General features: G+C 58.2%; 78 protein-coding genes and 1 pseudogene (2 of these 79 cut by a window edge). 51 read left to right on the forward strand and 28 right to left on the reverse strand.

Features of this window, described 5'->3' with window-relative positions; genetic code table 11:
• From HBO09_RS15790 to HBO09_RS15875, 18 genes are all read right to left on the reverse strand, one after another.
• Positions 1 to 1,066, reverse strand: partial view of an RNA-directed DNA polymerase gene (locus HBO09_RS15790; RefSeq protein WP_169995003.1) — the 5' portion only. The gene continues 92 nt to the left of window position 1, outside the view; only the first 1,066 of its 1,158 coding nucleotides appear in the window; it begins with the start codon at positions 1,064 to 1,066; the stop codon falls past the left edge of the window.
• A gap of 211 nt (positions 1,067 to 1,277) precedes the next feature.
• The gene (locus HBO09_RS15795; protein ID WP_169995001.1) at positions 1,278 to 1,631 is read right to left on the reverse strand and encodes a four helix bundle protein; all 354 of its coding nucleotides are present in this window, start codon (positions 1,629 to 1,631) and stop codon (positions 1,278 to 1,280) included.
• A gap of 57 nt (positions 1,632 to 1,688) precedes the next feature.
• The gene (locus HBO09_RS15800; protein WP_169994999.1) at positions 1,689 to 2,282 is read right to left on the reverse strand and encodes a DUF1566 domain-containing protein; all 594 of its coding nucleotides are present in this window, start codon (positions 2,280 to 2,282) and stop codon (positions 1,689 to 1,691) included.
• 120 nt (positions 2,283 to 2,402) lie between these two features.
• A complete protein-coding gene (locus HBO09_RS15805) occupies positions 2,403 to 2,879 on the reverse strand; it encodes a hypothetical protein (protein WP_169994997.1) in 477 nt (158 codons plus the stop codon).
• Positions 2,880 to 2,936: 57 nt separating this feature from the next.
• Complete coding sequence (locus HBO09_RS15810) at positions 2,937 to 3,539, reverse strand: hypothetical protein (protein ID WP_169994995.1); 603 nt, start codon at positions 3,537 to 3,539, stop codon at positions 2,937 to 2,939.
• Positions 3,536 to 4,153: a lambda exonuclease family protein gene (locus tag HBO09_RS15815; RefSeq protein WP_169994993.1), complete on the reverse strand. Its 618-nt coding sequence runs from the start codon at positions 4,151 to 4,153 to the stop codon at positions 3,536 to 3,538. The genes HBO09_RS15810 and HBO09_RS15815 overlap by 4 nt, the downstream gene beginning before the upstream one ends.
• Complete coding sequence (locus HBO09_RS15820; protein ID WP_169994991.1) at positions 4,137 to 4,919, reverse strand: ERF family protein; 783 nt, start codon at positions 4,917 to 4,919, stop codon at positions 4,137 to 4,139. The genes HBO09_RS15815 and HBO09_RS15820 overlap by 17 nt, the downstream gene beginning before the upstream one ends.
• 10 nt (positions 4,920 to 4,929) lie before the next feature.
• A complete protein-coding gene (locus HBO09_RS15825; protein ID WP_169994989.1) occupies positions 4,930 to 6,093 on the reverse strand; it encodes a hypothetical protein in 1,164 nt (387 codons plus the stop codon).
• A gap of 161 nt (positions 6,094 to 6,254) precedes the next feature.
• On the reverse strand, positions 6,255 to 6,404 hold the full coding sequence (locus tag HBO09_RS15830; protein ID WP_169994987.1) for a hypothetical protein: 150 nt from the start codon (positions 6,402 to 6,404) through the stop codon (positions 6,255 to 6,257).
• A complete protein-coding gene (locus HBO09_RS15835) occupies positions 6,401 to 6,637 on the reverse strand; it encodes a hypothetical protein (RefSeq protein ID WP_169994985.1) in 237 nt (78 codons plus the stop codon). The genes HBO09_RS15830 and HBO09_RS15835 overlap by 4 nt, the downstream gene beginning before the upstream one ends.
• Complete coding sequence (locus tag HBO09_RS15840) at positions 6,634 to 6,930, reverse strand: hypothetical protein (RefSeq protein WP_169994983.1); 297 nt, start codon at positions 6,928 to 6,930, stop codon at positions 6,634 to 6,636. Before HBO09_RS15840 ends, HBO09_RS15835 begins: the two co-directional genes overlap by 4 nt.
• Positions 6,931 to 6,951: 21 nt before the next feature.
• Positions 6,952 to 7,224: a hypothetical protein gene (locus HBO09_RS15845; RefSeq protein ID WP_169994981.1), complete on the reverse strand. Its 273-nt coding sequence runs from the start codon at positions 7,222 to 7,224 to the stop codon at positions 6,952 to 6,954.
• A gap of 12 nt (positions 7,225 to 7,236) precedes the next feature.
• Positions 7,237 to 7,488, reverse strand: a complete 252-nt coding sequence (locus HBO09_RS15850; RefSeq protein WP_169994979.1) for a hypothetical protein — start codon at positions 7,486 to 7,488, stop codon at positions 7,237 to 7,239.
• Positions 7,489 to 7,509: 21 nt separating this feature from the next.
• Positions 7,510 to 7,770 carry a hypothetical protein gene (locus HBO09_RS15855; RefSeq protein ID WP_169994977.1) on the reverse strand — a complete coding sequence of 87 codons (261 nt, stop codon included), beginning with the start codon at positions 7,768 to 7,770 and terminating at the stop codon, positions 7,510 to 7,512.
• A gap of 104 nt (positions 7,771 to 7,874) precedes the next feature.
• On the reverse strand, positions 7,875 to 8,234 hold the full coding sequence (locus tag HBO09_RS15860; protein WP_169994975.1) for a hypothetical protein: 360 nt from the start codon (positions 8,232 to 8,234) through the stop codon (positions 7,875 to 7,877).
• Between the two features lie 404 nt (positions 8,235 to 8,638).
• The gene (locus HBO09_RS15865) at positions 8,639 to 8,800 is read right to left on the reverse strand and encodes a hypothetical protein (RefSeq protein WP_169877739.1); all 162 of its coding nucleotides are present in this window, start codon (positions 8,798 to 8,800) and stop codon (positions 8,639 to 8,641) included.
• Positions 8,801 to 8,978: 178 nt separating this feature from the next.
• A complete protein-coding gene (locus HBO09_RS15870; RefSeq protein ID WP_169994973.1) occupies positions 8,979 to 9,239 on the reverse strand; it encodes a hypothetical protein in 261 nt (86 codons plus the stop codon).
• A 76-nt stretch (positions 9,240 to 9,315) separates the two neighbouring features.
• Positions 9,316 to 9,501 (reverse strand): hypothetical protein, encoded by a 186-nt coding sequence (locus HBO09_RS15875; protein WP_169994971.1) that lies wholly within the window; start codon positions 9,499 to 9,501, stop codon positions 9,316 to 9,318.
• Positions 9,502 to 10,001: 500 nt separating this feature from the next.
• Between HBO09_RS15875 and HBO09_RS15880 the strand changes: the two genes are divergently transcribed.
• Positions 10,002 to 10,343: a hypothetical protein gene (locus HBO09_RS15880; RefSeq protein ID WP_169994969.1), complete on the forward strand. Its 342-nt coding sequence runs from the start codon at positions 10,002 to 10,004 to the stop codon at positions 10,341 to 10,343.
• 38 nt (positions 10,344 to 10,381) lie between these two features.
• On the opposite strand, the gene HBO09_RS15885 is transcribed toward HBO09_RS15880, so the two are convergent.
• From HBO09_RS15885 to HBO09_RS15900, 4 genes are read right to left on the reverse strand one after another with little or no spacing between them, the layout of a single operon-like run.
• Positions 10,382 to 11,155, reverse strand: a complete 774-nt coding sequence (locus HBO09_RS15885; RefSeq protein WP_169994967.1) for a DUF1828 domain-containing protein — start codon at positions 11,153 to 11,155, stop codon at positions 10,382 to 10,384.
• Positions 11,136 to 11,624, reverse strand: coding sequence for a hypothetical protein (locus tag HBO09_RS15890; RefSeq protein WP_169994965.1), 489 nt, complete (start codon positions 11,622 to 11,624; stop codon positions 11,136 to 11,138). Before HBO09_RS15890 ends, HBO09_RS15885 begins: the two co-directional genes overlap by 20 nt.
• Positions 11,625 to 11,651: 27 nt before the next feature.
• Positions 11,652 to 11,888, reverse strand: a complete 237-nt coding sequence (locus HBO09_RS15895; RefSeq protein WP_169994963.1) for a hypothetical protein — start codon at positions 11,886 to 11,888, stop codon at positions 11,652 to 11,654.
• Positions 11,889 to 11,891: 3 nt separating this feature from the next.
• Positions 11,892 to 12,692 carry an XRE family transcriptional regulator gene (locus HBO09_RS15900; protein WP_170060916.1) on the reverse strand — a complete coding sequence of 267 codons (801 nt, stop codon included), beginning with the start codon at positions 12,690 to 12,692 and terminating at the stop codon, positions 11,892 to 11,894.
• 116 nt (positions 12,693 to 12,808) lie between these two features.
• On the opposite strand from HBO09_RS15900, the gene HBO09_RS15905 reads away from it, so the two are divergent.
• From HBO09_RS15905 to HBO09_RS16065, 33 genes are all read left to right on the forward strand, one after another.
• Positions 12,809 to 13,006, forward strand: coding sequence for a Cro/CI family transcriptional regulator (locus HBO09_RS15905; RefSeq protein WP_102618501.1), 198 nt, complete (start codon positions 12,809 to 12,811; stop codon positions 13,004 to 13,006).
• A 29-nt stretch (positions 13,007 to 13,035) separates the two neighbouring features.
• Positions 13,036 to 13,230 (forward strand): hypothetical protein, encoded by a 195-nt coding sequence (locus HBO09_RS15910; protein ID WP_040267807.1) that lies wholly within the window; start codon positions 13,036 to 13,038, stop codon positions 13,228 to 13,230.
• Between the two features lie 19 nt (positions 13,231 to 13,249).
• Positions 13,250 to 13,495, forward strand: coding sequence for a hypothetical protein (locus HBO09_RS15915; protein WP_169994959.1), 246 nt, complete (start codon positions 13,250 to 13,252; stop codon positions 13,493 to 13,495).
• 86 nt (positions 13,496 to 13,581) lie between these two features.
• Positions 13,582 to 14,373 carry a KilA-N domain-containing protein gene (locus HBO09_RS15920; protein WP_169994957.1) on the forward strand — a complete coding sequence of 264 codons (792 nt, stop codon included), beginning with the start codon at positions 13,582 to 13,584 and terminating at the stop codon, positions 14,371 to 14,373.
• A gap of 2 nt (positions 14,374 to 14,375) precedes the next feature.
• A complete protein-coding gene (locus tag HBO09_RS15925) occupies positions 14,376 to 14,684 on the forward strand; it encodes a hypothetical protein (RefSeq protein ID WP_120249031.1) in 309 nt (102 codons plus the stop codon).
• Positions 14,681 to 15,385, forward strand: coding sequence for a helix-turn-helix domain-containing protein (locus tag HBO09_RS15930; RefSeq protein WP_169994955.1), 705 nt, complete (start codon positions 14,681 to 14,683; stop codon positions 15,383 to 15,385). Before HBO09_RS15925 ends, HBO09_RS15930 begins: the two co-directional genes overlap by 4 nt.
• A complete protein-coding gene (locus HBO09_RS15935) occupies positions 15,382 to 16,122 on the forward strand; it encodes a replication protein P (protein ID WP_169994953.1) in 741 nt (246 codons plus the stop codon). The genes HBO09_RS15930 and HBO09_RS15935 overlap by 4 nt, the downstream gene beginning before the upstream one ends.
• Positions 16,119 to 16,490, forward strand: coding sequence for a helix-turn-helix transcriptional regulator (locus HBO09_RS15940; protein WP_169994951.1), 372 nt, complete (start codon positions 16,119 to 16,121; stop codon positions 16,488 to 16,490). Before HBO09_RS15935 ends, HBO09_RS15940 begins: the two co-directional genes overlap by 4 nt.
• The gene (locus HBO09_RS15945; protein WP_169994949.1) at positions 16,483 to 16,701 is read left to right on the forward strand and encodes a TraR/DksA C4-type zinc finger protein; all 219 of its coding nucleotides are present in this window, start codon (positions 16,483 to 16,485) and stop codon (positions 16,699 to 16,701) included. The genes HBO09_RS15940 and HBO09_RS15945 overlap by 8 nt, the downstream gene beginning before the upstream one ends.
• Positions 16,698 to 17,300, forward strand: a complete 603-nt coding sequence (locus tag HBO09_RS15950) for a hypothetical protein (RefSeq protein WP_169994947.1) — start codon at positions 16,698 to 16,700, stop codon at positions 17,298 to 17,300. Before HBO09_RS15945 ends, HBO09_RS15950 begins: the two co-directional genes overlap by 4 nt.
• On the forward strand, positions 17,297 to 17,767 hold the full coding sequence (locus tag HBO09_RS15955) for a hypothetical protein (protein WP_169994945.1): 471 nt from the start codon (positions 17,297 to 17,299) through the stop codon (positions 17,765 to 17,767). The genes HBO09_RS15950 and HBO09_RS15955 overlap by 4 nt, the downstream gene beginning before the upstream one ends.
• On the forward strand, positions 17,764 to 18,075 hold the full coding sequence (locus HBO09_RS15960) for a hypothetical protein (protein WP_169994943.1): 312 nt from the start codon (positions 17,764 to 17,766) through the stop codon (positions 18,073 to 18,075). Before HBO09_RS15955 ends, HBO09_RS15960 begins: the two co-directional genes overlap by 4 nt.
• Complete coding sequence (locus tag HBO09_RS15965; RefSeq protein WP_169994941.1) at positions 18,072 to 18,245, forward strand: hypothetical protein; 174 nt, start codon at positions 18,072 to 18,074, stop codon at positions 18,243 to 18,245. The genes HBO09_RS15960 and HBO09_RS15965 overlap by 4 nt, the downstream gene beginning before the upstream one ends.
• Entirely contained in the window at positions 18,242 to 18,841 is a 600-nt protein-coding gene (locus HBO09_RS15970; RefSeq protein ID WP_169994939.1) for a recombination protein NinG, read from the forward strand. Before HBO09_RS15965 ends, HBO09_RS15970 begins: the two co-directional genes overlap by 4 nt.
• Entirely contained in the window at positions 18,838 to 19,383 is a 546-nt protein-coding gene (locus HBO09_RS15975) for a hypothetical protein (protein WP_169994937.1), read from the forward strand. Before HBO09_RS15970 ends, HBO09_RS15975 begins: the two co-directional genes overlap by 4 nt.
• A gap of 167 nt (positions 19,384 to 19,550) precedes the next feature.
• Positions 19,551 to 19,790, forward strand: coding sequence for a hypothetical protein (locus HBO09_RS15980; RefSeq protein ID WP_065943811.1), 240 nt, complete (start codon positions 19,551 to 19,553; stop codon positions 19,788 to 19,790).
• Between the two features lie 349 nt (positions 19,791 to 20,139).
• Entirely contained in the window at positions 20,140 to 20,472 is a 333-nt protein-coding gene (locus tag HBO09_RS15985) for a phage holin, lambda family (RefSeq protein WP_169994935.1), read from the forward strand.
• A gap of 49 nt (positions 20,473 to 20,521) precedes the next feature.
• Entirely contained in the window at positions 20,522 to 20,683 is a 162-nt protein-coding gene (locus tag HBO09_RS15990) for a hypothetical protein (RefSeq protein ID WP_169994933.1), read from the forward strand.
• Positions 20,680 to 21,117, forward strand: coding sequence for a proteasome subunit beta (locus HBO09_RS15995; RefSeq protein ID WP_169994930.1), 438 nt, complete (start codon positions 20,680 to 20,682; stop codon positions 21,115 to 21,117). Before HBO09_RS15990 ends, HBO09_RS15995 begins: the two co-directional genes overlap by 4 nt.
• A gap of 71 nt (positions 21,118 to 21,188) precedes the next feature.
• Positions 21,189 to 21,746 carry an HGGxSTG domain-containing protein gene (locus tag HBO09_RS16000; protein ID WP_065943807.1) on the forward strand — a complete coding sequence of 186 codons (558 nt, stop codon included), beginning with the start codon at positions 21,189 to 21,191 and terminating at the stop codon, positions 21,744 to 21,746.
• Positions 21,733 to 23,031, forward strand: coding sequence for a terminase family protein (locus HBO09_RS16005; RefSeq protein WP_065943806.1), 1,299 nt, complete (start codon positions 21,733 to 21,735; stop codon positions 23,029 to 23,031). The genes HBO09_RS16000 and HBO09_RS16005 overlap by 14 nt, the downstream gene beginning before the upstream one ends.
• 2 nt (positions 23,032 to 23,033) lie before the next feature.
• Positions 23,034 to 24,413 carry a DUF4055 domain-containing protein gene (locus tag HBO09_RS16010; protein ID WP_169994928.1) on the forward strand — a complete coding sequence of 460 codons (1,380 nt, stop codon included), beginning with the start codon at positions 23,034 to 23,036 and terminating at the stop codon, positions 24,411 to 24,413.
• Positions 24,414 to 25,529 (forward strand): hypothetical protein, encoded by a 1,116-nt coding sequence (locus tag HBO09_RS16015; RefSeq protein ID WP_170060917.1) that lies wholly within the window; start codon positions 24,414 to 24,416, stop codon positions 25,527 to 25,529.
• Between the two features lie 104 nt (positions 25,530 to 25,633).
• Positions 25,634 to 26,380 carry a DUF6651 domain-containing protein gene (locus HBO09_RS16020; RefSeq protein ID WP_169994926.1) on the forward strand — a complete coding sequence of 249 codons (747 nt, stop codon included), beginning with the start codon at positions 25,634 to 25,636 and terminating at the stop codon, positions 26,378 to 26,380.
• A 9-nt stretch (positions 26,381 to 26,389) separates the two neighbouring features.
• The gene (locus HBO09_RS16025) at positions 26,390 to 27,358 is read left to right on the forward strand and encodes a major capsid protein (RefSeq protein WP_169994924.1); all 969 of its coding nucleotides are present in this window, start codon (positions 26,390 to 26,392) and stop codon (positions 27,356 to 27,358) included.
• A gap of 49 nt (positions 27,359 to 27,407) precedes the next feature.
• Entirely contained in the window at positions 27,408 to 27,686 is a 279-nt protein-coding gene (locus tag HBO09_RS16030; RefSeq protein WP_169994922.1) for a hypothetical protein, read from the forward strand.
• A gap of 5 nt (positions 27,687 to 27,691) precedes the next feature.
• Positions 27,692 to 28,066, forward strand: a complete 375-nt coding sequence (locus HBO09_RS16035) for a hypothetical protein (protein ID WP_169994919.1) — start codon at positions 27,692 to 27,694, stop codon at positions 28,064 to 28,066.
• Position 28,067: 1 nt separating this feature from the next.
• Positions 28,068 to 28,454, forward strand: a complete 387-nt coding sequence (locus tag HBO09_RS16040; protein ID WP_169994916.1) for a glutamate 5-kinase — start codon at positions 28,068 to 28,070, stop codon at positions 28,452 to 28,454.
• Complete coding sequence (locus HBO09_RS16045; protein ID WP_169994914.1) at positions 28,455 to 29,030, forward strand: hypothetical protein; 576 nt, start codon at positions 28,455 to 28,457, stop codon at positions 29,028 to 29,030.
• The gene (locus HBO09_RS16050) at positions 29,027 to 29,419 is read left to right on the forward strand and encodes a phage tail terminator-like protein (protein ID WP_169994912.1); all 393 of its coding nucleotides are present in this window, start codon (positions 29,027 to 29,029) and stop codon (positions 29,417 to 29,419) included. The genes HBO09_RS16045 and HBO09_RS16050 overlap by 4 nt, the downstream gene beginning before the upstream one ends.
• A gap of 64 nt (positions 29,420 to 29,483) precedes the next feature.
• Complete coding sequence (locus HBO09_RS16055; RefSeq protein WP_169994909.1) at positions 29,484 to 30,644, forward strand: phage tail tube protein; 1,161 nt, start codon at positions 29,484 to 29,486, stop codon at positions 30,642 to 30,644.
• Between the two features lie 80 nt (positions 30,645 to 30,724).
• Positions 30,725 to 31,198 carry a hypothetical protein gene (locus HBO09_RS16060; protein WP_169994906.1) on the forward strand — a complete coding sequence of 158 codons (474 nt, stop codon included), beginning with the start codon at positions 30,725 to 30,727 and terminating at the stop codon, positions 31,196 to 31,198.
• A gap of 297 nt (positions 31,199 to 31,495) precedes the next feature.
• Positions 31,496 to 31,729: a hypothetical protein gene (locus HBO09_RS16065; protein WP_169994903.1), complete on the forward strand. Its 234-nt coding sequence runs from the start codon at positions 31,496 to 31,498 to the stop codon at positions 31,727 to 31,729.
• Here the strand turns inward: HBO09_RS16065 and HBO09_RS16070 are convergent.
• Positions 31,713 to 31,910, reverse strand: a complete 198-nt coding sequence (locus HBO09_RS16070) for a hypothetical protein (protein WP_169994901.1) — start codon at positions 31,908 to 31,910, stop codon at positions 31,713 to 31,715. The two genes, HBO09_RS16065 and HBO09_RS16070, sit on opposite strands and share 17 nt — an antisense overlap.
• A gap of 308 nt (positions 31,911 to 32,218) precedes the next feature.
• Here HBO09_RS16070 and HBO09_RS16075 point away from each other — a divergent pair, with 308 nt between their 5' ends.
• The 13 genes from HBO09_RS16075 to HBO09_RS16135 all read left to right on the forward strand — a co-directional run bounded on the left by HBO09_RS16075 (position 32,219) and on the right by HBO09_RS16135 (position 46,172).
• On the forward strand, positions 32,219 to 32,764 hold the full coding sequence (locus tag HBO09_RS16075; protein WP_095111194.1) for a hypothetical protein: 546 nt from the start codon (positions 32,219 to 32,221) through the stop codon (positions 32,762 to 32,764).
• 3 nt (positions 32,765 to 32,767) lie between these two features.
• A complete protein-coding gene (locus HBO09_RS16080; protein ID WP_095111183.1) occupies positions 32,768 to 33,208 on the forward strand; it encodes a type II toxin-antitoxin system YafO family toxin in 441 nt (146 codons plus the stop codon).
• 695 nt (positions 33,209 to 33,903) lie between these two features.
• On the forward strand, positions 33,904 to 36,876 hold the full coding sequence (locus HBO09_RS16085) for a phage tail length tape measure family protein (RefSeq protein WP_169994899.1): 2,973 nt from the start codon (positions 33,904 to 33,906) through the stop codon (positions 36,874 to 36,876).
• Positions 36,873 to 37,211, forward strand: coding sequence for a phage tail protein (locus HBO09_RS16090; protein WP_169994896.1), 339 nt, complete (start codon positions 36,873 to 36,875; stop codon positions 37,209 to 37,211). Before HBO09_RS16085 ends, HBO09_RS16090 begins: the two co-directional genes overlap by 4 nt.
• Positions 37,208 to 37,894: a phage minor tail protein L gene (locus HBO09_RS16095; protein WP_169994894.1), complete on the forward strand. Its 687-nt coding sequence runs from the start codon at positions 37,208 to 37,210 to the stop codon at positions 37,892 to 37,894. Before HBO09_RS16090 ends, HBO09_RS16095 begins: the two co-directional genes overlap by 4 nt.
• A gap of 6 nt (positions 37,895 to 37,900) precedes the next feature.
• Complete coding sequence (locus HBO09_RS16100) at positions 37,901 to 38,653, forward strand: C40 family peptidase (RefSeq protein WP_169994891.1); 753 nt, start codon at positions 37,901 to 37,903, stop codon at positions 38,651 to 38,653.
• A complete protein-coding gene (locus HBO09_RS16105; protein WP_262381248.1) occupies positions 38,653 to 39,249 on the forward strand; it encodes a tail assembly protein in 597 nt (198 codons plus the stop codon). Before HBO09_RS16100 ends, HBO09_RS16105 begins: the two co-directional genes overlap by 1 nt.
• A 9-nt stretch (positions 39,250 to 39,258) precedes the next feature.
• Complete coding sequence (locus HBO09_RS16110; protein WP_169994888.1) at positions 39,259 to 42,972, forward strand: phage tail protein; 3,714 nt, start codon at positions 39,259 to 39,261, stop codon at positions 42,970 to 42,972.
• 325 nt (positions 42,973 to 43,297) lie between these two features.
• Positions 43,298 to 43,951 (forward strand): hypothetical protein, encoded by a 654-nt coding sequence (locus HBO09_RS16115; RefSeq protein WP_169994885.1) that lies wholly within the window; start codon positions 43,298 to 43,300, stop codon positions 43,949 to 43,951.
• Between the two features lie 648 nt (positions 43,952 to 44,599).
• Complete coding sequence (locus HBO09_RS16120) at positions 44,600 to 44,890, forward strand: hypothetical protein (RefSeq protein WP_169994883.1); 291 nt, start codon at positions 44,600 to 44,602, stop codon at positions 44,888 to 44,890.
• The gene (locus HBO09_RS16125) at positions 44,887 to 45,135 is read left to right on the forward strand and encodes a hypothetical protein (RefSeq protein WP_169994881.1); all 249 of its coding nucleotides are present in this window, start codon (positions 44,887 to 44,889) and stop codon (positions 45,133 to 45,135) included. The genes HBO09_RS16120 and HBO09_RS16125 overlap by 4 nt, the downstream gene beginning before the upstream one ends.
• A gap of 60 nt (positions 45,136 to 45,195) precedes the next feature.
• Complete coding sequence (locus HBO09_RS16130) at positions 45,196 to 45,621, forward strand: cell wall hydrolase (protein ID WP_169994880.1); 426 nt, start codon at positions 45,196 to 45,198, stop codon at positions 45,619 to 45,621.
• Positions 45,621 to 46,172: a lysis system i-spanin subunit Rz gene (locus HBO09_RS16135; protein ID WP_169994879.1), complete on the forward strand. Its 552-nt coding sequence runs from the start codon at positions 45,621 to 45,623 to the stop codon at positions 46,170 to 46,172. The genes HBO09_RS16130 and HBO09_RS16135 overlap by 1 nt, the downstream gene beginning before the upstream one ends.
• Here HBO09_RS16135 and HBO09_RS16140 read toward each other — a convergent pair.
• The 3 genes from HBO09_RS16140 to HBO09_RS16150 all read right to left on the reverse strand — a co-directional run bounded on the left by HBO09_RS16140 (position 46,120) and on the right by HBO09_RS16150 (position 48,607).
• Entirely contained in the window at positions 46,120 to 46,473 is a 354-nt protein-coding gene (locus HBO09_RS16140) for a hypothetical protein (RefSeq protein ID WP_169872220.1), read from the reverse strand. The two genes, HBO09_RS16135 and HBO09_RS16140, sit on opposite strands and share 53 nt — an antisense overlap.
• Before the next feature lie 245 nt (positions 46,474 to 46,718).
• Complete coding sequence (locus HBO09_RS16145; protein WP_169994878.1) at positions 46,719 to 47,894, reverse strand: integrase arm-type DNA-binding domain-containing protein; 1,176 nt, start codon at positions 47,892 to 47,894, stop codon at positions 46,719 to 46,721.
• A gap of 317 nt (positions 47,895 to 48,211) precedes the next feature.
• Complete coding sequence (locus tag HBO09_RS16150; protein ID WP_169994877.1) at positions 48,212 to 48,607, reverse strand: hypothetical protein; 396 nt, start codon at positions 48,605 to 48,607, stop codon at positions 48,212 to 48,214.
• Between HBO09_RS16150 and HBO09_RS16155 the strand changes: the two genes are divergently transcribed.
• On the forward strand, positions 48,606 to 48,863 hold the full coding sequence (locus HBO09_RS16155) for a hypothetical protein (RefSeq protein WP_169994876.1): 258 nt from the start codon (positions 48,606 to 48,608) through the stop codon (positions 48,861 to 48,863). The genes HBO09_RS16150 and HBO09_RS16155 overlap by 2 nt on opposite strands.
• Before the next feature lie 27 nt (positions 48,864 to 48,890).
• Here HBO09_RS16155 and HBO09_RS16160 read toward each other — a convergent pair.
• Both HBO09_RS16160 and HBO09_RS16165 read right to left on the reverse strand, forming a co-directional pair.
• Positions 48,891 to 49,075: pseudogene (locus HBO09_RS16160) on the reverse strand (helix-turn-helix domain-containing protein).
• A gap of 93 nt (positions 49,076 to 49,168) precedes the next feature.
• The gene (locus HBO09_RS16165; RefSeq protein ID WP_169994875.1) at positions 49,169 to 50,248 is read right to left on the reverse strand and encodes a patatin-like phospholipase family protein; all 1,080 of its coding nucleotides are present in this window, start codon (positions 50,246 to 50,248) and stop codon (positions 49,169 to 49,171) included.
• Positions 50,249 to 50,407: 159 nt separating this feature from the next.
• Between HBO09_RS16165 and HBO09_RS16170 the strand changes: the two genes are divergently transcribed.
• The 3 genes in view from HBO09_RS16170 to HBO09_RS16180 are tightly spaced (each overlapping or abutting the next) and all read left to right on the forward strand, a layout consistent with a single transcriptional unit that may run on beyond the window.
• Entirely contained in the window at positions 50,408 to 50,716 is a 309-nt protein-coding gene (locus HBO09_RS16170) for a PepSY domain-containing protein (protein WP_169994873.1), read from the forward strand.
• The gene (locus HBO09_RS16175) at positions 50,716 to 51,030 is read left to right on the forward strand and encodes a PepSY domain-containing protein (protein ID WP_169994872.1); all 315 of its coding nucleotides are present in this window, start codon (positions 50,716 to 50,718) and stop codon (positions 51,028 to 51,030) included. The genes HBO09_RS16170 and HBO09_RS16175 overlap by 1 nt, the downstream gene beginning before the upstream one ends.
• Positions 51,030 to 51,313 carry the 5' portion of a response regulator transcription factor gene (locus tag HBO09_RS16180; RefSeq protein ID WP_169994871.1) on the forward strand. 385 nt of this gene lie beyond the right edge of the window, so 284 of the gene's 669 nt are visible here — the first part of the coding sequence; it begins with the start codon at positions 51,030 to 51,032; its stop codon lies beyond the right edge, outside the window. The genes HBO09_RS16175 and HBO09_RS16180 overlap by 1 nt, the downstream gene beginning before the upstream one ends.

Raw genomic sequence — 51,313 nt, forward strand, 5'->3', positions numbered from 1 at the left:
TATGGCTGGCCTGGCTGAGCAGGCCAAAGTAGCTGTTTGCGGTCTCGCGCAGATCCTCGTCGGGCGCTGCGGCGGTGCGCTTCAGTGCCTGGGCCAGTGATCGCTTACGGGTAGTCCGCCGCCAGGGCTTGATGACGTGGCCAACGAAGTCGACGCCACGATCCACGGGCTGCAGGATCGTCTTCGTGGGATTGAGCTTGGCGCCGAGCCTGGGCAGGAACGCTTCGACCTCGGCCAGCCACTGGTTGAGCTGCTGCGGCGACTCATGCAGGAACACGAAGTCATCGACGTACCGGATGTAGTGCTTGGCGCCCAGGCGGTGCTTGGCGAACTGGTCCAGGGCGTCGAGGTAGACGTTCGCGAAGAACTGCGACGACAGGTTGCCGATCGGCAGGCCGAGGTGAGCGGGCTGCGCAACCAGGCGCTTGTGCTGCGGCACCCGATTGAACAGGTGGGCCGGGCTGCGGGTCTCGTAGTCTTCACGCGGGTCGTGCATGAGGATCTGTGTGGACAGGGCCAGCCACCAGGGGTCGGTGATTCTGGCCTCCAGTTGCTTGCGCAGAACTGCCTTGTCGATGGCCACGAAGAAGTTTGCCAGGTCGCACTTGAGGTAGAAGATCGGTTTCGACCAGTTCTGCGAGGCGCTGCGGATCTTCGACTCGAGCCGTGTGGCGGCGTACAGCGTGCCGCGCCCTGGGATGCATGCACAACTGTCCGCTATGAAGCTGGCGTAGAAGCGCGGGGCCACATGGTTGTATAGCAGGTGGTGGACGATGCGATCCCGAAAGGCTGCCGCCCAGACTTCCCGGGCTTTCGGTCGGGTGACCACGAAACAAATGGATCGGCCTGGCCGGTAAGTGCCGGCTATCAGGTCGTCGTACAGCTCCAGCAAGCTGATCTCCATGTCCTTCTCGAACAGTCGAGCACTTGCGGAGTTCCGCTTGTTGCATCGGCAGTCGTAGTAAGCCTGGACGAGATCCTCGAACTGGAAGGGAGCAACACTTAAATCTGCGGACAGGGCGCGCGAGCCGCTCGTTGTTCTTGTCGTTGTTGTTGAGCCAGCCATCTTCAAAGTCCATGTTGTAGGCGTTGTTGGCGGAGCGCTGCGACCTGTCGAGCTATCTACATCGCCAAACCGAAGGCAGTGCCGATCAGCTTGGAAACTGCGCGAGACCTACGCGGACGCTTTAGACCGGCGGTATCTGTTGTGCGCATGGCGGTGACCAGAGGTCAGCGGCTCGACCAGATTTGGCGCACAGGCAAGAGGGCCTTGACCCTCAAGCAGCGGGCGCGGTTGCGGATTTCTTCCAGGCATTTGCCTGGCGGCCAACTGAGGCCGTCATCATCATTGCCTTGGCGTGCTGCCCCTTGCTGATCAACCCTCTGTTGGTGAGGGCGCGCAGCAGGTAGTTGAGCATCCAGATGCTTTCCAGAAGCATATTAATGTGGGGTAGCTTGTCCCTGGTCATATTGGCTCGCCCGATTAGGACCAGCACTTCCAGGCACTCATCCCGAATTTTTTCTCCGGCTAATCGCTTGAGGTCGCGCGGAATATTGCGCACCAGATCAAGCGAAAATCCGAACAACTCTTCCGCCACCTTGTGGATTTCCAACTCCGTGTGCAGCGCCATCCCTGGCCTCCTGAAAAGCGAGGGTGCTATCGCACCCATGAATGAAGAATTGAATGATCAAATAAACTTTCTGCGGACAGGGCGCGCGAGCCGCTCGTAGCCCTTGCCGATGACGTAGAGCCAGCCAACTCCAAAGCCCATGCTGTAGGCGAGGTCGGCGGAGCGCTGCGTGCTGGTCCAGTGGTACGCCTTGCTGAACACCTCGGGAACGGTGATTTCGAGGAAAGAAGCCTCGCGGCGGGCCATCAGGTAGAAGTCCTTGTGCCCATCACGCTCGAAGGTCGCGCAGAACTGGGCGGCCGAGTGATCGTGCTCCCGGTTGCTGTTTGCCAGATACGCGGTATTGGCCTGGCCATCCCATGGAGATTTGGCGCCGTCGAGCTCCTGGCCGTAGCCACCCCACTCATGCGTCGCCTCTGCATCGCTGCCGGTCGGCACGATCAGGTAGTAGAGCTTGTCGCCTCCGGGGAACAGGCCGCCGTTGATGCCGCCTTCGCCGGGCCAGTACTCGCCGATGGCGGGGATGCCGCTTGCCGCAATGGCGGGAGCAGCGGCGATGGCCAGGGTTGCCAGCTTCAGCACCACCCCTTGGTCAGGGCTGCTGATAGTCAGATCACCACGGGTGTACGTGGTCAGTTCACTTGCGCGCATGAGATGCTCCTATGGGCGAGATAAGGGTGCAGGTAGCCGGCGCTTCCCGACAAGCTTCTGGTCTGGGCGCCGTCCTGGCGCTCCCGGGAATCACCTGCGAAAAACGATTGAAGGAATGAATTACTGAATAGGGAGGCTGCGGACAGGGCGCGCGAGCCGCTCGTTGAGCTTGGCGTAGATGTTGAGCCAGCCATCTTCAAAGTCCATGGTGTAGGCGGTGTAGGCGGAGCGCTGCGTACTCAGGTGATGCCAGCGCTCTTCATTCAGCACCACCAGGCCCTCGGCCTTGGCCGCCATCAGTAGCTGGCCTTCCAGGCAAGACGGGATGAAGCCTTCCAGTTCCAGTGCCTTGATGGCGATCACGCTGCCTGCCTCGGCCATGGCGCGGGTGTTGGCTTCACCGTCGCTGTAGCTGCCGGCGCCTTCGATCTCGACGCCGTACTCGCCCCACGGGCCGCTGAGCTCGTCAGGTAGCAGGATCAGGGCGCGCTCCGCACCGTTCAGCCAGTAGCGGGTGACGAACACGCCACCGGCCAGAGGTTGGCCGCGCTCAGGGAGTTCGGAAGCGGCGATTGTTTGCTGTGCTTGCTTGGTCATGGGGTTACTCCGGGTAAGCGCCGCCCTCCGGTTACCGGATGCAGCGAGTAGGGTGGGTTATGCAGCGAATCGGTCGCCGCCTGGCTTCGACAGTGGGTAGTCAATCGCGTGATTTTTGAGAACTCGGGCCAGGGTCTTCGTGTTGATCCCAAGCTTCCCGCAGACCTTGCGGCGGCTGATACCGATCTCCATGAACGCCTTGATTCGTTCTGCCAGTTTGGCGTCTCGATCCGCAAGGGCTTTCATGTGATCGGGATTGCCATGCCTGCCGCGAGGTGACGTTTTGAACTTGAACTTGAATTCGAGCGACATATTCAGCAGCGCTCGGCGACCTATCCCGGTCATCTTGGATACTTCGCCTTGGGTGTGGTGAGGGGCCAACTCCATAACCCTTGCCGCGCGTTGTTTGCGCGCCTCGATCCTTTCTTCAAGCTTGGTATTGGTGGGTTCCGTCAGCGATACAGGCTCAACCCGGCGCCGAACAAACGGCTTGGGCGCAGGCGGCATCTGGTTGCTGTAGGTGATCGGCTTGGGGATGTAGCCGCTGGCCGGGCCTTCTTCAATCCGCCCGCCGGACGCCACAAACTCAGTGACCTGGGCGGCAAGTTCTTCCTGGGCAGGGCGCAGGCGCTCTACTTCGTTATGGAGGATGCTGATCATGCTGCTATCCCCAAGACCCGATTCATCCGGTCATCCAAGATTTCGTAGAATGTGCTGACACGCTCCGACAACTTGCGGATCAGCGCCTCATCCCGGTATGCGCGCTTGATGAACAGTGGCATCCCGGGCCAGTAGCAAACGAAGTCGATCCATTCGCGCTCTGACAGCCACAGGCCGCCCTGGCATTGGGCAACGTGTTCCTTGGGGATATCGCCGGACAGGATCACTTCGACCTGGAATTTAGGGAGCTTGGTTTTGATCTCGGTCAGACCATTGGGGCCCACCAGAGAGTCAGGCGAGTAGCCGGCGCCGTGGTTGAGGATGATCGCGACTTGCTTGGTTTCGACTTCCTCACGCTGCTCGTACAGCTTGCGGGCCACGCCTTCCAGCTCATGCCCGCGCTCGGTGTGGCGGTTGCCCTGGAAGGGGTCGGCAGCCTCACCGGTAATGCGCTCGCCGATCAGGGTGTTCATGTACGTGAATGCCCCGGCGCCGAAACCTGACTCGCCTTTGCCGTTGACCAGCAGACAGTCAAGCTCGGAACAGGTGACGATGCCCAGGCGCAGGGCCAGCCACTCAGGTGAGCCCTGTTCAACCTCAGTGATTATCTGCATCAGTATTCTCCTGAGAGGCGGCATGCTGTGCCGCCGACTTGGTGAGCATGCCCAGCACCTGATCAAACACTGCTTTCTCCACGGATGCTGGGGCGCCATGGATCTTCTTGAATGCCTCCTTGGCCTTGTCGCTGCACTTTTCAAGTAGTGTCGCCAGCTGTGTAGCCTGAGCCGAAGTAACGCGAGGTGTGATCTGCGCCGCCGGTCCGTTGCCGTCATCATCCTCGCCTGTGGTGGTGATGTTCAGCAGCAGTCCGGCGGTGTAGCGCTTGCCGTAGCTGACACTAGATGCCACCGCCTGTACGCCGTTTTTGCTGCCAGTGGCATCTACAGGCAGGACTATTGAGGTCACTTCACGATGCCCGGCACGGTGACTGAGAACACCCTCAACCTCGATGCCTCGCTCGTTGCGCGGCGTGCGAAATGTGATGGCGAACCCGTGTTTCGCCATTACCGGCTTGATCATCTCGTTTACGTCCTCCCAGAGTGCATAGGTGCTCTGGATACGTCCGTTTTTATCCTTGATCCCGCCTCTCTCGCCGATTACGGGCATTTCTTCCTGCATCTGTGCCAATGCTTCGTCGTACAGCTGCTTTGCACTGTGCGCCTGCATGCGCTCATGCATTTCCATTAGGCGTTCAAGCTTGTTGATGTCACAGGAAGGATCGGAAGCCGCACGGCTGATGACAGCCATGATGCTGGTGTCCATTGCGGCCGGCGCGGCTACCTGGCGGCGCGACTCCGGCATGATGATGTCGGTGGACATGCTTGATACCTCAGAATTGAATGGATACGTTCGGCACTTCGCCGCGGGCGATCTTCAGGACGATGGCCTTGGCCAGCTCTTCGCTGATGTTCATGCCGATCAGGGCCTGCTTGGCTTCGCCCAAGATTTTCGATTTGTGCGCTACGTCAGCCTGGCGCTCCTGCTGCTGGCGCAGGATTTCGTCTGCCGCTGCGTTCGCCCGGGCAACCTCATCCAGTCGCGCCTGCTCAACGGCTTCCTCTTGGCGGCGAATGGCCGTAAGCCGGTCTTGCTCGGCGCGCTGTTCAGTGGCAACACGGCTTGCTTCTGCCTGAGCCGCTGCCGTGCGTGCTTGCTCGGCCTGTAGTTCCAGTTGCAGGCGCTGGCGTTCGGCGGCTGCCTCTGCGTCCAGTGCGGCCTGCGCGGCGGCGCGCTGTGTAGCTGCGGCCTGATCCAGCAGTTCCTGTTCTCGGCGGGCTGCGGCATCACGCTCTGCCTGGGCCTGCTGTTCTGCCTGAAGTCGGGCCTGTTCGGCGGCAACACGGGCAATCTCTGCATCGCGGTCGCGCTGGGCCTGGGCCTCTGCCTCGGCGCGGCGCTGTGCCAATTCAGCTTGATCCGCCTCGTACTGTGTGCGCTCGGCCAGAAGGGCGCGCAACTTCGCCAGTGCCTGATCTTTTACCTGGGCAGCTTCTGCCAGAAACTCTTCCCAGCTATCGTCGATTGCAATGGCTTCAAGGTCAGTAATCACGCGGGCAACCACTGACGCCGGCGGCATCTCGCCGAACAGAGCCATATCCTTGATCTGCTGGATGCCATCATTGTGCTTGGCTACCCGCGCATCTTCGGCGGCCTGCCAGTCGTCCAGTGGCTTGCGCACTTCCTTCTGCCACGACTCAAGCGTGTCCCATACGCGCTTGCGCTCGGCGTCGATCAGCTTGGGGATTTCCTTTTGCTTGGCTGAAATCTCTTTACCTACTGCCTCAAGGGCGTTTTTCGATTTAGCGATCTGGTGCGCCATCGAGGCATAAGCCTCACGGCCCTTGCGGGTTGTCAGGTCTGGCAGCACCTTGTTGAATTCATCGACCTTCGCCCGGACCTGTTGAAGCCATGGGTCAAGCCCATTGGCTGTGCTAAACACTGTCAGTGCGGTTTCTTTCGGTGGCACTACTGCCAGTTCTGTTACTGCGGACATGGGGATTCCTTGCCGCGATGCTCGCAGCTATTGAAGGTTTGGGGGTTATTCGGTTATCAGCCCGCCGATAGCGGGGCCCAGGAACAGGACGGCGTAGAAGATCAGGCCGGTGATGAAGAAGGCCCAGCGGATGGCGCGGCGCCTGTGCTGCTGGTGGGTGGTCATGCCTTAACTTCGTAAGCCACGGTCCACTCACCACACATGCAGGCCCGCCGGCTCCAGGCGTGGACGTTCTCGATACCAGCGTCATAGGCCAGCGACAGCGCGCCGTACCAGGTCGAATGAGTAAATGCCAGAGTCATGGTGTTCATGGTGCTGATCTCCCGCGCATATCTGCGATGAATGCTTCTGCCTGGGTCTGATAAAGCCGGTTGTAGCGCTCCTTGTAGTGGGTGAACGCACCGTCATCTATGGCGCCCAGCGCGTAAGCCATTTCCATGGCCATGCTGGTTTCGGCGAACAACTGAGCCGAGGTGTCACCGTTGCGGATGCAGTCGAAGCGGGCGTCGATCATGCCCACGGCTATAACGTTTGCTCTGCTCATGCTGCTTTCCTCCCCATTCGGCGCTTGCGGCCGTCAATCTCGAACCACAGCGCTTTCTCGATCATCGGGACGTATTCCTTGCTCTCGGCAATCACGGCCAGCTCCATCTGGCACACGTCCATAGGAACGCCGTCCTCGTCGTACATCGTTCCCGACACGATCTGAAACTCCAGTTCCCGGCTACCGAAGTAGTCCCAGTCACTATTCCATGTGTTCCAGCTCGGCTTGATGTCCTCGCAATACGTCACCTCCACCTGGAGGACGTACCCTTCAACTATTACTTCGTAAGTCATGGTCGCCTCCAATTGGCGGGGTTATTCGGCTGGCTGGGTGACCACTCGAGTCATCGAGTATTCGTGGTAAGCCGGCTCCTGATCGCGCCAAGTACGCGCCTCGACGTCGATGATTCCATTCGTCCAGACGGTAGTGATCGGGCCGTACTGCGAGTTGCTATTTGTACGAGCCAGGGTGAAGTGTTTCTTTGGCTCGTTTGCCAGCATCCCGGCCATAACGTGGATCAGGTTCAGCATGCGGTAGGCATCACCGCCGTCACGACTATTTGCGTGGATCGGGTTGATATCGCTCATGGCGACCTCCAGTTACTTTTGGGTTGATCTGAAGCGGCGCATGTACCCGCCAGTCAATCGGCGCATCAGCACGGCGTTGCGTTCGTCTTCGTGATACCAGCAGGTCAGCCACTCGCCGCCAATTGAACCGCCGTAATCCATGTACTCGCAGTCGCAGCGGGTTTTGAGCAGTGCCCGGGCCTCGGCAGCACAAGCCGACCTGAGCGTGAGATAGCGCCGACCGCCGCCCTTGTAGATGACAGCCTGCGAGGTAGTGACGGCCATGGCGACCTCCAGTGTTTGGGGTTAGGCGGAACGGGCGGCGAGCATGGCGTCGGCCAGCTGATACGAGGTCTCCGCGATGTGCGCGGCATACTTGGAAAAACCCTGCTCGCGGACGGTCTTTCCGAAGTCCTTTTCACGCTGCATCTGGCCTTGCAGGGCTTGAGCTGCGAAGTAGTCGCGCAGGCTCATGCCTTCTTGAGATCGGTTTTGTTGAGAATCTGAATATTCGCCGTTTTTCGAAAATGGTCTTGCGAACGCCGGTCCGCCGTCGTCTTTGCTCATGACTCTCTCCATTCGTTGGTTCACCTGTATTCGTCAACACTCATGCCTCCCGCTGGTTGCCGATGGGCGCGGGGGAGGAGTGCTGACGGATAAATTGAATTCGTTTAGGCGGCGGGTGCCGATGCCGTTTTGCGGCCTGTCTGCAGGTCAATAGCGTGGGCGTTGTACTGTCTGGCGATGCGCTCGTAATGCTCTTGCAGGGAGCGAAGAGCGCGAGCGAGAGTTGCATCGCTTGCGGTATGCAACCACGGAGCCCGCGTGCCGTAGCCCGCGCTTTTAACTTGATAGCTGATACCGCGATCATCCTCGCGCCGCTCTACGCGCAGAGTCGAAAGGCGGTTAGAGCCGCTGGTTTGAATGCCGGTCGCGATGAACACAACATCCGAATCTTTGCCTTTTTGAACGGTCCAGCTGTAGCCGGGCATGATCTTCACCAGCTCAGTTCTGAATTCTGATCGCTTCATGAATATTTCCCTGATTCTGGGGGGGGGTGAGGCTGACAGGTAGAGGTGAGGCGTAAAAAAGCCCGAACATTGCCCGGGCTTTCGGTGCGACACATAGACCTCCCTACGTGGCGCGGGGTTGGCGATCGATCGCCGTATTTAGTCTCGCTTCATGGCAAACCCTCCGCTGTTCGCTCACTGGGAAGGCAGTGGCCACCTATTGAATTAATCCGCATGTGCGGGCTGCTGCTACCTTTCGGCTCCCTCCCGGCGGGATGTGCAGTGGGCCCCGGGGCTTCCAAATACCTCCAGGGGGACTAGAGGCATTTGTGAAACCAGATGGCTACCTGAATCAGCAGGGAGCCATCTGCACCCGGTCACGCTACTGGCGTCAGGCCGGGGTGGTTCGTCATAGTTGCTGCGGGTTATTCGATTTCGAGGCGAGCAATAGCAGCCCGGTACGCTACTGCGTTATTGCGCTCAAGCTCGGCCTGTTCGTGATTGCCCTCGACCTCGTTGATTGGCGCGTTCTTCTCGCAAATCTCAGCGCTGATGGTCAGTTGGGCGATTGCTGATGCATGCTTCATGGTGTCTCCTTGCTTGGTTGGACTTAGGAGCCCCGCACAGGCAAGCCGTTCATGCGGGAGTGGGGCGCCGCCAGCGCTCGATAACAACCAATTCTGACGGTGATGCAGGGGGCGGCCTTGCGCCGTGTGGACTCATCCGCATCCCGCTGCGCACTCTGTGAATGCGCAGGAGGATGGTTCAACCAATAACGATGGGATTGGCCAGTGCGTAATCCAGCGCCTCATTGTTGGCGTCGTCGCTGTCGAGGAAGCGAATCAAGTACGGCATCACCGTGTCGACTTTGCCGTCAGGGAATTCAACGATCGCTACCGTGTAGTTGCCCGGACCGCTTTCAAATTCCTCGTAGCCAGAACCCCAGCCGTGAAACTTGCCTTCGCGATCATCATCAAGCCCTTCGAGCCGCCGCCCGAGGGAGTCATGAATCGTCTTCATCGTCATTACTGGTCGCATTGTCTTGCCCTCGGTGATTTTCCCAATGCCCACCGCTCCGGATGGGCATCAGTGAAAAGGACCGTCATGCCGCAGCCTTGCAGTCAGCCGCCGTCATGCGCTGCCCATCTTCCTGCTCGACCACGCACACGCCGTTGGTGTATCCACGTTCCGCGTTGAGCCGGTTGGCTTCGCGGACGCAGGCGTCCAGGTCGTCATCGCTGAATACCTGCAGCTCGCCGCGCAGGGTGATACGAAGCACCTTGTTCATCCTGTGTTCCTCCGTTGATTTCCAATGCCGCCTCATCGAAGCGGCATCAGTAAATCTGTGGGTGTTTCATCTCCACCACGCATTGGTCCGAGTCGTCTCTCACCGGCGTTAGCACATTTCGTGTTCGATGCTTTGCCGGTTTGTGCGTGGTTTCGCGTACTCACATGAGGGAGTACGGCAGCTACCAGAGGCTGCATGGACGACGGTTTAGCTTTCTCACCACCGGGGTTGCCGGTACGTCGTTGGGTCACGTCAGGTTGTGTAAAGAGCGTTCGGCGTCTGCCTGGCATCGCTGCCTGTGTTGCGGCGGGTCTTGGTAGGCCCTGGCGAGTCCCTGTTGGGTGACTCGATGGAGTAAAAGTAGCACTGCTGTTATTTGGCAGTCAACAGCACTGCTGATATATATTTTCTTGTGGGCACAAAAAAATCCCGCTCAACGGCGGGCAGGATTGGCGAAGAAGGACTGCTACAATCGGCTCAATCAGCGAGTGGGGTGAGCAATGAATCGGGTTGTCATGGTTGGTGCTTTATCGCTGCTTTGCGTGCCGATCTTGGCTTTCGGCTATACGCAGCAGGATGCAAATGAGGATGCCAGTTTCATATGGGCGTCAGGCTGTACGGATTTCAAGGCCGGTATGAACGCAGGAGATTTTCGTGGATGGCTGAGGGTTGGAGATGCCGTGAAAACCTTTAAAGGCATCAAGGGCATCGCCGTCAACAAGCTGTACATGGACGGCTGGGAGATAGCGCGAGGGCTTGGAGGGGTTGTCAACTGTCAGGAAATGGCGACGAGCCGAGCCGCAGACTACGTGTCAGGCGCGGATATACGACAGGCAGAGTAGGGCAGATACAAGTAGCCCGGCGCTGGGCCGGGCTTGAGTCAGTGAACAGCGGAACTGTAATGTGCCTGGAAGTCGCTGAACAGTATCGTTGGGGACAGCCCGCCGAGAACATTGATTTCGTCCTCGGCTTTTTGTTTCTTGTCCCGATCATCAACGATGAACAATACATCAACTGGCTCTTCGGATTTATTGATGATCACGGCCTTCCTAAGCCGAGCGTTGATTGACTGTTGCACTGGGGCGACAGCGTCAACATAGGTATCTCCCCACAAAAAATCGAAGGTTACATCAATCTTGCCGACGCGGAGAGCCGCATTCCTGAGCAGCTTTCTTTCAGGGTCTTTAGCCCGAAGCAGCATCTCGACCTCTTCAGTCAATGAGAAGTCGGTATCTCCCTCGGAGAATCTGTCTTCCTCCCATGTAGCGATTGCCGCCATGAGCCGAAGAATCTTCGCCCCCCAAATATCGAGATCGCCCTCAGGGAAAACGCATTCAAAGGCTCCGGCGCTGGTCAGCTCAAAACCGTGGCGTACGCCGAGATTTTCAAGGCCTTTCCAGTTTCTCTTGTCGCCGAGAGCGTATCCAAGCGAGCGAAGCGCGAAGATGGTTATCCCGTCATCGGTAAATTCGATGTGGTTTCCTCGCTTGATCAGGTAAAAATCAAGGGGCTTGCCTCCTGGCAATGTTATAGGCGTGCTGATGTAAGTAGCTGGACCGCTACCAACATTGACGGTTTGGCAATGCCACCCCGATTTTGAGAAAAAATCTCCGCATCCAATGCTGCACATACCCTTACCCAAATAGATCGTCATCGAAAGGAGTCGATATTGAACGACCGTTAACGCTCATAATTCTAGCGTGTCGTACGAATCGCTCAACCCATCTACGCTCAGTGGCCCCACTGATCGACGATCGGACCTTTTTCGTCACTTGAGCCAAGCGCTCGTCACCAAGATGAAGATGAGGCCCGAACATGTCTATTCCTTTTTCTCTATGGGACCGCTCATGCACCGGCCACACTTCAAGCATGAAGACGCGACGCTTTTCCTTGCCCTCTCGGTACATGAGCCCATAGCTGACGCGCTCTCCCATTCTCCCAGGCTGAAATTCGCCTTTGAAGTAGAGGTTGGGAATGGTTACGCGACGATCATCCAGCAAGCCACTTGTGGCTTCGAGCCATCCGCTGTGAGAGGGTTTTTCGGACCACTCCACATCTTCAGATAGGAACTTTATCCGCTGGCACCATTGGCGACAGTCGTCTAGCCAGGTGTCTTTGTGCATTGCCGCTCCTTGGTATTATGGGTTTAATCAGGACCTATCCCGCACAATCCTTCCCGTCTTCACCTCATCCGCATAACCTGCCAGCTTGTCCTCGGCATCCGGAAACCCCGAGATGATCGTCAGCAGCTCCCTGGCATCACTCTCAAACCCTGCCTCAGACAACCGTACCGCCATCTTCATCAGATCGACGCCTGACCACTTGAGTAAGGCCGCAGCCTCTTTTAGGTCGCGGCGTAGCTGCTGGTTGGGTTTGGTGAGGGGCATGACTTACAGATCCCCGCCGCGCCAGATCACACGACCGATAATCCGATGCTCGTAAATCTCGCCATCCGGCAGCACGACATCGGGATACGTGTTTTCGTCAGGGTTATCACTATGAATGACCCACGAATCGCCATGCTTGATAAGGCGCTTAACAATCGTCCCTTTGTCGTTGCTCGCCAGGACAAATACATGGCCATCAACCGGATCGGTCTTTGACGTGTCCAGCAGCAGCACATCGTGATCATCAATGGTTGGCCACATGCTCTCGCCATCGGCATAAATAACGATCAGGCTTGCTGGGTTTGCCCCTTTGAGTTTCAGCCAGTCGCGCTTGAAGGCTAGTGTTGACTTGGCCTCGACGTGTGGATTGTCATGACCAATGCCGGCTGCCGCCCTCGCGTCGTATTGAGGTATGAAGGCATAACGATCATCAATAACGCCAGCATCATCGCCAGCCGGGAATGGTGTATTGGCTGCGTCTTGTTGCTTATTACTTTTCGAGTGACATGGAGACGCTCGCCTGATCCCGGAAGCCAGGGTCGGACTAACCTCGTAGGGCTCGAAATCCAGGGCCCTAGAAAGCTTTACGAGAGCATCCAAGTTTAGGGCAACTTTGCCGGTCATGTACTGACTGACAGTACTTTGAGGCGAGTTCCATCCGCAGCGTTCACCCACCTCCATTTGATTGAGAGGTGAGTCCTTGCGCTCCTTTGCCTGGCGAACCCTGAGCTTGTATATCTCGCTGAGTCGTTTGGCGTCGGCAAGCTGCTCCTCATTCAAGGGAGTACGTACAGGTTTATTCATGAGTGCGATTTAGTAGCAGGGCTGCTTTTTAAGCAAACAGCAGTGCTACTGTATTCCTTGTTTTGTATAAAACAGCAGTGCTACTATCTAGCCGTATTCAATTTGAGAGACCGCCAATGAAGACCGTAACCCTAGGGGAGTACCTGGCTTTGCATGGCACCCAGAGTGATCTCGCTAAGGCTCTGGGTATTCAGCAGAGCGCCGTATCCCAGATGTTCAGATCAAAACGAACCATCAATATCACCCTGATGGATGACGGGACGCTTGAGGCCACCGAGCTTCGCCCCATCCCCGCTAAGAAATCCGCCGCTTAACCCTTTCGAACAACCAAGGAGCCTCACCAATGGCATACGACGACACACGCCACCTGAAAGACCGGGAGATCAAGTCCCGCTATGACGATGAAACCTACGAAGCGTTAAAGGCCGTGGCCCGCCTGCACAAGCTGCAGCTGGCCGTGTTTGTGCGCATGTGCGTCGAGGAGAAGTTGGAAAGCATCGTTGAACCGAATGCTACCGGTAAACACATGCAGGCCTGAAGGCCCTGAAGGAGGCTATGTGCCTGAAACCACGATCTGCCACGGGATCGATGGGCGCCTCTACGAGAAGCTTGAACGTTTGGCGAAGGATGCGGGCATGACGCCCGACGAATACGCCGCAAAGCTTGGAGCAGAGCGTTTTTTCGAGAAGACCAGGCCAAGAGGCGCCGGAAAGATCCGGCATCTGCCAACAACAAGGCGAGAACCGCCGAAGGCCGTATTAGGGCCTGAAAAAGGAGGGCCTGATGAAGACCTCAACCAATAAACCCAAATCGCAGGCACAAAAAAGCCGGGGTGCGATCCCGGCTTTTTCACAGCGCTTGCAAATATCGTTTCAATCTGGAGCCGATTATGCACACCTCTAATATCGATGTACAGGCCCTGAATAATCCCGCGCCACGTTTTATGCAATCGCAAAACGTGGCGCGGACAATGGCCCTTAGTCTCGGCGGCGTCAAAATCAAGCAAGACCTTGAAGGTCGGTATTGCCTGAATGACCTGCACAAGGCGGCGGTGGCGGATGGCGCGAACAAGCGTACCAAAGAGCCGGGCAAGTACATGGCAACCGAATCGTTCACGGAAATGTTCGATGAATTAACTACCCAGAATCCGGGTAGTTTACCCGTGGTGACTATTGAGGGGCGCAGCGGCGGGACTTACGTGGTCAAGGAGCTGATCTACGCCTATGCAATGTGGGTCAATGCTCGATTCCACTTGCACGTGATCCGCACCTTCGACGCCGTCGTCATCGGACACATTCAGCTTGTCGAAGGGAAGCAGGCAAGGGAGCGGGCTCGCCTTGAGGCCCCGGCCTTAACTGACGCAATTAAGCACGGCCGTCTCGCCGCCGGCAAAGAAACCAAGCACTACCACTTCAGTAATGAATTCGACCTGATCAACCGAATCGCCCCGGGCATGCCCTCCAAGGCTTACCGCGCTGCGCACTGCATCAGCCCCACCGATTCCATCCGCGACCACCTGACTCCCTGCGAGATTCGGTGCATCGAACACTTGCAGCGCGTCAACGCTTCTCTGATCGACGTGGGCATGGACTTCGAATCCCGCAAGCAGAAGCTCAGCCAGATCTACATCCAGCGCCATAGCCGGGCTCTTCTCTCCGAAATTAAGCGCCTGGAGTTCTGATCATGAAAGACGAACCAAAAATCCAGGCGACGATGATTGATGACGCCTACATGGAACAGTTCACTAATGACCAGCTCGCGTATATGGCCTGGGACAAAAGTGAGTTCTCTCTGAGCGTCTACCTGGATGATGAGGAATCGAAGTGCGAAGACTGCACGAACGACGCCCGTTTCGAGCTTATGACGGCTGTTCTTGCCTCTAAGGTACTGATCCGCCGCCTGACCGGTGTCGACCCTCGCTCCATTCGTGAAAGGGCTTTTAACAAGCTCCTGAGAAGCGATTGCTTCCCTCAGTGGGAGACCCTGCAATGAGCATGGAGCTGATGGTCAAGGCCATGAAGACCAAGGTCGGCAATCCTTTGCGCAAGCTCGTCCTGATTAAGCTGGCAGACAACGCCAATGACATGGGCGAGTGCTGGCCGTCGTATCAGCACATCGCTGATCAATGCGAGATCGGACGTTCCACCGTGAAGGTTCACATCCGCGAACTGGAAAAATGCGGTCTGCTGCGTCGTGAGTTTCGTCGCAAGGGCGAACTTAATCAGTCGAACCTCTTCCACCTTTCGTTGATGAATAGTGGGGCAGGAGCTGCCCTACCTGGGGCAGGAGATAACCCAGGGGGTGGGGCAGGAGCTGCCCCCAGAACCAGTCACTCTTTTGAACCAGTCAAGGAACCAGTAAAGCAGCCGGTCGCTGACGCTCCCTCGGCGAAGAAGAAGGCGCCCAAATTCGACCCGCTCACCTGCAAACCGTCCAACGTTAGCGAGCAGGTTTGGGCGGACTGGTGCCAGCACCGCAAAGAGATCCGCAAGCCGCTGACCAAGACCACCTGCGAGCGCCAAGCCAAGACCCTGGCTGGCCACCACTGGCCCGATGCCGTGATCATCCAGTCCATCAGCAATGGCTGGACCGGACTGTTCCCGGAGAAGGTGTTGCCTGGCGGAAGGACTGTCAGCAAAGGCCCGGACTTCTACGACAAGTCATGGCGCGCCGATACGAGTGATGACCTATGAAAACAGTCACTCAGATGATCCCAGGCGCTGCTCGGGCGCTGGGAACCGCCGCCCCTTATCAGGCCCCGGCGCAGATCGGCAGCCAGCTTGGAGTGGTGGACGACGCCACCGGTGAAGTGGTTGAGCGCCTGTTTCGGCAGTTGCAGGCCATCTTCCCTGCGCACAAGCAGGCATGGCCCGACGACAAGGCCAAGGCCGCCGCGATGCGCAACTGGACGATGGGCTTCATGGCCGCCGGCATCCGCTCGCTGGAGCAGATCCGTTATGGAATCGAGCAGTGCCGCAAAAGCGGCTCACCGTTCGCTCCAAGCGTCGGCCAGTTCATAGGCTGGTGCACGCCTGGCCCTGAGGCGTTCGGCTTGCCCGCAAGCGCTGACGCATGGGTGGAGGCATTGATGGGCGTCTACAGCCATGAAGGCGTGCGAATTGCTGCCAACGAGACCGGAATCTTCGACCTGCGCGCAGCCAAGCAGGAGGACAAGGGCCTTCGCCAGCGATTCGACCACAACTACGCCGTGGTGATCCGCCGCGCCCAGGAAGGCCAGCCGCTGGACGGGAAGATCCTCACCGGGATCGGCCACGACAGCCAGAAGACGGCCTTCGAACTCGCCAACGAACTGGCCGACCAGCAAACCCAGGCACGAATCCTTCAGCAAGGCATCCCGGCTGACGGCAAGTCAGCCCGCGAGCTGCTGTTGGCCAAGTTCGGCAAGAAGACCACGGAGCAACGGACATGACCGACAAGATGCGTGAAAAGTTCGAGAAAAGCCCGCGCTTTCGGGGGATGGATTTCACCCGATCGGCAACTCATCCGGACTACTACGACAGCCCCTACGCCAATGGCGCCTGGGATGGTTGGAAGGCCGCCAAGGAGGAAGAAGGCGTGTTTCCAGGAAAGTCGATCCTCACGTTCAGCGAGAAGCTTTCCTTCCTTCGTGCGACTCAGGGCCTTACTCAGCGTGAGCTTGCATCGGCTACTTGCCTCTCTTGGTCGATGATTTCCAGGTATGAGGCTGGTGAATGCCGCCCACGATTGAAGACCATTTTAGCCTTGGAGAAGGCGCTTGGCTGCCCAGGCCAATTTCAAGGAGCTAGCCATGACTGACATCTGTGATGACGCCGACATCGTAATCCAAGAGGCCCTGAATCGGTCCCTTGCCCAGATCCCTAGCTACACCGGAATAAGCGCCACAGAGTGCGTGGAGCGCGGAGAGGGGATACCGGAGGGTCGTCGTGTGGCTATTCCGGGGGTTCAGCTTTGCACGCCTTGTGCTGAGCGTGAGGCGCTGGCTAAGAAGGGAGTGCGGCGGCTATGAGCGAAATAACCAGAGCCGCAATCGGAATGCCGTTTGAAATGGCAATGGAAAACGAGTTGTCCCGCCGACAGTTCCACTCCATTGCCCAGGCGCTGCTGATCGAGCGCGACCAGCTCAAGGCCGACAACGTCGCAGCGTTGCGCGAGGCGACCGATTTGGCTATGGCGATCTGGCGCAGGTGCTACGCCAAGGATTCGCCCAATTTCCAGCCGTTCGAAAAGGCGTCCAGCGTTATCGGGCAGATCGACAACATGGCTGCCGGGCTCATGAGCGACCTGGAAAAACTCCGCGCCGAGAATGCCGGCCTACGCACCGGCTACGAAGCCTACGAGCAGGTGAATGCTGAGCTGAAGGCTGAGTGTGCCCGCTCCACTGAGCGCGAGCTCCTGCAATTGGCTGAGATCGAGGCGCTGCGCAAGGATGCGGAACGATTTTCCTATATCGAGCGTGATGCCGATAGCGGCATGAGCAAAATCTACGGTGACGACTGGGTTGCAGTGATCGACGCCGCCCTGGGCCAGGGAGATCGTGGCGGGCAATCGACCTCAAAAACGTCTCAAAGCGCCGATCCAGAAGGGTCGAAGGGTGGCGGGCAATGACCGACAAGATCAGCGTCAACAGCGCCACTAAGCTTTCCGAGGCCATCAACGCCCTGACAGCCATGTACCGGGACAAGAAGTTCGTGGTGGTCTCCCTGCGCCCAGGCAAAGACCGGACCTTGGATCAAAACGCATTGTGGTTTGCGCTTTACCAACGCATCGCCCAGATGACCCAGATCGGTGACGTGGAGGACGCCCGCAAGTACTGCAAGCTTCATTTCGGCGTGCCGATCATGCGCAATGCCGACGCCGACTTCCGCAACGGCTGGAACCGGATGTTCCTGCACCTGGACTACGAGACAAAGATCGAACTGATGGGGCCTTGCTCGCTCTTCGGCCCGGACGGGTTCCCAGTGACTCGCCTGTTCAATCGTGCCCAGGGCATCGCCTACACGGACCAGATCGTTGCCGAGTTCAGCGCCAAGGGTGTGGTGTTCACTGATCTGTTGGGCGAGGTGGCGGCATGAGCCATAACTTCAAGCCGGGCGACCTGGCGCTTGTCATTGACGCATCAATTGAATCAAACCTCGGCATGGTTGTTGAGCTGATTCGGAAAACCAGTGATTCGACAATCACTCTCCCGGATGGTGGAAGGGTGGGCAATCCAGAGATGAAGGTTTGCTGGGTGGTGGCGGCGGACGGGCTTGTAACCACAAACAAGCTCAAGCCAGAACCATTCAAGGTCAAGTACGCAGCTGTTCCTGAGCGCTGCCTGATGCCCCTTCGCGGCGATTTCGCGCCCGAGCAGCAGAAGTCGCGGGAGGTGGCGGCATGAACCAGGGCGCTATCTTTTTCATGATCCAGTGCATCCTCGTCATTGCAATGTGCGCAGTTCTGAAGCAGGCCGGAATAGGACCGTTTGATGCGCCATCCTCGTTCTGGGCGGTGGCAGCTATTGCGGATGCAATGGCCCTCGTTGGTTTTTTGTGGGGGCGCGACCTATGAGTCTCGCCACCAAACAACCCAAGCCAAAGACCTGCAAGAACCCAGCATGCAGGGACTCATTCGTCCCGCAGCGCCTCGGTCAGGCGGTGTGCAGTCCTAAGTGTGCGCTGGCCACCGTAGAGTTGCAGAAGGTCAAGGAGAAGAAGTCGCTGGCCCAGGCCGGCCGCCGGGATATCAAGGAGCGCAAGGAGGCCCTGAAAAGTCGCGGCGACCACATGCGCGAAGCCCAGCAGGCGTTCAACGAATACATCCGCACCCGGGACCAGGCCGCCGGACACCTATGCATATCCAGCGGCAAGCCATTGGACTGGAGCGGTAACGCAGTAGATGCAGGTCATTACCGCAGCGTCGGCTCCGCTCCGCACCTGCGCTTCGATGAGCGCAACTGTCACGCACAGAGCAAGCAGGACAACCGGTTCCTGTCTGGCAACGCCGTCGACTACCGGATAGGCCTGATCGCGCGCATTGGCCAGGAGGCGGTCGACGCCCTGGAATCCGACCAGAGCGTTCGCAAGTACACCGTGGATGAGATCAAGGCCATCAAGGCCAAGTACCGCGCAATGACCAGAGAACTGAAAAAGGGGCAGGCAGCATGACCTATCGCAACGTTGTTTCAGCAGTAGTTCGCGCCCTTGCGGCCGAGACCATCAGTTCCGCCGGCGGCTGCGACTTTGAGCCGAAGGTGCAGTGCGCCAAGCAGAAGGGGGAGATCGTCGGCAAGGAGGCGTCGTTTCTCCAGGACTGCTGGGTGTTCGGGCGTCTGCATAAGTCGCTGTCTGCCGAGCACTGGCGATCCCTTGTGGCGAAGTTCTCCACGCATACCGAGCGCAAGCATGCTGCAATTGCAGAACTGACCCGCTTGATGCGTTCGCCGGCGCCGGAGCGGTTCCTGCACTGCGCCGTGGTCACATGGGCATTACCTCGGCTGCCAGGTGTGGACGGCAAGCGATCCACCAACGTGCTGCCTGCCGGATGGTACGAGATGGACAACTGGTCGAATGAGCCTCATCCGATCAAGACCCAGGAGCGGTGGAGGCGGGATATTCGCAAGGCGCTGGAGAGCAGCGTGGACCTGGCCCTGGTGGAGGCTCAGCACATTCTCGAACAAGAAGGCCTTGTGATATCAGAAGTCGCTTGACGCGTAGTGATCCATTGAGCCATTATCCACCCATCCTGTCGTACTTGCGCATGTAGGTGATGCAAGAGACAAACAAACCCGGCCGCCGCGCCGGGTTTTTTATTGCCCAAATGCAGGCGAAAGACCGGAAAGACCCTCCTGCTCAATCGACGTTCGAGGATCTACCGATGACCCACATCACCCGCTGCAAAATGACTCTTCGCTCCAAAGGGCCTGTTCAGGGCTCGACGGAATCACTGACTCGTCTGCACTTCGGTGCTGTGTGGTCGGCCAACCCGGCGGAAGAGGATGCGATCTACGGCAAGTACACCCCATACGGCGAATACACCGTAAACGTGGCCGCAGATCGCGCTGAGCATTTCGAAGAAGGGAAGGACTACTACTTCGACATCACCCCAGCATTCTGATTTTAACTGCAGTCAGGGCAGCCCTCGGGAGGCCTGGACGCTGATAAGCCGGTAGTGCAGCGCTACGGAAAAACACCGGCAGCCCGCGCGCCCTGACCTAACACGCTTTCAGGGTGGCGCGAGACAGGAACAGCGAGATCGATGCACTTGGGTGTCGACGCAGTGATGGTCTTTGGCTGGCAGCGTGGGAAGGCACGCGCACCTATTCAGGGCCTCGACATTGATCGAGGCCTTCTTGTTTTCGGCCCCGCCACACCCTTCGCTCTGAGCTGGGAGTGCCGCCGGGGCTGATCTATTCCGCAGGTCATGGCCTGTCATATCCATAACTCCCTGACGGGGAGGAACCGAGATGTCCAGCATGCCAGACAAACCAGACACATGGGCGATAGCGCTTGCGTGGTTGAGCCAGCATTCGCCAATCCTCTATGCGGCTGCGTTGTCCTGTGCGATGGCTGTCCTGCGAATCACCTACGGTGGGGGTACCCGGCGCCAGATGATCGTGGAGGGCGCTATCTGTGGCGGCCTGGCCCTGACGATCATCAGCGGGCTTGAGTTCTTCAATCTTCCCCAGAGCATGGCCACCTTCGTCGGCGGGTGGGTCGGCTTCCTGGGCGTGGAGAAGATCCGTTCCATTGCTGACCGGGTGACTGACTTCAAGCTGCCAGGTCGTAAGGCTGAGTAATCCGCGCCACGTTTTCGAAAGCGCCAAATCGTGGCGCGCAGGAATTCATATGAAGCTGACCAGGATCGAAGTAAGCGTGTCGGTAGCGTGGTGGGTTCACCCATACCTGAGTGGCGTTGGCCTGTTCGCTGATTTGACTGGGATGACGCCAGATTACGAAAAGTGCATTGCGTTCGCCATGCGCGGCGTTGGTGTGAAGGTGAGCGCATGACGACCATTGCCTACAAAGACGGCGTGATCGCCTATGACTCTCGCATCACCCGCGATACCGAAATTCTGTACGACGACTTCCAGAAGTGCCGAGAAGAGAAAGGCGTCAAGTTCATTCTTTGCGGCAAGACCAGCCACTACTCTAGATTGATTGCCGCCTACTTCGGCTCGGCAGAATCACGCGACCTGTCCTGCGCAGCCATCGTCGTTGATGCTGATGGTCTGTGGTACGCGGGCAATGATGTGGATGATGGCTTCTGGAAAAGCCCACTGGTTAGCGACAAGCCATACGCAATCGGTAGTGGCGGTCTTCACGCTCTAACTGCGATGGACATGGGCGCAACGGCAGCGGAAGCCGTAGAAATGGCCAAGAAGCGCGATACGTGTACAGGTGGGCTTGTTAGGACGCTAAGCGTCGCAAAGACAATCGAATGACCATTGAATGACGTTCGAACGACGTTGAATGACCATTCATTCGCGAAACACCCCATGAATGAGGCTTAGCCATGGCCCTATGCGGCGCAAAGAAGCGCAGCAACGGGGAACCATGCAAGCGACACGCTGTTCCGGGTTCCTCTCGCTGCAAGCTACACGGCGGGGCGGCTGCCAAGGCCAACAAGGGCAACCAGCACGCTCGCAAACACGGCATCTACTCCGACACGCTGACTGCTGATGAGCACGGCCTGTGGGATGACATCGGTATCGGCACGCTGGATGACGACATCAAGATTGCCAAGCTCCAGTTACGGCGCGCACTGATGGCTCAGGCCAAGGCTGAGGCTGGTGATGGCCTTGTTCTGGATATGGAGAGCATCCACACCCAGGCGACAGATCCTGTTGAAGAGGGTGAGCCGGCGCAAGAGCCAGGCCGCCCATCAATGACAACCCAGCGTCGACGCCAGGGCTATGAGGACATCATCAACCGCCTGCTGGGCCGTATTGGTGACCTTGAGTCGAAGCGAGCCGACATGATCAAGAAGCTCGACCCTGAAGACGACGGGCCATTGCCTCAGCGCATCGAAGTAGTGGTGACTGACGCGAGACGCCCTAATGCCGAGCCTTAACGTACCTCAAGCCCAGTTCCTGGCGCTGCCTCACAAGTTCCGCGCCTTCGTGGCTGGGTTTGGCTCTGGCAAGACCTGGGTAGGCTGCTCGGCGCTGGGGAAACACTTTTGGGAGTGGCCGCGCATCAACGCCGGCTACTTTGCTCCGACATACGCCCAGATCCGCGACATCTTCTACCCGACGATGGAAGAGGTTGCGCACGACTGGGGGCTTCGCACTGAGATCAATCAGTCGAACCATGAAGTGCACGTCTACAGTGGCCGGCAGTACCGCGGCACCGTGATATGTCGATCCATGGAGAAGCCCCAGACAATTGTCGGCTTCAAGATTGGTCACGCGCTGGTAGATGAGCTCGACGTGATGAGCTTGGTCAAGGCGCAGCAGGCCTGGCGCAAGATCATTGCCCGGATGCGCTACAACGCCCCAGGCTTACGCAACGGGGTGGACGTAACGACGACCCCAGAGGGTTACAAGTTCGTCTATCAGCAGTTCCTCAAGCAGGTACGCGACAAGCCTTCGCTGGGTGATATGTACGGCCTAGTGCAGGCCAGCACGTTCGACAACGAACTGAACCTGCCGCCGGACTACATCCAGTCCCTGATGGAATCGTACCCGCCGCAGCTGATCCTGGCTTACCTCAATGGGCAGTTCGTCAACCTGAATGCCGGTTCGATCTACCACGCGTATGACCGAAAGCTGAATGGCTGCTTCGACGGGGTTGAGCCAGGCGAGCCGCTATTCATCGGCATGGACTTTAACGTCGGCAAGATGGCGGCTATCACGCACGTAAAGCGCGCCGATGACAAGCCTCGGGCGGTCGACGAGCTTATCGATGGCTTCGACACCCCCGACATGATCCGCCGTATCAAGGAGCGCTACTGGCGCTACAACGGCAAGGACTACGAGAAAACCTGCGAGATCCGTATCTATCCGGACGCCTCAGGCGGATCTCGCAAGTCGGTGAATGCCAGCGAGACAGACATCGCCATACTGCGCCAAGCGGGATTCAGCGTCATCGCGCCGGATGCAAACCCGCCAGTGAAAGACCGCATCAACGCCATGAACGCGATGTTCTGCAACGCACTGGGTGAGCGTAGATACCTGATTAACCCCCTTCGCTGCCCGACATATGCGGACGGCCTGGAGCAGCAGGTGTGGGCCGCCAACGGCGAGCCAGACAAGAAATCAGGCGTCGACCATGCGAACGACGCTGGCGGCTACTTCATCCACCACGACTATCCAATCATCAGACCTTTCGTGATGACTCAACCACTGAGAATGTAACCATGAGCGATAACCCGGCAATCGCGCTGCCTGCTGTCGACGCCATGCGCGCCTACTGGGATGTGATTACTCCACTCATGAGCGGCACCATGGCGATGCGTGCGGCTGGGAAAGCACTGCTGCCTCAGTATCCTGCCGAGGATGACAACTCCTACAAGGAGCGTCTGAGGCTGTCCACGCTGCTCCCTGCCTACTCGGAGACGGTCGGCAACATGACCTCCCGGGTGTTCGCTGAGCCTTTGCAGGTCGGTGAAGATGTGCCCGATCAGATCAAGGAAATGACCAAGGACATCGACCATGCTGGCAATGACCTGAATTCCTGGTCTGTCGAGTTTTTCCGCGAGGGCTTGAGTCACGGACTTTGTCATGCGCTTGTGGATCACCCTGTTGCCGAAGGCGTCCGCACCCAGGCCCAGGAAATCGCAGCCGGAGTTCGTCCGTACGCAATAATGATCAAGCCAGAGCAGGTTCTTGGCTGGCGCTCCAATGGCGGCCAGCTCACCATGTTCCGCTACTCCGAGTCTGTCGAAGAGCCGGATGGCGAGTTTGGTGTCAAGTGCGTGTATCAGGTCCGGGTTCTTGAGCCTGGGTCGTGGCGGACCTACCGCGCGCAGGAGAAGGGCGGGGCGCTGGTTCTGCATGAAGAGGGCACGAACAGCCTAAAATACATCCCCTTGGTGACCTTCTACACGGGCCGTACGGGCTTCATGACCGCGAAGCCGCCACTGCTGGAGCTGGCTCACCTCAACGTGAAGCACTGGCAAAGCCAGAGCGACCAGGACAATATCCTTCACGTTATCCGTGTGCCGATTCTGGTGCGGATCGGCGTGCAGGCCATGTACGACAATCAGGGCAAGCCTGTACCGCCAGAGTTCAAGGTGGGTACCGGTTCGCTGACAGACCTTCCAAAAGATGGCGACCTCAAGTATGTCGAGCACACCGGAGCTGCCGTCAAGGCTGGCCGGGAGGCGCTGCAAGACCTACTCGACGAAATGCGCATGGCCGGCGCCAAGCTGCTCACGCCAGAGAAGAGCGCCACCAAGACTGCCACCCAGGCAGAAGAGGAGTCCGCTCAGGAGCTGTCCCCGTTGGCCCGTATGGCGAACCACTTTGCTGACTGCTTGGCGCAACTGCTCCAGTTCATGGCTGATTACCGTAGCCTGGGCGAAGGCGGCGCGGTCGAGATTCGCGGCAACTTCGACGTTGACTACATGCCAGAGGTGTCACTGCCGACGCTTGTCGCGATGGCCAATGCTGGGATGCTGTCCAAGGAAACCCTGTTCGCAGAGATGCAGCGCCGCGGCGTGATCAGTGACGAATACGACTGGCTCGATGAGTTGGGCAAGATCGAATCGGAAGGTCCGGCGCTCGGGGAGATCTAAATGGCAACCGTAAACGAGCAGATGCAGTCGGCCTCAATCGGTCACGCAGTCGATTTGCAGCACCTAAGCAACGCCGAAGTGCGAAAGATCATCCGCCTACTCAATAGCGCGGACGCTGAGCTGCGCACCAAGCTGCTGGAGGCGATTGATCGCCTCGGGCCGAACTCGTATACGGCGAGACGGCTAAACACCGTGCTTGCGTCTGTGTATGAGTTGAACAAGTCGGTCTACGCCTCGATAGGCGAGGTCATGGTTGAGTCGGTCGTGGACATCGGACAGTACGAGATCGGCTATCAGGGCGCGCTCTTCACGAAGGTCGTTCCGGACCAGGTGCTGGTGCAAGTCAGCCTGAACACGGTCAACTTGGCTCAGGTGCGCGAGATTGCGCTTGCTCGGCCATTCCAAGGGCGATTGCTCAAGGAGTGGATGGGCGACCTTGAGGCAAGCCGGGCCGCGAAGATCCGCGACGGTATCCGCATTGGTATGGTCGAGGGCCAAACCACCGACCAGATTGTTCGCGGCATCATGGGCACCAAAGCCCAAGGCTATGCGGACGGGATCGTTGAGCGTGGCCGTCGTGATGTCGAGACGATGGTGCGGACGGCGATCAGTCATACGGCGCAGGGTGCACGAGAGGCCTACTACAAGGCTAACGACGACATTGTTGCCGAGGTTCGCTGGCTGAGCACGCTGGACAACAAGACCAGTGCCCCGTGCAGGTTGCGTGACAGGATGATCTACACCAATGACAGCCAACACGCCCCAGTCGGGCACAAAGTCCCCTGGCTTAGCGGTCCCGGCAAGCTGTACTTTAACTGTCGATCGACATCAATGCCGATCATCGCCAGCTATGAAGCGTTGCGCCTATCCAAAGGGCTTCCGGAAGGCACACGGGCGAGCATGGATGGTCAGGTGCCGAAGTCCACGAACTATGGAGACTGGATCAAGGGGCAGAGTGCCGAGCGCCAAGACGAGGTGCTTGGGCCTACCCGTGGCAAGCTGCTCAGGGGTGGCGGGCTTGAGCTGGACGCTTTCTACAATGATCGCGGGAAGTTCCTCACGCTGGAGCAGCTGCGCGAACGGGATGCCAAGGCATTCAGCAAGGCCGGCCTGTAGCAAATCAACTAAATCAAATGCGCCTCGCACCTGCGGGGCTTTTTATTGCCTGTCTGTTCGGATGAGCGGGGCGCACTGGGCCGGATGGCCTGCTAGGAGAAACAATGAAACTCAAGATCGTTGAAGTCGATGGCAAGCAATACGCGGAAGTCCTGGATGGGAAGCCCGTATTCACTGGTGATGACGGCAAGGACATTGCGTTCGATGCTGTCGGAACCCGAGACACCATCACCCGCCTGAATGCTGAAGCCAAGTCGCACCGCACCCGCGCCGAGACTGCCGAAGATCTGGTAAAGACCTTCGAAGGTATCGCCGACCCTGCTGCGGCCCGCAAGGCGCTGGAAACTGTCGCCAACCTCGATCAGAAAAAGCTGGTGGATGCCGGCCAGGTCGAGCAGGCGAACGCCGAGCGTGACAAGGCATGGCAGGCCCGCCTGGACGAATCCAACGGCAAGGTGCAGTCCTTCGAGCAACAACTGTACGCCGAGAAGATCGGTGGCAGCTTTGCTCGTTCGCAGTACATCACCGAGAAGATGGCTGTCCCGGCTGACATGGTGCAGGCCACCTTCGGCAGCAACTTCAAAATCGAGGAAGGCAAGGTCGTCGCCTACGATGCCCAGGGCCAGAAGATTTACAGCAAATCCCGCCCGGGTGAGCTGGCCGACTTCAACGAGTCGCTTGAAACCCTTGTTTCGCAATACCCGCATCGCGATCACATCCTGAAGAGCAGCGGCGCCAATGGCGGCGGCGCTCCGAACGGCAGTGAGCACAACCAAAACACGAAGGGCAATTTTGGTGGGGGCAAAGACGATCGAGTCGCCGCTATCAAGGCCATGACCGCAACGAATTAAGGAGTCACCATGTCCCTGTCGAACATGAAGGTATTCAATGAGTACCTGAAGAAAATCACCATCGAAACCCTGGCGCAGGACGTTGAGAAGTTCAACGCTGCTTCGGCAGGCTCCATCCGTCTGACCACCCAGGGTATCGACGGCGACTTCCTGCAAGAATCGCTCTGGGCTGGCCTGCATAGCGCTCAGCGCCGTGTTGACCGTTACGCCGCGAACGGCGCTCAGGCAGCCACCCCGCTGACCCAGAAGCAATACGACTCGGTGAAGATTGCAGGCGGCTTCGGTCCGATCCTGTGGGAGCCTTCGCAGCTTTCGTGGGTTCAGAAAAACCCGGAAGAAGCGCTGGAGGTGATCAGCCGCAACCTGTCCGAAGCCATCATGTCGGATCAGTTGAACACCGCCATTGCAGCGTTGGTCGCGGCAATCGGCAACCAGCCGACCGCCACCAACGACGTTTCCGCAACTGTTGGCGTGGACTACGTCGCCATCAACAACGCGCATGCACTGTTCGGTGACGCCTCTCAGCGCCTCATTGCTCAGGTCATGACCGGCGCGATGTACCACAAGCTGATCGGTAAGAACCTGGTCAACGCCGAGAAGCTGTTCACCTTCAGCGGCGTGCAGGTTGTCGACATCCTGGGTAAGGCTGTGATCATCACCGACGCCGCGGCTCTGTACGAGGCCGGCACCCCGAACAAGCAGAAAGTACTGAGCCTGGCCGACGGCGCGGCGATGGTGATGGATGGTTCCGACCTGATCACCAACATCGAGACCTCGAACGGCAAGGAACGCATCGAGACCACCATGCAGGCCGACTACACCTTCGGCATGGGCCTCAAGGGCTACACCTGGGACACCGCCAACGGTGGTAAGTCGCCAACCAGCGCCGAACTGGCCACGGGCACTAACTGGGATCTGGTTGCGAACAGCATCAAAGCCTCGGCTGGCGTTATCACCATCGGCGATGCCACCAAGTAATCGTGAAGGCGGTCTTCGGGCCGCCTGATCCACCTACCAGGAGTCCACCATGGACGAGAAAGTCATTTACGAGAAACATCCGGTCTCTGCGGAGCGCAAGGCTGAACTGCGCCAGAAGGGCTACAAGATCATCGACGCCAAGTTCGCGCCGGATGATTACGAACACCCGGAGCCAGTGAAGAAGGGGGCTCGCGACTCTGACCGGCCATCCAAGGGCCTGAATGTCGAACAGATCAAGGCGTTGCTGACCGAAAAAGGCGTCGAGTTCGACGCGGCGGCCCTCAAGCCCGCGCTCGCTGAGTTGCTTGACGCGGCACCCCAGGAGTAAGTCCAGTGACGACCTACATCACCGTTGCGCAGGTTGACGCACTGCTCGGTTCTACCTGGGCGCCGGAAGACCAGAAAGCGCGCGCGGTGCTGATGGCTAACACCTGGCTTACCAATCTCGGCCTGCCTGACTTCGACCAGATCCCGGATGACGTGATCCAGGCAGGTGCTGAGATTGCCCGCGAGGCTGCTGCAGGCAACGTATACGGAAGCGTGGAGACCGGCGTGCTCAGCAAGTCGGTTGACGCTGATGGCGTGTCGAGTAGCAAGTCCTACTCGGCATCATCCCGCAAGATCAGCTCGGGCGAGTCTTTCGCTATGGCGCTGCTGTCGCACTATCTGGGCAGCGGTAATGGTCAGACCAAGATAGTGAGGGGCTGACATGGGACTGCGCGACGAATTGCAGGCCGATCTTGCCGAAGCATTCAATACCGACTTGGCAGACGCTGCGTTGCCATTCTCGGGCGCCTACACCACGCCAGGTGCATGGAATCCAGTCACGGAAACGTCTACCGGCGAAACCGTGACGTACACCGGGCGCGGCGTGCTGGGCAAGTACGAAACCAAGCGAATCGACAACATAAACATCCTATCAGGCGACCTGAAGCTGATCGCGCTCATCAACGAGGTGACCGATCGACCGGCCGAGGGGCACACGATCACAGTGCCTGACCTTGCCAATCGCTCGCAAATGGTCAGATATAACGTCAAGGGCGTGCAGGTTGATCCGGCCTCGGCGACGTATCGAGTTCAGCTGAGGAAACCATAAATGAGCGCAAAAGCCGGGTGGAGTCACAGCCTCACGGACTTTATCGATCAGGTCGACGAGGATGTGACGCAGCGCGCGCGTGACATAGCTATAGCCATGCTGAGCGAGGTTATTGAGAGATCGCCAGTCGGTAATCCTGATCTATGGAAGGCGAACAAGGATCTGCGGGCTAAGAACACTGCTCTGGCTGATGCCTATGACGCAAACGTTGCCGTCCGAAACGCTACCAACACGAGCAAGAAGAAGTTCAAACTGCTTACCAAGCGTGAGCGCGAGGATAACTTCTTTGTGAAGGCGCAGGCGTCCGGCAAGGGCTACGTCGGCGGTCGATACCGGGGCAGTCACGCCGTATCCATAGGCGCACCCGACTTATCCGTCACGGAAAACATCGATCCATCAGGCAATGAAACCCTGTCCAAAGGATCAATGCTGATCAAGGCTTGCGGGAAGTACCCCGTGATCTATATCCAGACCAACATCCCATACGGCGAAATGATCGAACTTGGTCACTCAAGCCAGGCCCCGAATGGTGTCTACGACCTTGCATTCATCAGTGTCAGCGAGGCCTACAAGTGACATATGACGACATCTATCAGCTGATCAAGGACAGGATGGTCGCCTTCTCCGGACTTCCGCAGTCGAGTATCGACTACCCAAACTTCCCGATATTCAGCCCGCCAGAAACCGGCTTGTGGTGCCGCCTGAACATTCAGCACGCCACGGCATTCATGGCTGGCATGGCCGATAAGCCATACACGCGGAAGCCGGGGCAAGTCAGCATCCAGTGCTTCGCCCGCGAGCGAACCGGCACGAAAGCTATCAACGAACTGGCCGACGCGCTCGAATCTCACTTCGCCTACTGGATGTCCGGCGACCTTGAGTGCATGGAAGCCAGCCAGGTTGTAGCCGGTGAGTTCGAAGGTTTCTACCAGATTAATGTGAACATCCGGTTCCGCGCCGGCTGAGCCAGGCAACACCAACCACCCGCCACTGAGCGGGGTTTTTTATGCCCAAACAAAGGTGGAAACCATGTCCAGCGGCGCAAAAGTTGTAAGCCACATCATCAAGGAGGTGACGCCAGGCGTTACCCCCACCGGCACCTGGGACACGCTGCGCCTGACCGGCAACGCATTGACCCCAACCGTCAACACCGAAGTCAGTGACGAAATCACCGACACCCGCCTAAGCCAAGGCTCGGTAGCCACCAGCATCGATATCGGCGGCGACCTGACGGCAGAGTTCTCGTTCGGCTCGTTCGATCAGCTGCTGGAAGCCGCATTCTATGGCCAGTGGAATGCTGACGTGCTGCGTGTGGGCGATACCCGCAATACCTTCAGCATCGCGAAGGGCTACAACGATGTAGGCGTCTACGGCCTGTTCAAGGGCGCCCACGTATCGACCTTTGCGCTCGACATCCCGTCCGAAGGCAAGGTCACCGCCACCTTCAACATGGCCTGCCTCGATTACACCGATGGCGAAGTGCCGATTGTCGTGTCGCCCAATGCCCCGACTACCACACCATTCCTGTCGAACAACAACGTCGGCACGATCTTGGTCAATGGTCAGTCGCTGGAAGGCGTGGCTTGTGTATCGGCAATGACCATCGCCCTGGACAACAGCCTGCAAACCCAGCGGTGCCTGGGCTCCGAAAGCCTGGGGCCTGGCGCTCACATCGCAACCGAGGCGGCGATTACCGGCAGTATCACGCTGGCCTGGTCCAAGCGCGCGTGGGAGATCTGGAAGAACACCTTCACCCGGGCCCCGATCGCAGTGGTTTTCCCTATCACTGACTCGCTGGGCAACAAGTACACCTTCAACTTCCCGGCGGTGGAAGTGGACGGCGAACTGCCGAATGGCGGAAAGCGCGATCTGATCGAGGTTACGCTGAACTACACCGTGGCCAAGCTCAGCCCGACCATTACCCGGGCTCCGTTCGTGCCGGTAACCAGCGTCTCGGTGGCACCTTCGACCGCATCGATTGCCGTGACTGCGACTCGTCAGCTCACCGGCTCGACTCTGCCGGCAGAAGCAGCACAGAACGTCACCTGGGCCAGTTCGGCGCCGAGCGTTGCCACTATCAGCTCCTCCGGCCTGGTCACCGGAGTTTCCGTTGGCTCCGCGACGATCACCGCTACCAGCGTGTCGGACGCTACCAAGACAAGCACTTCGACGATCACAGTCACCGCTTAACCCAGATCAACCCTTTGGTTGCCCCGGCATTCACGCCGGCCGGGGCGGCCCTTTTATTGGCGCGGCGTTGAGGTATCACCATGGCTTTGCAAATGACCAAAAAAGACCAAGCCGCATCTGGTGCGCGCTGGGTAGAGTTCGATAAGGACACCAAGGTTTTACTGGCAGGCATCGACAATGCTGAGTACCAGGTTGGCCTGGAGCGCATGCGCCGGCGGATCGTGCGGAACGACGCGCGATTCGAAGAGGGCCAGGTAGGTGTAGTGGCCGGGGAGCTCACTGAGCACCAGAACCACGCCATGCTGCTGGCTCACTTCATTGTGAAGGACTGGTCTGGGGTTCTGGATGCAGAGGGCAACCCGCTAAAGTACAGCCCGCCCGTTGCCGCGCAGTTACTCGATCACAGCGTGGATTTCTTTCTGTTTGTCCTGCGGCACAGCGCCTCAGTGGCAACCGAAGCAGCCGAAGAGCTGGCTGAAACCGTAAAAAAGCCGTCTCCCGCTTCGAGTGGGAAAAGGAGTGGGCGGTCGGTCAAGCAGAAAAGCGGAGCCTGATCTACCAGAGACTGGGCTTTGAGCTTCCCGATGAGCCGCCGAACGACCCTATCACCGCCTACCTGTTGAGTACCTTCCGCAGTATCACGCGCGGGCGGCGGTTCCTGTCCACCATGGGCGGTGCTTTCCCGCTTCCCCTGTCTGCCAGGGAGATATCGGATTGGTTGGATTCGCACCCTTCGCCAATGACGCGGGACGAGGTGGACGCTGTGATGTTTGCCCTCGACGGGGTGTGCCTGGACGACGACAAAGATGATTGACAACCAACATGACGCGGCATGGCCGCAGGAGATACCTATGGACAAGCCTTTTGCGATTGTCGACGGGCAGCTTTACATCAACGAAGCCATGATCGGCGAAGGCACGGTCGGAATGGTCCGCATCACCGATGACCGAGTCCAAGTTCTGTCTCAGTCTTTGTCTACTTTGAGCGTTCAGGTTCACAGTGAAGCGGCTGCGAGAGCCAATGCGGACACGGCACTCGCAGCGCGTATTGATACGCTTCAGGCTTCGATCAAACCTGGTGCGTGAGATGCTTGGCGGCCTCTAGACCAAGCTTCGTCATCTCTTTGAGTGAGAACTCTTCGACCGGCTTTCCTTCGAGCTTTATGTTAACGATTACCGCACAGCCGTCAGCATCGCCCAGATGCAACTGGGCAGTTGGCGGGTTGTTGTGACGGGACAAAGCCAGGTTGGTGAGTATCAGAGCCACATTGACCTCCAGGTCATAAACGCGCCGATATTGGCGCTATCCCAGTCCTTGGGCTTGCAGGCGAAGGACTGGGGAAACCCTTGCGTGTGGCAGGAGGCTACTACTGGCCGATGGTCGGGTGTTACTGAGGATTCGTACAGGCGGATTGAGTGATTGTCTTGACTGGAGGCGTCAGCCCAATTTGCCTTCAAGAGGGGTAATGTATGTCCAGCGGTCGAGAATCAGTCGTTCCTGGTGACGAGGAATTGAGTTGTAATGCCGCAGGCGCTATGCTTTGTGGTGAAAGATTCATGGCCCGGGAGGGCAGCATGTCCCGCACAAAGGTTCCATTTTCAAAAGTGGCGATGCTCAGCCTGGCTCTGAGTGTTTCGACTTCGTGCGCCCAAATTGCTGCTGCCGCGCCTCAGGTGGTAGATATTATCAAGCCTGGCGTGACTTCAAAGCATGAACTTGAGCAAAAGGCAAGGCTGCGACAAAGCATCAAGGCTGCCATCGCAGACCTTCGTCAAATGCACAAGTCTTTGGAAGAAAGCTGTCATATTCTATCTGCTGACGGCTTTATCCCGAAGTACGTGCTGATTGAGCATCCTTATGCCGAGGTCGTTCAGAGCCTTCGAGCGCTGGAGGAGGCTAACAAGGAGGGAGCTCCGCTTGCAGCTCTTCCTGTCATTGGCGAAGAGTATCAGACCCTTCGCCGACAACTGGCAAAGGCAAGGTCTTTGGCAGTACGCAATGAGATTTTGATCAATCAGCGCCTGAGCGACCCTCAGGTGTTTGATAGCAGTATCGATTCCAATGGCCTAAGGGCATTGGCAGATATGGCTACAGACCGCCTACATCGCCTAGTGGGCTAGAGGATGTCGGTAGTCGTAGAGTTTAATTCCGAGACCTATGAAGCCCTGTTTCGCGACGTTTTGACAGACTACCCAGGTCTGCTTAATGTCCTTGTCAGTGATTTCACTCGATACATTTCCAGCAATCGCTTATGCCTCCCGCAGTATTTCGGCCGCGAAGCTGCTTACGTGAAGCCTGACGCGGCAATAGATGCTGGCTTAATGCATATTCATATTGCCCTGCCGCCTACAGTCTTCCCTGATAAGCGCCCTCAACACGACCGCACCTGCCCGATGAATTCCGCTAATCGGGATGCAGCCTTGGTTTATACGCAGGGACTGTACGAGGAAGACCGCTATTCCCTCATCGCTTTTCTTCACCCGGACGCCCACGGAAAGGCACGTGAGCGGGAGATCATGAATTACTTGGTGCGCGTTGCCGCACGCTTTCGCGACAAGTACTAAATTTTCCCGGTGTTTGGCAGGGCTTTGGCGCTTCCCCTGGATGGTGGTAGATTGCCTCTATCTAACAGGGAGAGGCATGGATCATGCGCTTAGCTGCAGCAACTTTGCTTGCGATAATGATTTCTGGGTGCGCTACTAGCCCTTCTGATCTTGCCAAATACGGCAGGGTTGATCTCGAGTCGCAAAATATTAAATCTCTTTCGATTCAAAGAGCGGGGCCATTGAAGCCTGGCAGTCTTCCTAGATGCGTAGCAATCACAATACGCAACGATTCTGTCACGATGACTCAGTCTGGTGGATATGTCGGCGCCTACACGGGCAACTACTACCAGACATCCAGCAGCAACGAGGTTGGTGGAGGTTCGGTGGCGCAGTATGTGGCCCCAGACGGGTCGGAAGTTGTGGCAAGGGGTGAGACACGATTCACTACGGCGGTCGTAGAGCGATCACTCCGATACACGCTTAGTGTTCGCCAGGTTTCGAATACCCGTGACTATAAGTTCACAGGGATTGAGCAGGCAGGTACAACCAACGGTTATGGATATCACAAAATTGCCGCCATGGCTGGAACTGGAGCTGAGTCCGCTCTTGCTTCTCTCGTGGGGGTTGTAGACGAGCTTGAGTCCTGCATTAGATAGCACCATCAAAATAGAGACCCGCCATCGAGCGGGTTTTTTTATGCCTGGAGAAAAATCATGACGCAAACATCCCGCCTTGTTCTGGAAATCGACAGCCGGGATGCCGAACAAAAGGCGGCCGATACTCGAAAGGCACTCGAAGCACTTGAGGGCGCCGGGCTGAGAGTTAAACCAGCAATGGACAAGGCTCGGACCGGCATGGAGTCGGTAGGCAAGGGCGCCGAAAAGGCAACCAAGTCTGTGCAAGATCAGCGCGATGAGATAGACCAGTTGCTGGGAAGTATTAACCCGCTTACCCGCAAGATGAACGAGCTGGAGAAGCAGGAGCTTGCTCTGGCAAAGGCCCACAAGGCCGGAAAGATCGAGACTGACACGTATACCGAGTACCAACAAAAAATAAACGCAACTCGTAACGAGTTGACCCGCTTCAGCGATTCTCTGACCCGCACCGGAAATACCGCAAAGCAAACTGCCGCCGCACTTCGTGGAGTACCGGCCCAGTTCACCGATATCGCGGTTTCGCTACAGGGGGGGCAAGCACCACTGACTGTGCTTCTTCAGCAGGGCGGCCAGCTGAAGGATATGTTTGGCGGTGTTGGACCGGCAGCTAAAGCTCTGGGTGGCTATGTATTAGGTTTGATTAACCCTTTCACAATAGCTGCTGCGGCTGTAGGCGCTCTTGGCTTGGCGCTATACGACGCGGAGAAGGAGGCATCCGAGTTCAATAAAGCCCTGTTCTCTGGCTCGGCAAACACTGGCAAAACCGCTCTTGGGCTTGCCACTCTTGCTAAAGATGCCTCCTCACTTAGCGGTAGCTTTAGTGAGGCAAAGGCGGCAGTTATTGCGCTAGCTGGAGTGGGCCGCCTCAGCGAGGTGCAGTTTTCTAACCTCGCGAAAGCGGCCGTCTCTATCGGCGAATTCACGGGCAAAAGCGCAGCAGATGTTGCGAAGTCTCTTGGAGATATGGGAAATAACGCCACGGAGTCGGCAAAAAAACTCAGCAGTCAATACGGATTGCTATCGAGCTCTCAGTACGAGGTGATTGCAGCGCTTGATAGGCAGGGTAAAACCCAGGAAGCGCTTGATCTGCTCAGTGAAACGCTGAATAAAAATGCAGAAGCCAGGCTGGCAAAATACAAAGCATCGCTGTCTGGTTTAGAGAAAGCCTGGGACGATGTTGGAACCTCAATTTCGAATGCGTATAGGAATGTACGCTCCGAATTGTTTCCTGACGCCGGGAAAGAGATAGAAATCATTGAGCGCATTTTAAAGACGCGTAAGGACGGCGGGCTGGCCGGCGCTGTATCAACTGGGCTGAGCAAGCTGAACGGCGCACTTGGCTTGGATGATGGCGAAAATGACGATTCAACAGCTGCCCTTGAGCGGCGCCTGGCCATGCTTAAAACGGGTATTGCACTCAATCAGCAGAACGCGAAAGCTGAGGGGGATGCAACTCGGAAGAACCAAGAAAGAATTGAGGCTGACGGCAAATGGAGTGCGCTGGCCAAAAAAGAGCTTTCAGACCAGGCAAAGCTCGTCAAGGACATTGCCGACGCAAGGAAGCTAGGAGTGGAGGCAGGCAAGTCTCAGGCCGAGATCGACAAGGTGGTCGCAGACATTCAGGCCAAGTACGACAAGGCTCAGCCGAAAGCCAAGGCCTACACCGAAGACGCCGGCATGAAGGCGCTGGACGCCGCGCGCCAAACCCAGGCCGTCCTGCTCCAGCAGAATGCATCGCTGAACACCCAGGGCATCGCCACGGAAAAGGTGGGCACCCAAGCCCAGGCCCTGATCAGGTGGGAGCAGCAACTCGCCGACATCAAAGGCAAGAAGACGCTCACCGCCGACCAGAAGTCGCTGCTGGCCAGCCAGGACCTGATCACCGCCCAACTCAAGAAGAACGTTGCGCTTGAGCGTGAGGCGCAGATCAGCCGGGATATCCAACAGGCACAGAAGGACCAGGTGCAGTTGCTGACCCTCACCGGCCGGCTGCGGGAGGCAAACAGCCTTAAGTCCTCACTGGACGACGCAGCCCAAATGGCGGAGTACGAGCGCCAGGGCAACACCGAGGCGATGAAGCGGCTCGAAACCCTGATCAAGATTCGTGACGTCAATCTCAAGGCATCGCAGAAGCCTGGGACCATTGAGGGTGTTTCGCAGGCACCTCAGGTTACCGGCATCGACGCCTCAGTGGGTGGAGCCTATAGCGAAATCCAGAGACTGAACGAAGAGTCAGCGAAGGTTGACGCCTGGCGCGCCATGGAGCTGGAAAAGCAGAAGGCCTATCTCGACCTCAAGGCTATCAACGAGGAGACCTATGCCGAGCGCGTCAACAACATCAACCAGCAGGGCCGGGACAACCAGGCGAAGATCGAGCGCGCCAAGAACTCGGCGGTACTGACGTCGAGCGCCGACTTCTTCGGCAACATGACCGCGCTCAGCCAGTCGGGCAACAAGAAGCTGGCGGCGGTAGGGAAGGCGGCGGCAATCGCGCAGGCCACCATCCAAGGGTATGTGGCAGTCCAGAATGCCCTGGCGGTTCAACCTTACCCGCTGGGCATGGCCTTGGCCGTCTCTGCGGGTGTTGCCGCTGCTGCCAACGTGGCAGCTATCGCTGGGATTGGGTTCTCTGGTGGCGGCTACACAGGGCCTGGTGGCGTCAACGAAGTCGCCGGAACCGTGCACAAGGGAGAGGTGGTCTGGAGCCAGAAGGATATTCAGCGTTACGGGGGCGTGGCCGCTGTCGAGGCCCTGCGCAACGGCAACGTGTCTGCGATTCCATCAGTGCAGTCGGCTAAGGGCGGCGGTGCAATGCCATCTATGTCCAGCGCGCCTCCGCAAATCAACATCAGGGTGAGCGGTGATGGCTCGAGCGGGTCGGCCAGTGCGACGGCAGGCTATGAGCAGATGGGCCAGGCAGTGTTGGCCACCGTTCGGTCAGAGATGCCCAAGGTGGCCAGGGCCGTGATCCAGCAAGAGAAGGGGCAGAACGGCCTACTTGACCCAAACAACCGGAGGAGCGCGGCATGAGCGAGGTATTCACCTGGTGCCCGGAAAAAGGCACGACTGGTGACGATGACACGGACATCCTGGTCTCTCAGTTCCGCAACGGCTACAGCCAGCGCCTTTCGGTCGGTATCAACAATATCTCCACCTCCTGGCCGGTGACGTTCATGGGGAAGACTGACTACATCATCCCCATTCGCGACTTCTTTGTGAGGCACAAGGGCGTTACCCACTTTCTTTGGACGCCACCCTTGCACGAGCAGGGAGCGTTCGTCACGGATGGCGGCTGGAGCCTTCAACCACTCGGGGCCGGCGTATACATCCTTTCCACCAAGTTCCAGCAGGTGTTTAACCCATGATCACCTTGGACAACCAGAAGCTCGAACCGGGCGCGATTATCCAACTGATCGAGTTGGATGGTGAGGCGCGGGGCATGGGCATCTTGCGCTACCACGCTCACCAGCAGTCGACCCCGATCATCTGGAAGGGGGAGGCATACCTGCCGAGGCCTTACGAAACGGGCGGCTTTGGGCGCAGCGTTGAGGGCAACAACTCAACGCCGATGCTGAAGATCAGCAACATCGACGGCACCGTCACTGCGTTGTGCCGCCAGTTCCAGGGGATGAGCGGGGTCAAGCTGACGGTGCGGCAGACCTATGCCAAGTACCTGGACGCCGTGAACTTCCCCGAAGGCAACCCCACGGCCAGCGCCATGGAAAAGCTGGATATCTCCTACATCAACCAGGTGACCAGTTTGTTGCGAGAGGAGGTTGTGTTTTCCCTGGCGCCGCCGACGGCGGTGAAAGGGCAGATGCTTCCCGGCGGCTTGATCATGAACCGCTGCGAGTGGTGCCTGTGGGGCGAGTATCGCGGCCCCGACTGCAACTACACCGGCATCAAGATGTTCGACCTCGACGGCAACCCCGTTGACGATCCGGCGCTGGACCGCTGCGGCGGGCGCGTGAGCGATTGTGAAATACGCCATGGCCGGGGCAACCCTCTGCCATTTGGTGGTGCGCCGGGCGCTTCGCTTATTGGATAGGCAACCATGAATAAAACGATGCTGAAACAGATCCAGGCCCACGCCGCTGCTGAGTTTCCCAAGGAGAGCTGTGGTGTGGTGATCCGCGAGGCGGGGCGCCTGAAGTACGTCCCGTGCCGCAATGATGCCAAGACCCCGAGCGAGCACTTCATCATCAACCCTGGCGACAAGTGCGACGCAGAGGATCGAGGCGAAGTGACAATGATCATTCACAGCCACCCAGACGTGCCGCCCCTGCCGAGCATGGCCGACCGTGTCAGCTGTGAGTTGCACGAAAAGCCCTGGGGCATTGTGAGCTGGCCGTCTGGGGAGTATTTCGAGTTCAAGCCCTGCGGGTACCAGGCGCCCTTGGTCGGTCGAGAGTTCGGCCATGGCCTGCTCGACTGCTACGCCCTGTGCCGCGACTACTACGAGCGCGAGCATGGGATTGAACTGCCGAACTACCCGCGCCGGGATGGCTGGTGGAACGATGGTGAAAGCCTCTACGAAAAATACTACGAGGATGCCGGGTTCTATCCGGTCTCGGTGCCGCGCAAGGGCGACATGATTGTCATGCAGATCAACGCTGCTGCACCGAACCACGCTGGCATCTATCTGGGTGACGGCCTGCTGGCCAGCGATCCGGATCTACACCCGGCCCCGGGCACCTTCCTGCATCACCGCTACAACAAGAAATCCACCCGCGACGTTTACGGCGGCATGTGGGCCGACTACACCGTGCTGATTCTTCGGCACCAACGAGTGCCGGAGGTTGACTGATGGCCATGAGAACAACGGTTCGCCCGCAGCCTCTGGTGGTGCTGGTGATGCTCTACGGCGTGCTGGGTGCCCGGTTCGGGCGCGTACATCACCTGGCGGTCGCCTCTTGTGCTGAGGCCGTCCACGCCTTGTGCGTGAAAATCCCGGGCTTCAAGCGCTTTCTGAGGTTCTCCGAAGAGCGCGGCCTGACCTATGCAGTATTTCGTGGCAAGCAGAACCTCGGTGAAAACGAGATCGAGATGCGCCAGGACACCGTTGAGCCTATCCGCATTGCGCCAATCGTGATTGGGAGCAAGGGCGGCGGGCTGTTCGCAACCATTGCCGGCTTGGCTCTTGTGGTGATTGGGGCGATTACCCAGCAGTACTACCTGGTGGCAGCGGGCGCCGGCCTGATGATTGGCGGTATCGCCATGAGCATGTCGCCCTCACCGTTGGGTGTGCTGGATAAGGAAGGCGACGGCAATCGTCCCTCCTATGCATTCGGCGGCGCCGTCACAACGATGGCGCAGGGCCGCTGCAAACCACTGCTCTACGGTGAGCGCGATATCGGCGGCTCCCTCATCTCGGCCGGCATCTTCTCGGAAGACCAGCAGTAAGGAAAAACCATGTCAAAGACCGCAACAGCGCCCGCTACCAAGCGCCGGCGCCGGCCTGCTGCTGCCCGCGTTATGGGCGGCAAGGGTGGCGAGAAGAAGCCTTACACCCCGTATAAGGCGCCTGACAGTGCGCTGTCGGTCGCCACGGTCAAGCTGCTGTATGCCTTGAGCGAGGGGCCGATTGTTGGCCCGGTCAATGACAGGCAATCGATCAAGCTCAACGGTACGCCCCTGATCTCGCCGGACGGTAGCGAAAACTTCCCGGGCACGATCTGGGATTTTCGCCCAGGCACCGTGGACCAAGAGCATATCGCTGGCTTCCCGGCTATCGAAAACGAGGCTTCACAAGGCCTACCGGTTGAGCTGAAGTCGGACAACGCCTGGACTCGCGCCATTACCGATCAGCAGTTGTCGGCGGTTCGTATCCGTCTGTCCTGGCCACAGATCTGGCAGGTCAAGACCAACGGTGACCAGATTGGTTATCGCATTGATTACGCCATCGACCTATCCGTCGATGGGGGCAGCTATCAGACAGTTGTGTCGGCCACGCTGGACGATAAGGGCACCACGGAGTACGAGCGCACTCACCGGATTGACTTGCCTGAAGGTTTCACCAGCGCGCTTGTACGTGTTCGCCGGCTCACGCCGAACCGCAATGACTCAAACTTCGCCGATCTCATGCGGGTCAAGGGCCTGACCGAGGTCATAGACAAAAAGCTGCGCTATCCAAACCTGGCCCTGGGCGGCCTGCAGTTTGACGCCAAGCAGTTCCAGGACACGCCGAAGGCCAGCTTCCTGATGCGGGGCCGGATCGTCCAAGTTCCCACCAACTATGACCCGCAAAGCCGCACCTACACCGGGGATTGGAACGGCACCTTCAAGCTGGCCTACACCAATAACCCTGTTTGGATTTGGCGTGACCTGCTGTTGCACCGCCGTTATGGCCTGGGCCGTCGCATCACCGCTGACATGGTCGATCACTGGACGCTCTACGAGATCGGTCGCTACTGCGATGTGATGGTGTCCGATGGCAAAGGCGGCTTACAGCCCCGCATGACGACCAACGTTTACATCCAGGATTCGATAGAGGGCTACGCGCTGCTGTCGGACTTGGCCAGCGTGTTTCGTGGCAGCAGCTGCTGGAACGGAGCCAAGGTCACCATGGTGGCTGACATCCCGGGCAATGAAGACGGCTACGTCTTCACCCGCTCGAACATCATCGGTGAATTTGAATACGTTGCTGCTGCGTACCCTGACCGGCACACCCGGGCCAAGGTTGCCTGGGACAACCCAGAGAACGAGTTCAAGACCCAGCCGGCCCCAGTAACCAATGACGAACTAATCGGTTCACTTGGCCACCGGATGCTCGATATCTCCCGCTTCGGTTGCACCGTCGAGGGCGAGGCTATCCGCCACGGGGTCTGGGCGCTGAAGTCCGAGCAGTACGAAGAGTGGTCTGTCAGCTTCACCACCGGCATGGAAGGTCAAAACGTTGAGCCTGGGCAGATCATCTGCGTGGCTGATGAGATGTTCTCGGGGCGGCCGAATGGCGGGCGTATCAGTGCGGCCACAAGGCGCGTCATCACCTTGGATATCGATGCCGAGGTGCATGAAGAGGACCGGCTGATCCTGAACCTGCCAAGCGGCAAGTCAGAGGGTCGGATCGTCAAATCGGTCTCTGGCCGTCTGGTCACCGTAATGGCTGACTATTCGGAGCTGCCTGAACCTGAGTGCAGCTGGTCCGTCGAAAGCGCTGACCTGGCTGTGATGCGCTTTCGAGTGCAGACCATCGAGCCTCAAGGCCTGCACCAGTTCAAGATTGCCGCGACTCAGCACGAACCGCTGAAGTTTCCGGCCATCGACACCGGCGCCCGGATTGATCCGCAGCCCACCAGCGTTCTACCACCGGGTGTCATGTCACCGCCGGCGAACATCGCCCTGGAGGCGCGTAGCGTCGTGTCGCAGGGGATTGCGGTTACTGGCATGCGCATCACCTGGGACGCTGTTCCTGGGGCGACCGCGTACAACGTGGAGTGGCGCAAGGACAGCGGGAACTGGGTGCGTCTGCCGCGTACCGGAAACCTTGGCGCGGAGGTAGAAAACATTTACAGCGGGCGTTATGTCGCCCGGGTGAGTTCGGCCAACGCTATGGATGTGACCTCAATCTGGGGTAGCAGTCCAGAGGTCGAGTTGACCGGTAAGGTCGGCTTGCCGCCGGCGGTGGCGTTCCTGACCACAACCCGCGAACTGTTCGGGATCAGCATCAAGTGGGGTTTCCCACCAGGTGCAGAAGACACCCAGCGTACCGAGATCTGGTATGGCCCTGCGAACGACCTGGGCGCGTCGACCAAGCTGGCCGACCTAGCATACCCTCAGGCTGACTATCGCATGCAATCGCTGCTGGCTGGTACAACCCTGTTCTTCTGGGCGCGCCTGGTGGATCGTACAGGCAACGTGGGGCCGTTCTATCCGATCGGTAATGGCGTGATGGGCCAGGCCAGTTCTGACGCTGGGCCGATTCTTGAGCAGATCAAAGGGAAAGTTGACGAGAGCGCGATCAGCAAAGAGCTCAACGACCGAATCGACTTGATCGACGGTAGTGGCCCCGGATCCGTCAACGCGAGGATCGATCAGGCTGTTCAAGACTTCACCGATGCTCTGGCATACGACCCTGAGAAACCCTACGTTAAAGGCGATATGGTCCGCCAAGGACAGCGGATTTATCAGGCAGAAGGGCCGGTAGCTGTGGGGATCGCTCCTCCGGCAGCCCCGTGGAAGGACATCGGTTCAACTCTCGAAGAGGCCAATGCACTTGCGGGTGAGGTTCACCAGAACACTCTGGATATTGCCGAGGTGGATGGCAAGCTGGTTGCAACATCTGAAAAGGTTGATGGGGTTTACGCTCAGGTCAATCCAGCCTATGCAGGCGACACGACCACCAACGCCGGCGACAACACTGTCAGCGCGGGCGTGTGGTCCGTATGGTCTGCGATTGCCGAAGGCGATTACGCTCAAAGCAAGCGCACTGACTTGGTTGAGGCCTCGGTAAATGCCAACACCGCCGCGATATCAACCGAGACCACGGCGCGAGTCTCTGCCGACACTGCCCTAGCTCAGCAAATCACCACTATTGGCGCGCAAGTTGAGGGCAACTCTACCGCTATACAAACGGAAACGGCGGCTCGGGTAGAGGCAGACGGGGTACTTGGCCAGCAGATTACGACCGTAGAAACCAACCTCGACGGGGCCAATGCTTCGATTGCGCAAAACACCCAGGCTATCCAAACAATCGACGGCAAAGTCTCGTTAGGCTGGTCGGTGCGCCTGCAGTACACCTCGGCTACAGGTGAATACAAGTGGGCCGGTGTGGGGCTCGGCCTTGAAAACGGCCCTGGCGGCTTACAGTCCAAGTTCATTATTGATGCGGACATGTTCGCCATTGGGCAGGGCGGCATTATTCCGTTTGCCGTAACGGGCGGTCAGACGTTCATTAAAGCCGGGTTTATCGAAGATGGCACGATCACCAATGCAAAAATCGGGGCTTACATCCAGTCTGATGACTTTGTTGCGGGTTCGGTTGGATGGCGACTGAGCAAGAACGGGATTTTTGAAATTAACGGGTCTGTTCCAGGGCAAGGAAGGATGACCATGACTAACCGGTCTTTGCGTGTATACGACGCTGCTGGCCAGAAAAGGGTGCAACTGGGAGACCTGTCGGAATGAGTTTTGGGATGCGGATATGGGGGGCCAATGGAGCCCTCCAGCTTGACGAGACTTCTTTTACTGTAAGGGTCATATACTCTGCGCTTATACCCAAAACAGCAGGGCGTTTTGTCGACATAGTAATAGCTGGCGTTACGCCCGCTACCGACTCCTGTGTCTGCATTCCAATCTCGCCTTACAGCACATCAGGGCAAGGGATAGACGCAATCGCGTTTATCCCGTACGTCTACGAGGGTTACGTCCGGGTCTTCTTTGGGAGTCCTGCCGCGTCAACGGGGCCAACAGGGATATCCACGCAAAGACTATTGGTGATGAGGTACAGATAATGTCGTACGGCTTAACGTTCACAAATAATGATAACTCCGTAACTCTCGACTCTGAATTTTCAAGGCTTGTAATCCTTGATAGCGGTACATGGGCAGGCAGCGGGGGTATAGGCATTGCCTTTTCAAGCGTGATTACAACTGACGAGCCGCCGCTTGTGTTTGTTAGGCCGGATCAAGATGATTACTTCGCATCATGCCTAGTTCAAGGCGGCGCGAGGAATTGGAACTCGTTCAGGTTCAATACGCTGAAAGGAAGCCTCTCTCGAGGGAAGTGGTTTATCGCCGCATTTAAATCCGCGCCAATAGCGGACTACGGTCTACGGCTATGGGATGCGACCTCGAAGATTATTTTTGATAGCGGCACGCCGTGCGCGCAATTTACGAGAACAATATCCGCATGGAACTACCTCGGGGCATCGCAAACGCAGCCAGGGGTTTACAGATATAACTGGTCCGCATTTTCGCCAACAAATACTGGCGACTACATGCTATTAAACAATATCGCCATGGATATGGCGGGAACGGTGTCAAGGCAGGGCGCAGTCCAGGCGTTTTGGGATTACGGCGGTAACAGGGTAGTTATCCAGGCCACCGGGGTAGACCTGCCGACCGTACAGTACATTTCGATAGTCTTTGCGAAGCCGATTTCTTAAATTAACTCAAGAGAACCTACTCATGGCCAGGCAGGTAATAAATCTCGGCACGCCGCCGAACGGGGCAGGCGGCGATACTACGCGCTCTGCGAACACTAAGATTAACGATATGACGCAAGAGTTATATGCAGTCATTGGCGGCTTGGGTGCGGTCTCGACCGAGAACGTTGTACCGGTGACAAAAGGCGGCACTGGCGCCGAAACTTCGGCTGCAGCTCGATCCAACCTGGGTCTTGGCTCGGCCGCTGTTGCGCCAATCGTCGGAACTGTCTCGCAGTCAGGCGGTACTCCTGCGGGCGCAATAATGGAGCGTGGTGGTAATTCAAATGGTGAGTACGTCAAGTTCGCAGATGGCACTATGATTTGTTGGGGGCTTTCACCGCTGTATTTCACAACTCCTAACGCGGCTGGTGCCCTTTACATAGCCACTTCAACAGCGTCTTTCACCTTCCCGGCAGTGTTTTCCACTTTTCCCCGTGTCATTGATTCGAGTCTGTTTGACCATCCCGGTAACGGTGCTGCGGGCCCCGCACGCGGCTGGGGGGTTCCTTTCTCGGCAACTAAAACTACGTGCCAGATAGCCATCTATGGCCATGCGGCTAACTCTGCGATCTGGCCAGGCTACGTTGCGATCGGGAGGTGGTTCTAATGCTCATCAAGTTTTCGCCGCAGCGTCGAGATGACACGCTGGCCATTAGCAAACGAGGCGATGTTCTCATTATCAACGGGGAGCGCTTCGACTTTCGAGCCGTACCTGAGGGGGCAACGCTGCCAGCGTCTGCCGTTGACTGCGAATTTATAATTGGGGACATCACTCGAACGGGAGGAGAGCTGATTCTAACTTTGCTCTTGCCATGTGGGCCGGATGCTACCGATGCGGCCAACTATCCGTTCGATATTGTCAGCCCGCCTGACGGAACCGTGAGTATCCCCCAATGAATATTGATTTCAGCCAGATGAAAACTGCCGGCCAACTGCAGGCTGCAAAAGACCAAGAAGCTCACGATGCTGCTCTTGCCTCTCGACGATCTGCTTATCTGGCAGAGTCGGACCCCCTTCGCCTCGAGGCCGACTACGACGCCCTGAGCCAGGGCCTCACGCCCGACTATACCGCATGGCTGGCGTCGGTTGCGGCTATCAAGGCGCGCTACCCACTGCCCGTGGTTGAGCCATCCGGCGATTGATCTTCGACCGAGTAACGACACCCGCCATCGAGCGGGTTTATTTTTGCCTGGAGAAAAGTTATGACCACTTCCGATAAAGACCGGGACATCCTGGCGCGTACGCTGTGGGGCGAGGCTCGCGGCGAGGGGCAGGCCGGCCAGATCGCCGTGGCCTGGACCATCCGCAACCGCGTGTTCGACGGCAAGGCCAAGTCCTGGTGGGGTGAGGGCTACGCCGGCGTGTGCCTGAAGCCCTGGCAGTTCAGCTGCTGGAACCAGAACGACCCTAACTACGCCTACCTCAGCGGTGCGAAGTCGATCCCGGCCGCGCAGCTCGCCCAGGCCCAGCGTGCTGCTGACCAGGTGATGGCCGGCGCGGTACCGGATCCAACCGGCGGCGCCACACACTACTACGCAACCACGATGCCCAAGGCCCCGGCCTGGGCGGCGAAGGCCAACCAAACGCTGCGCCTCGGGCACCACGTCTTCTTCAAGGATGTGCCGTGATGACGCCCGTACAGAAGCTGGCCGGGCTGGTGGTGCTGATCCTGGCGCTGATGGCCAGCGCCGCCGGCGTCACCTGGCAGGTTCAGGAGTGGCGCACGGGCAAGACGCTGGCCGAGCAGACCAGCCTGCACCAGGACGAGCTGGACAGGATCAGCGCGGTGGCCATCAAGCAAGTGCGCGACGAGCAGGACAGACGCCTGGGCCTGGAGAAGACGCTGGCCACCTCCGATCAACAACACATCCGAGAACTTTCCGATGCTCAACGTAACCAGGTCGTGCTGCGCGACCGCCTTGCTACTGCTGATGTGCGGCTGTCAGTCCTTCTCGACGCCACGGATTCAGCCAGTGGCTGCAACGTGCCTGCCGCCTCCGGCGCCGTCGGCGTGGTTCATGCAGCCCGTCGAGCCAAACTTGACCCAGCGCATGCTCAACGAATTGTCGCCATCACCGATGGCGGCGATAGAGGATTGATCGCGCTGCGGGCGTGCCAGGCCTATGTCAGGGCAATTGCTCCTGCTTCCGCTCCTGCAGCAGGCGCTGGTTCTCCCTGAACAGGTAGTCGCACTGGCTGGAAACAAGCGACAAGCTGCGCACCTTGGTCCCTAGCACCGTTGTTTCCTCCTGAAGCCTGGCTATTTCTTCGAGCGCCTTCCTGAGCGATTCCTCTGCCTGTGCTTTGCCGGTGGCCAGATCGTCGCTTAGTTGGACCAGGCCGTGCACATTCGCCCGGGCCTTGCGCAACTGGTGGTAGAGGGTGCTGATCTCATCTTCCAGCAGAGAGCAGTGGTGCTTGTGCATTTCGAGAGGCGTGGGGCATCCCAGCCACTCGCAGGTGTCTTCATCGATGTTCATGGTGGGTCAATCCGAATGCTGTATGTGCATACAGTAATCGAGGTTTGCAGGTTGTGCGATGTGAGGCGACGAGCTGTAGGGGATTTTGGTTTGGTGTTCGGTCGGCAGGACGCCGGGGAATGGGTGCGTGACTTTTGCGTGACTCTCTCACGCACTTGTAAGCACTGTGGGCGTTCGATTGCAGCGAGCGCCAGTAAAAACAGCTACTTAACAATGCCTTGCATAGGTACTGCGTGCATGGGGTGCTAGGGTGTGGGCGCCACAAGATCGGCCCACTCCTGCATCATTTCACGGCGCTGCTCAATATAGGCCGCGTGGTTGTATACGTCCCTTATGAAGCTGCTATCGGCGTGAGCAAGCTGCCTCTCAATCCAGTCACGGTTGTACCCGCGCCCGTTCATCTCGGTGGAGAATAGGTGGCGGAAGCCGTGCGGGGACTGTTTCCCTGTAAGCCCGCATGTTCCCATGACGTTACTGGCATAGTTGATGCCGATCGGGGCTGTAGAGTCGCTTCGATTGGTGAAGACGTATCGAAGATTGCCAGATATTGGAAGCATGCCCCTCAGGAGTTCCACGGCCTGGGTTGATAACGGAACCGCATGTTCACGGCGCGCCTTCATCTTTTGAGCAGGGGTTATCCATGTCGCAGCATCAAGGTCGATTTCAGACCACTCAATCTGCCTGACCTCGCCCGGGCGAGAAGCGGTGTAGATCATGAGCATTACCGCAGCTCGGAGCTGAGAGCTCGCAATGTTCTGATTAATGGCCGCAATGGTCTTGGGTAGCTCGCTCATCGGCAGGAATGGGTGGTGGCTGCTCTGCGCACCCTTTTCGGTTACCGCATGCATTTCAGCGGTTGGGTTCGACTCTATGATCCCCGTTGCAATGGCGTAGCTGAAAACCTGGCCCATGCGCTGCCGGGCCTTCACCGCGGTAACGACTGAGCCGCGCTTTTCAATCTTTCGGATCAGGCTGATCACATCTGATCGCTTGATAGAGTCGATCTGCCGGCTACCGAAGACCGGCAGCACATCCAATTCCATCAGGTTGCTGATGATTCGATAGGTGCCTGGAGAGATACTTCCCTTTCTGAAGGCAAGCCACTCGTCGTAGATCCTGCGGAACGTTCGGCTGCCTGCCTCAATCAATCCCGCCTTCTTTTCCTTCCTCGATTCACGCGGATCAATTCCGCGTGCAATATCTTCCCGCGCCTCATCTCTCCGTGAGCGCGCGTCCTTTAGACCCGTGTCCGGGTATGTCCCAAAAGAAATCCTCGCCTGTTTGCCAAGCCATGTGAACCGAAAGTGCCAGCTCTTTATTCCGCTGGCGGCCACGTATAGGGATAGCCCGAGCGTGTCGGGGAGGGTGTACGCCTTGTCCTTTGGCTTTGCCTGCCTGGCTGCGGTATCCGTGAGAGCCACTAGTACATCCTCTGAAAAATATTCCCGATGTACTGGATGATGTACTAAGAAAATGCCAATGGGAAGGTATTGCGCGGTACGGAGTGGTACACGCATGTTTCATGCTTCTGGGGGATGGAGGGTGTTAGTGATACTGAGGGGTTTTAGGCGGGAGTCTACCGTGGAATCTTTGAAAATTTCCACTGTATGACCTGTAAGGCAGGAGTTTCTAGGGCGGTGTGCGATGTCGGGTGAGCGCTTGATGGGCCCGGGCGACCGATTTGGCGCGCATTCTAACCTGTTTTAAGGGGCGACCTGGTGGCGTGTATCAAGCACGGTTATTCCTGGGACCACAACGTTGCACTGACCTTGACCCCATCCCCACACGGCAGTGAGTACTGCGACCCCCTACGCTCCAGCTCTGCGAGTGCGCGGGCACACTGCACCTGGTGTTGGGCCGCCGCATTATCAATGCTGATGTTGCCGGTGGTTTCAGACACCAGGTCGCCGTTTTTCTCGACCCGGATCAATGGTCGCTCGGGCTTGACTTCGAAGCGGCTATTGGTCGGTTCGATGTTAAGTGCCAAGTCTGCAGGGGCGGCTGGCAACTGATCCTCGGTGACGCCATACCGCGTGAGCAACGAGAGATTAGGCAAGTCTTGCGCGCTTGTTTGGCCGACTGCCAGAAACACGAACATGCCAAGGCCATACATCTTGTTGCGATTAGAACCCATGATTGTATCTTTCCATGGTCGATTCTTGATGGGCTGGATTGAAGAACAACTTGTTGTTATCGCAGCCACGTTTAGGGCAGGGAGTATCCAACCAGAAAGAAGAACCTTGGCGGTTGCCAAACTGCGTGCCTGGTTCATAAACCTTGAACGAGGACGGGTTGAAACTACCGTTGCTGCAGCCGCCGGTAATCAGGGCAACCGTGAAGAGGCTCAAGAGCCTAATGGGTTTCATAGAGGGGAATCCGTATTAAATTGATCAGTGTTCTACAGCGCTGCCCAAGGCCTAGCTTTCTTCGCTCTCGAACTCCAGTAAATCGCCGGGCTGGCAATCCAGAGCGATACATAGCGTGTTCTGGGTTCGAGTTTAAAGCCTTTGATCTTTCCGTTTTTCAATAGCGATAGATTGGCTTCCTTCATTCTAATGGCTTCTGCAAGCTGATTGGAGCGGATCTTTTTCTCCGCCATCATGACGTCCAAACGAATAATGATGGTCTTGGTTAAATAATGCTTTTGTGTTCGTCGCTTGCATCTCTAATCGGTCGAGGTGGCAATCAAGTTGATTCACAGGGCAATCAGGCGCTCACCCAATCGGCCGTTATCGGCCAGTTCGAGGAACTCATCACCCAGCCGCTGGCTTTCACTCATTGCGGTTTGCCAGTACTGATTGCGTCGGGCGTCATCCCCCACGAAGCGCTTGAAGTCGCTGCGGTCCGGCAATTTGCCGTAGGGCAGGTGAGCCAGGTAGTCCCGTGACGGCGCCAATAGCAACACATCCTGCAAACCCTGCGGGTTGCTGCGCCGCCACGGCAGGCTCTTATCGAACCAGCCGGGGATGACCCGGTCGGTGAAGTGCGGGTACAGCACGATGTCATCGCCGTGGTAGGGCAGGTCGAGGTGGTAGTCCAGCAGGCCGCCATCGCGATAGGTGCCGGCACCGGCGCCCGGCAAGTCGCGCACGCCTTGCATGACCATGGGGATCGAGCCGGACGCCAGCAATGCCTGGCGCAGGTTGCCCAGTTCCAGGTCGAGGAAGCGCGAAGGGAAATCCTTGAGCGGGTGCAGTGGTGGCGCCTGGCGCGGGTCGTGGATGATCAGTCGCTCAAAATGCCGGGACAGGCGCGCACGGCCGCGCAGGTTGTCGGCGATTACCGAGGACAGGCCCAGGCCCAGGCGGCCACGGTGATCGTCGGCCAGCAGGCCATGGCTTTTGACCACCACGATATTCAGGCGATAGTGCGGGTTATCCAGCAGCGTCGCATCGCGCCCGGCCAACAGGTCATCGAGCATGCGCTGGCAGCTTTGGCTGACCTCAGCCATGGTCACGCCCTTGGCAAAGCGTTGCTCGTTGTACAAGCGACCGAGGTCGAGCAGGCCTTGTACCGGGTCTGGCAGGCAGGCGCTGGCAAAGCGCCAGGAACCGATGGAGGCACCAATCAGCGAGCGCTCGCGGGGCGCGCGCGCCAGCCAGTCACCGAACAGCGCCAGGTCCAGGCCCTGAATGCCCAAGGCCTTGGGCCCCCCGGCCGCGCCGGGCAGAATGCCCACGTCGACAGGCTGCAGGCCTTGTTCGCGAATGCGTGCAAAGGCGCGCTGGCCAGCCTTGAGCGTCAGGGCTGGGAACTTGATGTGGATGGCGGTCATACCGATCTCTGTGCAGGCGAGCAGGGCAGTATAGGAAATTTGCCCGGGGGCCTGGCAAGGTGTTGTGGGACAATTGCCATAGTGGCAATTCAGTTTCAGTTAAGTTGCGATCCGTACTGTAGGGGGCGTAGGCAAAACATCCGGAAATGGAGAATCATCATGAAAAACCTCACAGCCGTTATCGCCGCCAGTATCATCGCCCTCACCACCGGCCTGGCCCAGGCCCGGGACCTGGGACCGGATGAAGCGCTGAAACTGCGTGACGCTGGTACCATTCAGTCGTTCGAGAAGCTCAACGCTGCAGCCCTGGCCAAACATCCCGGTGGCACTGTGCATGAGACCGAGCTCGAGCAGGAGTACGGCAAGTACATTTACCAGGTTGAACTGCGCGATGCCCAAGGCGTCGAGTGGGACGTGGAATTGGACGCTGTGACCGGGCAAGTTCTCAAGGATCATCAGGATACGTAATGAAGGTAAATCTACGCACCGGCAGTCGACTGGCGCTGGTGCTCCTGGCCTTTTGCTCGGTAGTGGCTGCCCGGGACCTCAATCAGGACGAAGCCCTGGCGCTGCGCCAGCAAGGGGTGATCCTGTCCCTTGAGCAACTGCTGCAGCAGGCCATGGCGCGGCATCCCGGGTCCCGGTTGCTGGAGGCTGAGCTTGAGAGCAAACACGGCAGCTACGTCTATGAAGTAGAGTTGGTGACCACCGATGGCGTGGTTCGAGAAATCAAACTGGACGCGACCACGGGTGCGCTGCTTAAAGACGAGGAAGATGACTGATGCGCCTGCTTCTGGTGGAAGACCACGTGCCCCTGGCCGATGAATTGCTGGCCGGGCTCAAAGCCCAGGGGTATGCCGTGGATTGGCTGGCGGACGGGCGTGATGCGGTGTATCAGGGGCGCAGCGAGCCGTATGACCTGATCATCCTCGATCTGGGCCTGCCCGGCCTGCCGGGGCTTGAGGTGTTGAGCCAATGGCGCGCCGCCGCCCTGGCGACCCCGGTGTTGATCCTCACCGCCCGCGACTCCTGGGCCGAGCGCATCGAAGGGCTCAAGGCTGGGGC

The sequence above is a fragment of the Pseudomonas sp. WS 5027 genome, from assembly GCF_012985695.1.
Taxonomy (GTDB): domain Bacteria; phylum Pseudomonadota; class Gammaproteobacteria; order Pseudomonadales; family Pseudomonadaceae; genus Aquipseudomonas; species Aquipseudomonas hygromyciniae.

Coding starts and splice junctions, on each gene's coding strand:
- HBO09_RS15890 (WP_169994965.1), bottom strand. CDS start 11,624: ATGCACAAAGACACCTGGCTAGACGACTGTCGCCAATGGTGCCAGCGG.
- HBO09_RS16115 (WP_169994885.1), top strand. CDS start 43,298: ATGTCGTACGGCTTAACGTTCACAAATAATGATAACTCCGTAACTCTC.
- HBO09_RS15990 (WP_169994933.1), top strand. CDS start 20,522: ATGAAGCTGACCAGGATCGAAGTAAGCGTGTCGGTAGCGTGGTGGGTT.
- HBO09_RS15940 (WP_169994951.1), top strand. CDS start 16,119: ATGACCGACAAGATGCGTGAAAAGTTCGAGAAAAGCCCGCGCTTTCGG.
- HBO09_RS15825 (WP_169994989.1), bottom strand. CDS start 6,093: ATGTCCGCAGTAACAGAACTGGCAGTAGTGCCACCGAAAGAAACCGCA.
- HBO09_RS16155 (WP_169994876.1), top strand. CDS start 48,606: ATGATTGTATCTTTCCATGGTCGATTCTTGATGGGCTGGATTGAAGAA.
- HBO09_RS15810 (WP_169994995.1), bottom strand. CDS start 3,539: ATGATCAGCATCCTCCATAACGAAGTAGAGCGCCTGCGCCCTGCCCAG.
- HBO09_RS15880 (WP_169994969.1), top strand. CDS start 10,002: ATGAATCGGGTTGTCATGGTTGGTGCTTTATCGCTGCTTTGCGTGCCG.
- HBO09_RS15820 (WP_169994991.1), bottom strand. CDS start 4,919: ATGTCCACCGACATCATCATGCCGGAGTCGCGCCGCCAGGTAGCCGCG.
- HBO09_RS16130 (WP_169994880.1), top strand. CDS start 45,196: ATGACCACTTCCGATAAAGACCGGGACATCCTGGCGCGTACGCTGTGG.
- HBO09_RS15910 (WP_040267807.1), top strand. CDS start 13,036: ATGGCATACGACGACACACGCCACCTGAAAGACCGGGAGATCAAGTCC.
- HBO09_RS15895 (WP_169994963.1), bottom strand. CDS start 11,888: ATGCCCCTCACCAAACCCAACCAGCAGCTACGCCGCGACCTAAAAGAG.
- HBO09_RS15955 (WP_169994945.1), top strand. CDS start 17,297: ATGACCGACAAGATCAGCGTCAACAGCGCCACTAAGCTTTCCGAGGCC.
- HBO09_RS16125 (WP_169994881.1), top strand. CDS start 44,887: ATGAATATTGATTTCAGCCAGATGAAAACTGCCGGCCAACTGCAGGCT.
- HBO09_RS16055 (WP_169994909.1), top strand. CDS start 29,484: ATGTCCAGCGGCGCAAAAGTTGTAAGCCACATCATCAAGGAGGTGACG.
- HBO09_RS16010 (WP_169994928.1), top strand. CDS start 23,034: ATGAGCGATAACCCGGCAATCGCGCTGCCTGCTGTCGACGCCATGCGC.
- HBO09_RS16030 (WP_169994922.1), top strand. CDS start 27,408: ATGGACGAGAAAGTCATTTACGAGAAACATCCGGTCTCTGCGGAGCGC.
- HBO09_RS16065 (WP_169994903.1), top strand. CDS start 31,496: ATGGACAAGCCTTTTGCGATTGTCGACGGGCAGCTTTACATCAACGAA.
- HBO09_RS16005 (WP_065943806.1), top strand. CDS start 21,733: ATGCCGAGCCTTAACGTACCTCAAGCCCAGTTCCTGGCGCTGCCTCAC.
- HBO09_RS15815 (WP_169994993.1), bottom strand. CDS start 4,153: ATGCAGATAATCACTGAGGTTGAACAGGGCTCACCTGAGTGGCTGGCC.
- HBO09_RS15925 (WP_120249031.1), top strand. CDS start 14,376: ATGAAAGACGAACCAAAAATCCAGGCGACGATGATTGATGACGCCTAC.
- HBO09_RS15795 (WP_169995001.1), bottom strand. CDS start 1,631: ATGGCGCTGCACACGGAGTTGGAAATCCACAAGGTGGCGGAAGAGTTG.
- HBO09_RS15965 (WP_169994941.1), top strand. CDS start 18,072: ATGAACCAGGGCGCTATCTTTTTCATGATCCAGTGCATCCTCGTCATT.
- HBO09_RS15950 (WP_169994947.1), top strand. CDS start 16,698: ATGAGCGAAATAACCAGAGCCGCAATCGGAATGCCGTTTGAAATGGCA.
- HBO09_RS15975 (WP_169994937.1), top strand. CDS start 18,838: ATGACCTATCGCAACGTTGTTTCAGCAGTAGTTCGCGCCCTTGCGGCC.
- HBO09_RS15855 (WP_169994977.1), bottom strand. CDS start 7,770: ATGAGCAAAGACGACGGCGGACCGGCGTTCGCAAGACCATTTTCGAAA.
- HBO09_RS15850 (WP_169994979.1), bottom strand. CDS start 7,488: ATGGCCGTCACTACCTCGCAGGCTGTCATCTACAAGGGCGGCGGTCGG.
- HBO09_RS15900 (WP_170060916.1), bottom strand. CDS start 12,692: ATGAATAAACCTGTACGTACTCCCTTGAATGAGGAGCAGCTTGCCGAC.
- HBO09_RS15840 (WP_169994983.1), bottom strand. CDS start 6,930: ATGACTTACGAAGTAATAGTTGAAGGGTACGTCCTCCAGGTGGAGGTG.
- HBO09_RS15995 (WP_169994930.1), top strand. CDS start 20,680: ATGACGACCATTGCCTACAAAGACGGCGTGATCGCCTATGACTCTCGC.
- HBO09_RS15930 (WP_169994955.1), top strand. CDS start 14,681: ATGAGCATGGAGCTGATGGTCAAGGCCATGAAGACCAAGGTCGGCAAT.
- HBO09_RS15905 (WP_102618501.1), top strand. CDS start 12,809: ATGAAGACCGTAACCCTAGGGGAGTACCTGGCTTTGCATGGCACCCAG.
- HBO09_RS16100 (WP_169994891.1), top strand. CDS start 37,901: ATGAATAAAACGATGCTGAAACAGATCCAGGCCCACGCCGCTGCTGAG.
- HBO09_RS16095 (WP_169994894.1), top strand. CDS start 37,208: ATGATCACCTTGGACAACCAGAAGCTCGAACCGGGCGCGATTATCCAA.
- HBO09_RS15985 (WP_169994935.1), top strand. CDS start 20,140: ATGTCCAGCATGCCAGACAAACCAGACACATGGGCGATAGCGCTTGCG.
- HBO09_RS16025 (WP_169994924.1), top strand. CDS start 26,390: ATGTCCCTGTCGAACATGAAGGTATTCAATGAGTACCTGAAGAAAATC.
- HBO09_RS16080 (WP_095111183.1), top strand. CDS start 32,768: ATGTCGGTAGTCGTAGAGTTTAATTCCGAGACCTATGAAGCCCTGTTT.
- HBO09_RS16045 (WP_169994914.1), top strand. CDS start 28,455: ATGAGCGCAAAAGCCGGGTGGAGTCACAGCCTCACGGACTTTATCGAT.
- HBO09_RS16150 (WP_169994877.1), bottom strand. CDS start 48,607: ATGGGTTCTAATCGCAACAAGATGTATGGCCTTGGCATGTTCGTGTTT.
- HBO09_RS15865 (WP_169877739.1), bottom strand. CDS start 8,800: ATGAAGCATGCATCAGCAATCGCCCAACTGACCATCAGCGCTGAGATT.
- HBO09_RS15980 (WP_065943811.1), top strand. CDS start 19,551: ATGACCCACATCACCCGCTGCAAAATGACTCTTCGCTCCAAAGGGCCT.
- HBO09_RS16060 (WP_169994906.1), top strand. CDS start 30,725: ATGGCTTTGCAAATGACCAAAAAAGACCAAGCCGCATCTGGTGCGCGC.
- HBO09_RS16085 (WP_169994899.1), top strand. CDS start 33,904: ATGACGCAAACATCCCGCCTTGTTCTGGAAATCGACAGCCGGGATGCC.
- HBO09_RS16040 (WP_169994916.1), top strand. CDS start 28,068: ATGGGACTGCGCGACGAATTGCAGGCCGATCTTGCCGAAGCATTCAAT.
- HBO09_RS16165 (WP_169994875.1), bottom strand. CDS start 50,248: ATGACCGCCATCCACATCAAGTTCCCAGCCCTGACGCTCAAGGCTGGC.
- HBO09_RS15920 (WP_169994957.1), top strand. CDS start 13,582: ATGCACACCTCTAATATCGATGTACAGGCCCTGAATAATCCCGCGCCA.
- HBO09_RS15875 (WP_169994971.1), bottom strand. CDS start 9,501: ATGAACAAGGTGCTTCGTATCACCCTGCGCGGCGAGCTGCAGGTATTC.
- HBO09_RS16000 (WP_065943807.1), top strand. CDS start 21,189: ATGGCCCTATGCGGCGCAAAGAAGCGCAGCAACGGGGAACCATGCAAG.
- HBO09_RS16170 (WP_169994873.1), top strand. CDS start 50,408: ATGAAAAACCTCACAGCCGTTATCGCCGCCAGTATCATCGCCCTCACC.
- HBO09_RS16120 (WP_169994883.1), top strand. CDS start 44,600: ATGCTCATCAAGTTTTCGCCGCAGCGTCGAGATGACACGCTGGCCATT.
- HBO09_RS15970 (WP_169994939.1), top strand. CDS start 18,242: ATGAGTCTCGCCACCAAACAACCCAAGCCAAAGACCTGCAAGAACCCA.
- HBO09_RS15830 (WP_169994987.1), bottom strand. CDS start 6,404: ATGAACACCATGACTCTGGCATTTACTCATTCGACCTGGTACGGCGCG.
- HBO09_RS16175 (WP_169994872.1), top strand. CDS start 50,716: ATGAAGGTAAATCTACGCACCGGCAGTCGACTGGCGCTGGTGCTCCTG.
- HBO09_RS15935 (WP_169994953.1), top strand. CDS start 15,382: ATGAAAACAGTCACTCAGATGATCCCAGGCGCTGCTCGGGCGCTGGGA.
- HBO09_RS16020 (WP_169994926.1), top strand. CDS start 25,634: ATGAAACTCAAGATCGTTGAAGTCGATGGCAAGCAATACGCGGAAGTC.
- HBO09_RS16105 (WP_262381248.1), top strand. CDS start 38,653: ATGGCCATGAGAACAACGGTTCGCCCGCAGCCTCTGGTGGTGCTGGTG.
- HBO09_RS15860 (WP_169994975.1), bottom strand. CDS start 8,234: ATGAAGCGATCAGAATTCAGAACTGAGCTGGTGAAGATCATGCCCGGC.
- HBO09_RS15870 (WP_169994973.1), bottom strand. CDS start 9,239: ATGACGATGAAGACGATTCATGACTCCCTCGGGCGGCGGCTCGAAGGG.
- HBO09_RS16015 (WP_170060917.1), top strand. CDS start 24,414: ATGGCAACCGTAAACGAGCAGATGCAGTCGGCCTCAATCGGTCACGCA.
- HBO09_RS16075 (WP_095111194.1), top strand. CDS start 32,219: ATGTCCCGCACAAAGGTTCCATTTTCAAAAGTGGCGATGCTCAGCCTG.
- HBO09_RS15800 (WP_169994999.1), bottom strand. CDS start 2,282: ATGCGCGCAAGTGAACTGACCACGTACACCCGTGGTGATCTGACTATC.
- HBO09_RS16110 (WP_169994888.1), top strand. CDS start 39,259: ATGTCAAAGACCGCAACAGCGCCCGCTACCAAGCGCCGGCGCCGGCCT.
- HBO09_RS15835 (WP_169994985.1), bottom strand. CDS start 6,637: ATGAGCAGAGCAAACGTTATAGCCGTGGGCATGATCGACGCCCGCTTC.
- HBO09_RS16090 (WP_169994896.1), top strand. CDS start 36,873: ATGAGCGAGGTATTCACCTGGTGCCCGGAAAAAGGCACGACTGGTGAC.
- HBO09_RS15945 (WP_169994949.1), top strand. CDS start 16,483: ATGACTGACATCTGTGATGACGCCGACATCGTAATCCAAGAGGCCCTG.
- HBO09_RS15960 (WP_169994943.1), top strand. CDS start 17,764: ATGAGCCATAACTTCAAGCCGGGCGACCTGGCGCTTGTCATTGACGCA.
- HBO09_RS15805 (WP_169994997.1), bottom strand. CDS start 2,879: ATGACCAAGCAAGCACAGCAAACAATCGCCGCTTCCGAACTCCCTGAG.
- HBO09_RS16135 (WP_169994879.1), top strand. CDS start 45,621: ATGACGCCCGTACAGAAGCTGGCCGGGCTGGTGGTGCTGATCCTGGCG.
- HBO09_RS15845 (WP_169994981.1), bottom strand. CDS start 7,224: ATGAGCGATATCAACCCGATCCACGCAAATAGTCGTGACGGCGGTGAT.
- HBO09_RS16140 (WP_169872220.1), bottom strand. CDS start 46,473: ATGAACATCGATGAAGACACCTGCGAGTGGCTGGGATGCCCCACGCCT.
- HBO09_RS15885 (WP_169994967.1), bottom strand. CDS start 11,155: ATGACGATCTATTTGGGTAAGGGTATGTGCAGCATTGGATGCGGAGAT.